This window comes from Buchnera aphidicola (Tetraneura ulmi) (genome assembly GCF_964058925.1).
Taxonomy (GTDB): Bacteria; Pseudomonadota; Gammaproteobacteria; order Enterobacterales; family Enterobacteriaceae; genus Buchnera_D; species Buchnera_D aphidicola_B.
This window is the reverse complement of sequence record NZ_OZ060366.1, coordinates 448,273-504,579: the sequence shown is the minus strand read 5'-3', so window position 1 is coordinate 504,579 and position 56,307 is coordinate 448,273. Positions and strand designations below refer to the sequence as shown.

General features: G+C 24.9%; 67 protein-coding genes, 4 tRNA genes and 2 rRNA genes (1 of these 73 only partly in view). 60 read left to right on the top strand and 13 right to left on the bottom strand.

The features are described 5' to 3' along the window. The 7 genes from miaA to dut form a co-directional block, all read left to right on the top strand. A protein-coding gene (gene miaA, locus AB4W66_RS02400) for a tRNA (adenosine(37)-N6)-dimethylallyltransferase MiaA (RefSeq protein ID WP_367674842.1) crosses the window boundary here: on the top strand, window positions 1-603 show its 3' portion. The gene continues 348 nt to the left of window position 1, outside the view; 603 of the gene's 951 nt are visible here — the last part of the coding sequence; its start codon lies off the left edge, out of view; the stop codon is at window positions 601-603. Window positions 604-1,224: 621 nt separating this feature from the next. Further along, window positions 1,225-2,547: an adenylosuccinate synthase gene (locus AB4W66_RS02395; protein WP_367674841.1), complete on the top strand. Its 1,323-nt coding sequence runs from the start codon at window positions 1,225-1,227 to the stop codon at window positions 2,545-2,547. Between the two features lie 177 nt (window positions 2,548-2,724). Further along, window positions 2,725-4,806, top strand: coding sequence for a ribonuclease R (gene rnr, locus AB4W66_RS02390; protein WP_367675094.1), 2,082 nt, complete (start codon window positions 2,725-2,727; stop codon window positions 4,804-4,806). Window positions 4,807-5,129: 323 nt separating this feature from the next. After that, window positions 5,130-5,522 carry a 30S ribosomal protein S6 gene (gene rpsF / locus AB4W66_RS02385; protein ID WP_367675093.1) on the top strand — a complete coding sequence of 131 codons (393 nt, stop codon included), beginning with the start codon at window positions 5,130-5,132 and terminating at the stop codon, window positions 5,520-5,522. Window positions 5,523-5,629: 107 nt separating this feature from the next. Beyond that, a complete protein-coding gene (rpsR, locus tag AB4W66_RS02380; protein WP_367674840.1) occupies window positions 5,630-5,857 on the top strand; it encodes a 30S ribosomal protein S18 in 228 nt (75 codons plus the stop codon). Between the two features lie 35 nt (window positions 5,858-5,892). Continuing rightward, a complete protein-coding gene (gene rplI, locus AB4W66_RS02375; protein WP_367674839.1) occupies window positions 5,893-6,336 on the top strand; it encodes a 50S ribosomal protein L9 in 444 nt (147 codons plus the stop codon). 313 nt (window positions 6,337-6,649) lie between these two features. Then, window positions 6,650-7,120, top strand: a complete 471-nt coding sequence (gene dut, locus AB4W66_RS02370; RefSeq protein ID WP_367674838.1) for a dUTP diphosphatase — start codon at window positions 6,650-6,652, stop codon at window positions 7,118-7,120. A gap of 127 nt (window positions 7,121-7,247) precedes the next feature. On the opposite strand, the gene AB4W66_RS02365 is transcribed toward dut, so the two are convergent. From AB4W66_RS02365 to AB4W66_RS02355, 3 genes are all read right to left on the bottom strand, one after another. Then, window positions 7,248-7,718 (bottom strand): Hsp20 family protein, encoded by a 471-nt coding sequence (locus AB4W66_RS02365; RefSeq protein ID WP_367674837.1) that lies wholly within the window; start codon window positions 7,716-7,718, stop codon window positions 7,248-7,250. Between the two features lie 164 nt (window positions 7,719-7,882). Further along, window positions 7,883-8,536, bottom strand: coding sequence for an orotate phosphoribosyltransferase (gene pyrE, locus AB4W66_RS02360; RefSeq protein ID WP_367674836.1), 654 nt, complete (start codon window positions 8,534-8,536; stop codon window positions 7,883-7,885). A 60-nt stretch (window positions 8,537-8,596) separates the two neighbouring features. Further along, window positions 8,597-8,669: transfer RNA gene (locus AB4W66_RS02355), tRNA-Ile, on the bottom strand. Window positions 8,670-8,806: 137 nt separating this feature from the next. On the opposite strand from AB4W66_RS02355, the gene AB4W66_RS02350 reads away from it, so the two are divergent. Together AB4W66_RS02350 and sbcB are read left to right on the top strand one after the other, a co-directional pair. Continuing rightward, window positions 8,807-8,879, top strand: a tRNA-Asn gene (locus tag AB4W66_RS02350). 44 nt (window positions 8,880-8,923) lie between these two features. Beyond that, a complete protein-coding gene (gene sbcB / locus AB4W66_RS02345) occupies window positions 8,924-10,369 on the top strand; it encodes an exodeoxyribonuclease I (RefSeq protein WP_367674835.1) in 1,446 nt (481 codons plus the stop codon). Between the two features lie 7 nt (window positions 10,370-10,376). On the opposite strand, the gene AB4W66_RS02340 is transcribed toward sbcB, so the two are convergent. Together AB4W66_RS02340 and mutY are read right to left on the bottom strand one after the other, a co-directional pair. After that, complete coding sequence (locus AB4W66_RS02340; RefSeq protein WP_367674834.1) at window positions 10,377-10,610, bottom strand: oxidative damage protection protein; 234 nt, start codon at window positions 10,608-10,610, stop codon at window positions 10,377-10,379. A 9-nt stretch (window positions 10,611-10,619) separates the two neighbouring features. After that, window positions 10,620-11,678 carry an A/G-specific adenine glycosylase gene (gene mutY / locus AB4W66_RS02335; RefSeq protein ID WP_367674833.1) on the bottom strand — a complete coding sequence of 353 codons (1,059 nt, stop codon included), beginning with the start codon at window positions 11,676-11,678 and terminating at the stop codon, window positions 10,620-10,622. Between the two features lie 63 nt (window positions 11,679-11,741). Here mutY and trmB point away from each other — a divergent pair, with 63 nt between their 5' ends. Beyond that, on the top strand, window positions 11,742-12,455 hold the full coding sequence (trmB, locus tag AB4W66_RS02330) for a tRNA (guanosine(46)-N7)-methyltransferase TrmB (RefSeq protein ID WP_367674832.1): 714 nt from the start codon (window positions 11,742-11,744) through the stop codon (window positions 12,453-12,455). Between the two features lie 10 nt (window positions 12,456-12,465). On the opposite strand, the gene hemW is transcribed toward trmB, so the two are convergent. Genes hemW through dnaB form a run of 3 tightly spaced genes read right to left on the bottom strand, consistent with a single transcriptional unit; the run spans window position 12,466 to window position 15,468 of the window. After that, complete coding sequence (hemW, locus tag AB4W66_RS02325) at window positions 12,466-13,599, bottom strand: radical SAM family heme chaperone HemW (RefSeq protein ID WP_367674831.1); 1,134 nt, start codon at window positions 13,597-13,599, stop codon at window positions 12,466-12,468. A 6-nt stretch (window positions 13,600-13,605) separates the two neighbouring features. Then, on the bottom strand, window positions 13,606-14,019 hold the full coding sequence (gene ruvX / locus AB4W66_RS02320) for a Holliday junction resolvase RuvX (RefSeq protein WP_367675092.1): 414 nt from the start codon (window positions 14,017-14,019) through the stop codon (window positions 13,606-13,608). Window positions 14,020-14,076: 57 nt separating this feature from the next. Beyond that, entirely contained in the window at window positions 14,077-15,468 is a 1,392-nt protein-coding gene (gene dnaB, locus AB4W66_RS02315; protein WP_367674830.1) for a replicative DNA helicase, read from the bottom strand. Between the two features lie 486 nt (window positions 15,469-15,954). On the opposite strand from dnaB, the gene ssb reads away from it, so the two are divergent. Then, window positions 15,955-16,482, top strand: coding sequence for a single-stranded DNA-binding protein (ssb, locus tag AB4W66_RS02310; protein ID WP_367674829.1), 528 nt, complete (start codon window positions 15,955-15,957; stop codon window positions 16,480-16,482). A gap of 340 nt (window positions 16,483-16,822) precedes the next feature. Next, window positions 16,823-17,401 (top strand): NifU family protein, encoded by a 579-nt coding sequence (locus tag AB4W66_RS02305; protein ID WP_367674828.1) that lies wholly within the window; start codon window positions 16,823-16,825, stop codon window positions 17,399-17,401. A gap of 53 nt (window positions 17,402-17,454) precedes the next feature. Here the strand turns inward: AB4W66_RS02305 and ansA are convergent, their stop codons facing one another. After that, a complete protein-coding gene (ansA, locus tag AB4W66_RS02300; RefSeq protein ID WP_367674827.1) occupies window positions 17,455-18,474 on the bottom strand; it encodes an asparaginase in 1,020 nt (339 codons plus the stop codon). Between the two features lie 217 nt (window positions 18,475-18,691). Here ansA and AB4W66_RS02295 point away from each other — a divergent pair, with 217 nt between their 5' ends. From AB4W66_RS02295 to deoD, 3 genes are all read left to right on the top strand, one after another. Further along, entirely contained in the window at window positions 18,692-20,296 is a 1,605-nt protein-coding gene (locus AB4W66_RS02295; protein WP_367674826.1) for a peptide chain release factor 3, read from the top strand. Window positions 20,297-20,351: 55 nt separating this feature from the next. After that, window positions 20,352-21,575, top strand: coding sequence for a phosphopentomutase (locus AB4W66_RS02290; protein ID WP_367674825.1), 1,224 nt, complete (start codon window positions 20,352-20,354; stop codon window positions 21,573-21,575). Window positions 21,576-21,637: 62 nt separating this feature from the next. Further along, window positions 21,638-22,375: a purine-nucleoside phosphorylase gene (gene deoD, locus AB4W66_RS02285; protein ID WP_367674824.1), complete on the top strand. Its 738-nt coding sequence runs from the start codon at window positions 21,638-21,640 to the stop codon at window positions 22,373-22,375. A gap of 21 nt (window positions 22,376-22,396) precedes the next feature. On the opposite strand, the gene AB4W66_RS02280 is transcribed toward deoD, so the two are convergent. Further along, window positions 22,397-22,487: transfer RNA gene (locus tag AB4W66_RS02280), tRNA-Ser, on the bottom strand. 561 nt (window positions 22,488-23,048) lie between these two features. Between AB4W66_RS02280 and aroK the strand changes: the two genes are divergently transcribed. The 4 genes from aroK to trpS all read left to right on the top strand — a co-directional run bounded on the left by aroK (window position 23,049) and on the right by trpS (window position 26,752). Continuing rightward, window positions 23,049-23,579, top strand: coding sequence for a shikimate kinase AroK (gene aroK / locus AB4W66_RS02275; protein ID WP_367675091.1), 531 nt, complete (start codon window positions 23,049-23,051; stop codon window positions 23,577-23,579). A 45-nt stretch (window positions 23,580-23,624) separates the two neighbouring features. Then, entirely contained in the window at window positions 23,625-24,707 is a 1,083-nt protein-coding gene (gene aroB / locus AB4W66_RS02270; RefSeq protein ID WP_367674823.1) for a 3-dehydroquinate synthase, read from the top strand. A gap of 278 nt (window positions 24,708-24,985) precedes the next feature. Beyond that, on the top strand, window positions 24,986-25,675 hold the full coding sequence (gene rpe, locus AB4W66_RS02265) for a ribulose-phosphate 3-epimerase (protein WP_367674822.1): 690 nt from the start codon (window positions 24,986-24,988) through the stop codon (window positions 25,673-25,675). Between the two features lie 60 nt (window positions 25,676-25,735). Then, complete coding sequence (gene trpS, locus AB4W66_RS02260; protein ID WP_367674821.1) at window positions 25,736-26,752, top strand: tryptophan--tRNA ligase; 1,017 nt, start codon at window positions 25,736-25,738, stop codon at window positions 26,750-26,752. A gap of 64 nt (window positions 26,753-26,816) precedes the next feature. Here trpS and tsgA read toward each other — a convergent pair whose 3' ends face one another. Next, the gene (tsgA, locus tag AB4W66_RS02255) at window positions 26,817-27,995 is read right to left on the bottom strand and encodes an MFS transporter TsgA (RefSeq protein ID WP_367675090.1); all 1,179 of its coding nucleotides are present in this window, start codon (window positions 27,993-27,995) and stop codon (window positions 26,817-26,819) included. 227 nt (window positions 27,996-28,222) lie between these two features. Here tsgA and AB4W66_RS02250 point away from each other — a divergent pair, with 227 nt between their 5' ends. From AB4W66_RS02250 to rplQ, 36 genes are all read left to right on the top strand, one after another. Then, a complete protein-coding gene (locus tag AB4W66_RS02250; protein ID WP_367674820.1) occupies window positions 28,223-29,440 on the top strand; it encodes an acetylornithine/succinyldiaminopimelate transaminase in 1,218 nt (405 codons plus the stop codon). Between the two features lie 146 nt (window positions 29,441-29,586). Beyond that, window positions 29,587-29,973 carry a sulfurtransferase complex subunit TusD gene (tusD, locus tag AB4W66_RS02245; protein ID WP_367674819.1) on the top strand — a complete coding sequence of 129 codons (387 nt, stop codon included), beginning with the start codon at window positions 29,587-29,589 and terminating at the stop codon, window positions 29,971-29,973. Between the two features lie 24 nt (window positions 29,974-29,997). Continuing rightward, window positions 29,998-30,405 carry a sulfurtransferase complex subunit TusC gene (gene tusC, locus AB4W66_RS02240; protein ID WP_367674818.1) on the top strand — a complete coding sequence of 136 codons (408 nt, stop codon included), beginning with the start codon at window positions 29,998-30,000 and terminating at the stop codon, window positions 30,403-30,405. Window positions 30,406-30,414: 9 nt separating this feature from the next. After that, window positions 30,415-30,699, top strand: coding sequence for a sulfurtransferase complex subunit TusB (gene tusB / locus AB4W66_RS02235; RefSeq protein WP_367674817.1), 285 nt, complete (start codon window positions 30,415-30,417; stop codon window positions 30,697-30,699). 76 nt (window positions 30,700-30,775) lie between these two features. Beyond that, a complete protein-coding gene (gene rpsL / locus AB4W66_RS02230) occupies window positions 30,776-31,150 on the top strand; it encodes a 30S ribosomal protein S12 (RefSeq protein WP_367674816.1) in 375 nt (124 codons plus the stop codon). 43 nt (window positions 31,151-31,193) lie between these two features. Further along, window positions 31,194-31,664 (top strand): 30S ribosomal protein S7, encoded by a 471-nt coding sequence (gene rpsG, locus AB4W66_RS02225; RefSeq protein WP_367674815.1) that lies wholly within the window; start codon window positions 31,194-31,196, stop codon window positions 31,662-31,664. 71 nt (window positions 31,665-31,735) lie between these two features. Continuing rightward, entirely contained in the window at window positions 31,736-33,841 is a 2,106-nt protein-coding gene (gene fusA / locus AB4W66_RS02220) for an elongation factor G (RefSeq protein WP_367674814.1), read from the top strand. An 80-nt stretch (window positions 33,842-33,921) separates the two neighbouring features. Continuing rightward, the gene (gene tuf, locus AB4W66_RS02215) at window positions 33,922-35,106 is read left to right on the top strand and encodes an elongation factor Tu (RefSeq protein WP_367674813.1); all 1,185 of its coding nucleotides are present in this window, start codon (window positions 33,922-33,924) and stop codon (window positions 35,104-35,106) included. Window positions 35,107-35,472: 366 nt separating this feature from the next. Then, entirely contained in the window at window positions 35,473-35,793 is a 321-nt protein-coding gene (rpsJ, locus tag AB4W66_RS02210) for a 30S ribosomal protein S10 (RefSeq protein WP_367674812.1), read from the top strand. A gap of 28 nt (window positions 35,794-35,821) precedes the next feature. Then, window positions 35,822-36,463, top strand: a complete 642-nt coding sequence (rplC, locus tag AB4W66_RS02205) for a 50S ribosomal protein L3 (protein ID WP_367674811.1) — start codon at window positions 35,822-35,824, stop codon at window positions 36,461-36,463. A gap of 4 nt (window positions 36,464-36,467) precedes the next feature. After that, complete coding sequence (gene rplD, locus AB4W66_RS02200) at window positions 36,468-37,073, top strand: 50S ribosomal protein L4 (protein WP_367674810.1); 606 nt, start codon at window positions 36,468-36,470, stop codon at window positions 37,071-37,073. After that, window positions 37,070-37,378: a 50S ribosomal protein L23 gene (locus AB4W66_RS02195; RefSeq protein WP_367674809.1), complete on the top strand. Its 309-nt coding sequence runs from the start codon at window positions 37,070-37,072 to the stop codon at window positions 37,376-37,378. Before rplD ends, AB4W66_RS02195 begins: the two co-directional genes overlap by 4 nt. 24 nt (window positions 37,379-37,402) lie before the next feature. Then, window positions 37,403-38,230 carry a 50S ribosomal protein L2 gene (gene rplB / locus AB4W66_RS02190; protein WP_367674808.1) on the top strand — a complete coding sequence of 276 codons (828 nt, stop codon included), beginning with the start codon at window positions 37,403-37,405 and terminating at the stop codon, window positions 38,228-38,230. 31 nt (window positions 38,231-38,261) lie between these two features. Next, a complete protein-coding gene (rpsS, locus tag AB4W66_RS02185) occupies window positions 38,262-38,549 on the top strand; it encodes a 30S ribosomal protein S19 (protein ID WP_367674807.1) in 288 nt (95 codons plus the stop codon). 23 nt (window positions 38,550-38,572) lie between these two features. Then, complete coding sequence (gene rplV, locus AB4W66_RS02180) at window positions 38,573-38,905, top strand: 50S ribosomal protein L22 (protein WP_367674806.1); 333 nt, start codon at window positions 38,573-38,575, stop codon at window positions 38,903-38,905. 32 nt (window positions 38,906-38,937) lie between these two features. After that, a complete protein-coding gene (rpsC, locus tag AB4W66_RS02175; RefSeq protein ID WP_367674805.1) occupies window positions 38,938-39,645 on the top strand; it encodes a 30S ribosomal protein S3 in 708 nt (235 codons plus the stop codon). 17 nt (window positions 39,646-39,662) lie between these two features. Then, window positions 39,663-40,070, top strand: a complete 408-nt coding sequence (gene rplP, locus AB4W66_RS02170; RefSeq protein ID WP_367674804.1) for a 50S ribosomal protein L16 — start codon at window positions 39,663-39,665, stop codon at window positions 40,068-40,070. A gap of 2 nt (window positions 40,071-40,072) precedes the next feature. Continuing rightward, window positions 40,073-40,285: a 50S ribosomal protein L29 gene (gene rpmC / locus AB4W66_RS02165; protein WP_367674803.1), complete on the top strand. Its 213-nt coding sequence runs from the start codon at window positions 40,073-40,075 to the stop codon at window positions 40,283-40,285. Further along, window positions 40,275-40,529 (top strand): 30S ribosomal protein S17, encoded by a 255-nt coding sequence (rpsQ, locus tag AB4W66_RS02160; RefSeq protein ID WP_367675089.1) that lies wholly within the window; start codon window positions 40,275-40,277, stop codon window positions 40,527-40,529. The genes rpmC and rpsQ overlap by 11 nt, the downstream gene beginning before the upstream one ends. A gap of 119 nt (window positions 40,530-40,648) precedes the next feature. Then, the gene (gene rplN / locus AB4W66_RS02155) at window positions 40,649-41,017 is read left to right on the top strand and encodes a 50S ribosomal protein L14 (RefSeq protein ID WP_367674802.1); all 369 of its coding nucleotides are present in this window, start codon (window positions 40,649-40,651) and stop codon (window positions 41,015-41,017) included. A 16-nt stretch (window positions 41,018-41,033) separates the two neighbouring features. Next, a complete protein-coding gene (rplX, locus tag AB4W66_RS02150) occupies window positions 41,034-41,348 on the top strand; it encodes a 50S ribosomal protein L24 (protein ID WP_367674801.1) in 315 nt (104 codons plus the stop codon). 16 nt (window positions 41,349-41,364) lie between these two features. Further along, on the top strand, window positions 41,365-41,904 hold the full coding sequence (gene rplE / locus AB4W66_RS02145; RefSeq protein WP_367674800.1) for a 50S ribosomal protein L5: 540 nt from the start codon (window positions 41,365-41,367) through the stop codon (window positions 41,902-41,904). Window positions 41,905-41,924: 20 nt separating this feature from the next. Then, a complete protein-coding gene (rpsN, locus tag AB4W66_RS02140; RefSeq protein WP_367674799.1) occupies window positions 41,925-42,230 on the top strand; it encodes a 30S ribosomal protein S14 in 306 nt (101 codons plus the stop codon). Between the two features lie 66 nt (window positions 42,231-42,296). After that, complete coding sequence (gene rpsH, locus AB4W66_RS02135; RefSeq protein ID WP_367675088.1) at window positions 42,297-42,695, top strand: 30S ribosomal protein S8; 399 nt, start codon at window positions 42,297-42,299, stop codon at window positions 42,693-42,695. 21 nt (window positions 42,696-42,716) lie between these two features. Further along, complete coding sequence (gene rplF / locus AB4W66_RS02130) at window positions 42,717-43,253, top strand: 50S ribosomal protein L6 (protein WP_367674798.1); 537 nt, start codon at window positions 42,717-42,719, stop codon at window positions 43,251-43,253. Window positions 43,254-43,284: 31 nt separating this feature from the next. Beyond that, window positions 43,285-43,638 (top strand): 50S ribosomal protein L18, encoded by a 354-nt coding sequence (gene rplR / locus AB4W66_RS02125; RefSeq protein WP_367675087.1) that lies wholly within the window; start codon window positions 43,285-43,287, stop codon window positions 43,636-43,638. Between the two features lie 10 nt (window positions 43,639-43,648). Then, window positions 43,649-44,158 carry a 30S ribosomal protein S5 gene (gene rpsE / locus AB4W66_RS02120; RefSeq protein ID WP_367674797.1) on the top strand — a complete coding sequence of 170 codons (510 nt, stop codon included), beginning with the start codon at window positions 43,649-43,651 and terminating at the stop codon, window positions 44,156-44,158. Window positions 44,159-44,163: 5 nt separating this feature from the next. Beyond that, window positions 44,164-44,349 carry a 50S ribosomal protein L30 gene (gene rpmD / locus AB4W66_RS02115; protein WP_367674796.1) on the top strand — a complete coding sequence of 62 codons (186 nt, stop codon included), beginning with the start codon at window positions 44,164-44,166 and terminating at the stop codon, window positions 44,347-44,349. 4 nt (window positions 44,350-44,353) lie between these two features. After that, on the top strand, window positions 44,354-44,806 hold the full coding sequence (gene rplO / locus AB4W66_RS02110) for a 50S ribosomal protein L15 (RefSeq protein ID WP_367674795.1): 453 nt from the start codon (window positions 44,354-44,356) through the stop codon (window positions 44,804-44,806). Then, window positions 44,806-46,134 (top strand): preprotein translocase subunit SecY, encoded by a 1,329-nt coding sequence (gene secY / locus AB4W66_RS02105; protein WP_367674794.1) that lies wholly within the window; start codon window positions 44,806-44,808, stop codon window positions 46,132-46,134. Before rplO ends, secY begins: the two co-directional genes overlap by 1 nt. A 41-nt stretch (window positions 46,135-46,175) precedes the next feature. After that, window positions 46,176-46,292, top strand: coding sequence for a 50S ribosomal protein L36 (rpmJ, locus tag AB4W66_RS02100; protein WP_367674793.1), 117 nt, complete (start codon window positions 46,176-46,178; stop codon window positions 46,290-46,292). A 67-nt stretch (window positions 46,293-46,359) separates the two neighbouring features. Next, window positions 46,360-46,713, top strand: a complete 354-nt coding sequence (gene rpsM, locus AB4W66_RS02095) for a 30S ribosomal protein S13 (protein ID WP_367674792.1) — start codon at window positions 46,360-46,362, stop codon at window positions 46,711-46,713. 16 nt (window positions 46,714-46,729) lie between these two features. Next, window positions 46,730-47,122: a 30S ribosomal protein S11 gene (gene rpsK / locus AB4W66_RS02090; RefSeq protein WP_367674791.1), complete on the top strand. Its 393-nt coding sequence runs from the start codon at window positions 46,730-46,732 to the stop codon at window positions 47,120-47,122. Window positions 47,123-47,160: 38 nt separating this feature from the next. Then, window positions 47,161-47,781, top strand: coding sequence for a 30S ribosomal protein S4 (gene rpsD, locus AB4W66_RS02085; RefSeq protein WP_367674790.1), 621 nt, complete (start codon window positions 47,161-47,163; stop codon window positions 47,779-47,781). Between the two features lie 34 nt (window positions 47,782-47,815). Then, window positions 47,816-48,808 carry a DNA-directed RNA polymerase subunit alpha gene (gene rpoA, locus AB4W66_RS02080; protein WP_367674789.1) on the top strand — a complete coding sequence of 331 codons (993 nt, stop codon included), beginning with the start codon at window positions 47,816-47,818 and terminating at the stop codon, window positions 48,806-48,808. A gap of 44 nt (window positions 48,809-48,852) precedes the next feature. Then, on the top strand, window positions 48,853-49,227 hold the full coding sequence (rplQ, locus tag AB4W66_RS02075; protein WP_367674788.1) for a 50S ribosomal protein L17: 375 nt from the start codon (window positions 48,853-48,855) through the stop codon (window positions 49,225-49,227). Between the two features lie 164 nt (window positions 49,228-49,391). On the opposite strand, the gene fmt is transcribed toward rplQ, so the two are convergent. Both fmt and def read right to left on the bottom strand, forming a co-directional pair. Further along, entirely contained in the window at window positions 49,392-50,345 is a 954-nt protein-coding gene (fmt, locus tag AB4W66_RS02070; RefSeq protein ID WP_367674787.1) for a methionyl-tRNA formyltransferase, read from the bottom strand. A 5-nt stretch (window positions 50,346-50,350) separates the two neighbouring features. Next, a complete protein-coding gene (gene def / locus AB4W66_RS02065) occupies window positions 50,351-50,860 on the bottom strand; it encodes a peptide deformylase (RefSeq protein WP_367674786.1) in 510 nt (169 codons plus the stop codon). A gap of 314 nt (window positions 50,861-51,174) precedes the next feature. On the opposite strand from def, the gene AB4W66_RS02060 reads away from it, so the two are divergent. The 5 genes from AB4W66_RS02060 (at window position 51,175) to rrf (ending at window position 56,102) form a co-directional block, all read left to right on the top strand. Further along, on the top strand, window positions 51,175-51,756 hold the full coding sequence (locus tag AB4W66_RS02060; protein ID WP_367674785.1) for a Sua5/YciO/YrdC/YwlC family protein: 582 nt from the start codon (window positions 51,175-51,177) through the stop codon (window positions 51,754-51,756). Beyond that, window positions 51,749-52,570: a shikimate dehydrogenase gene (aroE, locus tag AB4W66_RS02055; RefSeq protein ID WP_367674784.1), complete on the top strand. Its 822-nt coding sequence runs from the start codon at window positions 51,749-51,751 to the stop codon at window positions 52,568-52,570. The genes AB4W66_RS02060 and aroE overlap by 8 nt, the downstream gene beginning before the upstream one ends. Before the next feature lie 107 nt (window positions 52,571-52,677). Then, window positions 52,678-52,749 (top strand) — tRNA-Glu (locus AB4W66_RS02050). Window positions 52,750-52,907: 158 nt separating this feature from the next. Next, window positions 52,908-55,904: ribosomal RNA gene (locus AB4W66_RS02045) — 23S ribosomal RNA — on the top strand. A gap of 82 nt (window positions 55,905-55,986) precedes the next feature. Continuing rightward, a 5S ribosomal RNA gene (gene rrf, locus AB4W66_RS02040) occupies window positions 55,987-56,102 on the top strand. Window positions 56,103-56,307: the final 205 nt, after the last annotated feature.

Here is a 56,307-nt window from a genome sequence, read left to right as displayed (position 1 = left end):
TTACATGGTTTATCTTCTCTTCCTATTTCAAATTATTCTTTAAAAAGAGATAGTAATGCTAAATTAAATTCTTTATATTCATATGAATATTTGAAATCTATTGACCCTATATCAGCTAGCAGAATTCATAAAAATGATAAAAAAAGAATATTTCGTGCTATTGAAGTTTTTTTAAAATCTAAAAAAACTTTAAGTAACTTATATTCCAATGTTATACCTTATAATTTTCCATATACTGTTTTACAATTTTTTTTATATCCATTTAATAAAAGTTTATTATATTATAGAATTGAATCTCGTTTTAAAAAAATGTTAGATCAAGGTTTTGAATTAGAATTTGAAAAACTTTTTTTTAGAGGTGATTTAAATTCTAATTTACCTTCGATGAAGTGTATTGGATATAGACAAATGTGGAAATATTTTTTAAAAGAAATTACATATGACGAAATGATTAATAGTTCAATAATTTCTACTAAGAGATTAGTTAAAAAGCAAATTACTTGGTCTAAAAAATGGAAAGATTTGTTTTTTTTAAACAGTGGTGATTTTTTAAATTCTTTAAATTTTATTCAAAAAACTATTAGTAGAATAATTAAAAAATAAAAAAATTTTTTTAATTTTTATTTTTTATGAAAAATATTTTTTATAAAAAATATTTATCTTTAAAGTTTAAAATAAAATTGATGTTTGTAAAATTTGAATTATAAAAAATTGATTTTTTAGAAAAAAATTTTAATTATTTTTTTAATTTTTATTAAAATTTTATATGAAAATTAATTTATTATTAATAGAATTTTGTAAAAAAAAAATAGAATTTTTTTTTAATTTTTAATTTTTTTAGAAAAAATTTTATAAATTCTAGTTTTTTTAAAGTTTTTTTTAAAATTGATACTTCAAAAAGTATATTTTATATAGATTTTTAGTTTTTGTAGTTATAAGATATATTAGTTTTTTTAGTGGAAAATAAATATTTTTTTGAATTTTACAAATTAATAAAGTTATATATTTAAAAATTTTTATTTAAATTAAATAAAAATTTTTTATTAGAAAACTTTTTTTAGAAAAAATGGTTTTTAAAAATATAAATTTTATTTTTGGAATTTAGTTAAAAATTAATAGTTTTCATTATTAAATTAATTTAATTTTAGTTTTATATTTTAAAAATATTTTTTTTATACATAGAAAAATATTTTTATATAATATATAAATTAGGAAATTTAAATTATGGGAAAAAATATCATAGTTTTAGGTACTCAATGGGGAGATGAAGGAAAAGGAAAAATAATTGATTTATTATCAAATAGAGTTAATTATATTGTTCGTTATCAAGGTGGTCATAATGCAGGTCATACTTTGGTTGTGAATGGAAAAAAAATTGTTTTGCATTTGATACCATCTGGTATTTTAAGAAAAAATATAACAGGAATTTTAGGAAATGGTGTAGTAATTTCACCATATGTTTTTTTAAATGAAGTAAATATGTTAGAAAAAAAAGGATATTTTATAAAAAATCGTATAAAAATTTCAAATTCTTCTTTTTTGTTATTGAAATATCATGAGTTAATGGATATCTTTAGAGAAGAGCAATTAAAAAAAAAGAGTGACAATGACTTTTATATTGGAACTACTTGTCGTGGAATAGGACCTGCTTATGAAGATAAAATAGCAAGGAGAGGAATTAGGATTAGTGATTTAAACCATATGGATTTATTAATTTCAAAATTACATAGAAATTTAGATTTCTACAATTTTTTGTTTAGAAAATATTATAAAAAACCCATTATTGAATTTGATTCTGTTATGAAAGAAATTTTAGATACAAGAAATGAATTGTTAAAAATGGCAACAGATATTTCAACAATCTTAATTGATGCTAATAAAAAAAATAAAAACGTAATTTTTGAAGGTGCTCAAGGAACTTTTCTTGATATTGATCATGGGACTTATCCATATGTTACTTCTTCTAATAGTACGTCTGGTGGAGCATCTACTGGATCTGGAATAGGACCTAGATCTTTTGATTATATATTAGGAGTTACTAAATGTTATTTAACTCGAGTTGGATCAGGTCCATTTTTAACTGAACAATTAAATGAAATAGATTCTCATTTTTTTAAATTTGGTAAAGAGTTAGGTTCTAGTACAGGTAGAAGACGTAGAACTGGATGGTTAGATTTACCATTGTTAAGAAAATCTATACAAGTTAATTCTATATCTTCTTTATGTTTAACTAAATTAGATGTGTTAGATGGTTTAAAAAATATAAAAATTTGTGTTTCTTATAGATCTTTAAAAAATAATAAAAAATTTCATGAAGTTCCTGATCATTATAAAGATTGGGAAGATTTAGAACCTATATATGAAATTTTACCAGGTTGGAATGATCGTACAAAAGGAATTAAATTATTTTCTTTATTACCAAAGAATGCTCAAAATTATATTCGTATAATTGAAGAATTAGTAAAAATTCCAATAGATATAATTTCTACTGGACCAGATAGATTAGATACTATTTTTTTAAGATCTTTTTTAAATAAATTAATATAATTTATAAAAAATAATTTTCGTATATTTTAAATGATAATTATTAGGAGATAATAGTATGATGGTAGATATCTACCAAAAAAAGAATAAAAAAGAATGTAATTCAAATTCAAATAGTCGCTTTAATTCTTTTTTAGATTTAAATAGTTCAAATAAAAATAGAATAAAAAAAAAACAGTAATATATTTAAAAAAATTTTCAAAAAAAAAGAAATTATTTATTAATAAAATAACTAAATTTTTAAAAAAAAATAAAAAATCAAGTTTATTTGTAGAATCTAATTCTGATTTTTTTAGATCTTTGAATATTTTTGTTGGGAAAATTATAGGTAATCGAGATGGTTATGGGTTTCTTAGAATTGATTCTTTAGAAAAAGACGTTTGGGTTTCTGTAAATCAGATGAAAAAATGTATACATGGAGATATAGTTTTATCTTTTATTAAATTAGACAAAAATAAAAAAAATAGATTACAAGCTGTTATATTTTTTATTTTAAAAAAAAATAATTCTTTAATAGTTGGAAGATGTTCTATTAAACATAATAATTTATTATATTTTATTCCAAATGATGATCGTTATTCTTTTAAAATAAGAATTAAAAAATATTCGATTGAAAAAAAAATTATATCGAATCGTACGATTATTTCTGTTAGATTGATTAAAAGGCCTAAAAATAATTTAGAAGCAGTTGGAGAAATTGTTGAAGTTTTTGGTGAAAAAAAATCCACTGATTTATCGATTGAAATTTCTTTGAAAACTCATTCAATTCCTTTTTTATGGAGTAAAAAGATATTTTTAGAACTGAAAAAAATTTGTAAAAATATATCTAAAAAAAAATATTCAAATAGAGTTGATTTAAGAAGTATTCCATTTGTAACAATAGACGATGAATCATCTTATGATTTCGATGATGCTATATTTTGTAGTAAACTAGAAAAAAATTGTTGGAAGGTGCTAGTTGCAATCTCAGATGTTAGTCATTATGTTTTACCTGGAACTGAAATAGATAAAGAAGCAAAAAATAGAAGTAATTCAATATATTTTCCTTCCAAAGTTATTCCTATGCTACCAGAAAAATTATCAATTGATATTTGTTCTTTAAATCCTAAAGAGGATCGACTTGTATTGGTTTGTGAAATATTTTTGTCTGATTTAGGAGAAATTATAAAATTCAATCATTTTGAAGCAGTAATTAAATCTTTTTGCAGACTAAATTATTCCGAAGTATATCAGTTTTGGAAAAAAGAAGATAGTTTTTTTTCTAAAAAAAAAAAATATAAGAAAATAATAGACGAATTAAATAATTTACAGGAATTATATTTTTTTTTAAAAAATTCTAAATTTTTTAAAAATAAAATAATGTTTACTACATACGATCCTAAATTTATTTTAGGAGAAAATTCTAAATTAATAGATATTTGTATTAAAAATAAAAATTGTGTTCATAAATTAGTTGAATTTTGTATGATATTGGCTAATACAGTTTCTGCAATTTTTGTAAAGAGAAATAAAGAACCGGCTTTATTTAGAGAACATGACATTCCTAGTTTAGAAAAAATGAATTATTTAAGATTGGTGTTATTGAATAGATTTAATATAGTTATTCCTAAAGGAAATAACTCTAGTTTGTTAAATTATAAAAATATTATAGAAAAGATTTCCAATAATTCAGATCGTATTCTTATAGAAATGATTTTACTACGAACTATGAAACCAGCTGTATATGGAATAAGGAATATAGGTCATTTTGGTTTATCTTTAGATTCTTACGTTCATTTTACTTCTCCAATAAGAAGGTATTCTGATTTATTATTACATCGTTCTATTAAACATTTGTTACGAAGAAATAAAAAAAATGGATTTTCTTCTTTTCTAGAAGGTTCGTTTCATTATTCTAAAGAAGAAATAAAAAAATTAGGAAATATTTGTTCTACTAATGAAAAACGTTCAGAAGAATCGGTAAGAGAAGTTATCGATTGGATGAAATGCGACTTTATGAAAAGTAAAATAAATAATTCTTATATGGGTAAAATTATTAATGTTACTAGGTATGGAGTACTTGTTAGATTAGAAAAATTTTTTATAGATATTTTTTTACATATTTCTTCTTTTAAAAAAGACAAATATATTTTTGATGTAAAAAAAATAAAATTAATTGGTAAAAATAATAAATTAGAATATTCTTTAGGCGATTTTGTTTCTATAAAAATAACAGCAGTATTTTTAGAAAGTGGTAAAATAGAAGCAATTTTAGAAAAATGATTAAGAAATTTAAAATTTGTTTAAAAATTTTTTTATGACTATTAAAAAAATTTTTAATGAAAATTAATGAATTTTTAAAAAAAATGAAAAATTTTTTATTATTCTGATAAATTTATTTGTTTTTTATAAATATTAGAAAAGATATTTCTATATAAATATTTTATTTTTAATTTTTTAGTTTCTTTTCATTTATATTTTTATACATAAAAAATATCTTTTTTAATATTCAGCTACGATATTGAGTTTTAATATTTAGTAATATATTATAATTTTTATTTTTTAGAAAAAATATAAATTTATTTTTGTAAGGAGTAATGTTAAAAGTGCGAAATTATGAAATTGTTATTATGATTCATCCAGATTATAGTGAGAAGGTAACTTCTTTTATTAATGAATATAAAAATATGATTTTAAAAGATAATGGTAAAATACATCGAATAGAAGATTGGGGTAGAAGACAATTATCTTATAAAATAAATAATTTACATAAAGCACATTATTTATTAATGAACATTGAAGTTTATCCATTATTAATAAAAAAATTGGAAGAAAAATTTCGTTTTAATGATATAATAATTAGAAATTTAATCACTTTAGTAAAAAAACCTATATCTAATGTTTCTGTTATATTAAAAAAAGAGAAAGAAAATAAAAAAGTAATACAAGATGAATCAAATACTTTTAAGAAAAGTATTTTACCTCCTAATAGAATTTAAAATATGTATTTTTTTTTTTAATTTTTAAAATTTTTAATTTTATTAGAAAATATATTTATATTTTTTTCTATTTTTTAAAAAGTAATTTTTAAAGGAAGAGTTGTATTATGATTCGTTATTTTAGAAGAAAAAAATTTTGTCGTTTTACGGCAGAAGGAATAAAAGAAATTGATTACAAAGATATCGACATTTTAAAAAGTTTTATTACAGAAAGTGGTAAAATTGTTCCTAGCAGAATTACTGGTACTAAATCCAAGTATCAAAGACAATTATCTAAGGCAATAAAAAAAGCAAGGTTTTTGTCCTTTCTTCCATATACTGATCGTCATCAGTAATAAAATTTAAAATAAAAAATTCATAGGTTTTTAAAATGAAAATAATTTTATTAGAACAAATAAAAAATCTTGGAAAAAAAGGAAGTGTTGTTGATGTGAAACCTGGCTATGCTCGAAATTTTTTATTTCCTAAAGAGAAAGCAATTTTAGGTTCTAGAGAAAATATTAAACATTTTGAAATAGAAAAAAATAAGTTTTCAGAAAATTTAAAAAAAGAAATTCTTATTGCTGAATCAAGAATAGAAAAATTAAAAAAAATTGGAAAAATTAAAATATTTTCAAAATCTGGTTTGAATGGAAAATTATTTGGTTCCATAGGAGTAAAAGAAATTTTTAAATCAATTAATAAATTAGGTTTTTTTATAAAAAAGAATGAAATAAAGTTAATAAATGGGAAAATTAGAAAGTTAGGGGAGTATGAAGTAATTTTTAAACCTCATTATAAATTATTGTCTAGAATAAAAATTCTAGTAGAATAGTGTTATAATGTTATTATTAATTTAATAAAATGAATAAAAAAGTTATTTTTTTATTTTGAAATTTAAAAACATAAGACATTAAGTTATTTATTTATTTATTTTAACAAGGAATTATAAAATTATGTTTGATAAAATTTGTGAAACAATTTTAAAAATAAGCATTTCTATACATAATTTTTGTTTCTAATTTATAAAGTAATTAAAAAAAAATCTCGTTTTTATTATTTTTAATATTATTTTTTTTGAAAAATAATTTTTTAGAAATTTATTAAAAATTTTTAAACAGTTTTTTATAAAAATTAATGATAAATAAATGAAAATAGTTAATTTTAAAGTATTAGACCCAAGAATAGGAAAAGAAATTCCTTATCCTAAATATGTTACTGATGGATCATCAGGAATTGACTTAAGAGCGTGTATAGAAAAAAAAAAGGTTATTTATCCTAATTCAACGTTTATGGTTAAAACTGGAATATCAGTATATATTTCTGATCCTAAAATCACAGCAGTTATTTTACCTAGATCTGGTTTAGGTCATAATTTTGGAATTGTTTTAGGAAATTTAGTTGGTTTAATTGATTCTGATTATAAAGGTGAATTATTAGTTTCTATTTGGAATCGTAGTATTGATAAAAAATTTATTATATTTCCAGGAGATAGAATTGCACAAATGGTTTTTTTACCTGTTATAAAAGTTAAATTAAATAGAGTAATGAAATTCCCTTCTTGCAATAAGAAGAATAGTAGAAAGGAGAAAGGATTTGGTCATTCTGGAATAAAATAATTTTTTTTTAAAATTTTGATTGTATAATTTTGTGTTAATACTACTATTCCTAAATAGTTTGTAAAAGAGGAATAGTAGAATTTTTTTTTATTTCAAACTTAAAAAATATTTTTTATTAATTTTAAAATTAGATTTTTGATATTTTATTTTTTGAATCATTATTTTCTATTTTTATTTTTTCAGGTTTTTCTTCTTCTGGGATTTTGTATTCGAATTTAATGATTAGGATTCCAAGTTTTATTTTTGCTTTTTTAACTTTAATTTTATAATGTAAATTAAATTTTATTGAAAAATTTTGATTTTTAATTCCTTGGTGTATATATTTTTTTTGTTTTTCTGTTTTTTCTGTATTTTGTTTTCCAATAACTGAAATTTGATTGTTGTGTACTGAAATGTTCAATTCTTCTTCTTGGTAACCTGGAACACTAATTTCTAGTTGATAGATTTTTTTTTCATTTTGATATAAATTATATGTTGGAATGTTAGAAATTGGTTTTTCTCCAGTAATTGTACTAAACATTTTATCTATTTGATCAAATCTTTCGGAAAATATATTATGATTGTATCCTGGGATTAAAGAGAAAGAACGATAGGACATATAATTACCTCTTAATTTTTTATTTAACTTATTTTTTTAATAAAAATGTGTTAAGGTATTTAAAATTTTTTTACTGCTATTTTTTTTATATGGGGTTATTTTTCTTTTTTACAATTTTTTTCATTTTAAATTAATAAATAGTTTTTTTGAATTATATTTGATTTTCAAAGATTAATTTTTTCAGTACCGCATAAAATATTATATTTAATTAATTCATCTAAATAAATTAACATTTTTTTTTCTTCTATAATAAATTGAATCAAATCTTTTATGGTTATTATAGAAAATATAGGAAAAGAAAATTGGTTTCTTATTTCTTTTTTTGAATGAGTTTTATTAATACTAAGTTCTTTTCGGTCAAATGCTACTATTGCTGCTAAAATATTATTTTTTTTTAATTGATTAATTGAGTTTTTTATTGAAATACCAGAAGTGATCACGTCGTCTATTAGAATGCTTTTTTTGTTTGTATTTTCATTGCCTATAATATTTCCACGTTCTCCATAAAGTTTTTTTTCCTTTCTGTTAAAAGAAAAAGATACATCTAATTGATTTCTTTTTTTTAAAAAAAGTGATATTGCTACTACTATTGGTATACCTTTGTACGCCAACCCAAATAAGTGATTGAATTTTACTTTATATTTTATAATTGCACAATAATAAAAGTATGCTAATTTTTTTATGTCATTTCCTGTATAAAAAGAAGATGTATTGAAGAAATATGGACTTTTTCTACCTGATTTTAATATAAAATTTCCGAAGTTTAATGCTTTTTTTTTTAGAGAAAAATCTATAAATTCTTTTTTAAAGTCTAACATAAACTAAAAATCCTAGTAACAATTTTAAAAAAGATCATTTCATTTTTTATTTATATTTTTTGGCCCCTGCTGGATTTGAACCAGCGACCAAACGATTATGAGTCGATTGCTCTAACCACTGAGCTAAGGGGCCTTTAATAAAATATTTTAAAACAATTCAAGCTAATATGCTAGTAATCTTTTAGTTTTATTTTTAAAAAACATTATTTTTTTTTTAAAGTGCAAACATACTTTACTTTTTTTAAAACATTTGTTAGTATTTGTTTTAAATCCTCTGTAGTTCAGTTGGTAGAACGGCGGACTGTTAATCCGTATGTCACTGGTTCGACCCCAGTCGGAGGAGAAAAAATTTTAAATCAATTAAAAGAAAAGGTTTTTAAAAAAAATATGGAAAAGGTTTTTACAAAATATTTTCTTTTTTATGATTATGAAACATTTGGACTAAATCCTGCATTAGATAGGATAGCACAATTTTCTTGTATTCGTACTGATTTGAAATTTAAAATTATAAAAAAATACAAAGTATTATACTGTATCCCTCCTATAGATTATTTACCTAACCCAGAATCAGTTATAATAACTGGAATAACCCCTCAAATAACATTTTCTAAATTTGGTTATATTGAACACATTTTTGCTAAAAAAATATTTAACATTTTTAAAAAAAATAATACTTGTATATTAGGATATAATAATATAAATTTTGATGATGAAATGACCAGACATTTATTTTATAGAAACTTTTTTGATCCATACGAATGGTCATGGAAAAATAATAATTCTAGATGGGATATAATTAATATTATAAGAGCTATTTTTGTATTAAGGCCTGATGGAATAAAATGGCCAAAGGATAAAGTCGGGAATCTCATTTTTAAATTAAATAAAGTAACTAAAGAAAATAAAATTATTCATTTGAATGCTCATGATGCTTCTTCTGATGTTAATGCATGTATAGAATTAATGAAATTATTGAAAGATAAAAAACAGAAAATTTTGGATTTTCTTTTTTTTTATAAGACTAAAAAAAACATTTTATTTTTAATAAAAAACACAAAAATTAATTCATTTGTGTATGTTTCTAGTTTTTTTGGTTCAGAAAAAAAATTTATGTCTATTATATCAATAATTTTTTTTCATCCTGAAAATAGAAATATTATAATATTTTTTGATCTTTCAAAAAATTTTTCTATTTTATTAAATTTTTTAAAAAATGTTAAAATGGATAAATGGACTTTAGAAGTTTTTTTTTCTTTAGGTATTAATTTTATATATATTAATAGATCTCCTGTTTTAGTTCCTCAGTCGTTTTTGAGAAATATTGATTACCTTCGTCTTAAAATAGACAAAGAAAAATATTATTTAAATTTTAGAAATTTAAATAATCATATTTTTTTTTTAAAGAAAAAGTTGCTTAATTTTTTTTTGGAAGAAAAAAATTTTTTTAAGAATAAAAATCCTAAATATAAAAGTTTTAATGTTGATGAAAGTTTATATGATTCTTTTTTTAGTTTTTCTGAAAAAAGAGCTATTAATTTAATTCAATCTTCTTCTAGTTATGAAGAATTAAAAAAAATAAAATTTGAAAGTAAAAGAATTAATGATTTGTTTTTTAATTTTAGAGGAAGAAATTACCCTGAAACTTTAAGTGAAGATGAAAAACTAATTTGGAAAAATAAATGTAAAAATTCTATTAGTCCAATTGTATTATTTGAATATCGTAAAAAAATTATTTTTTTATTAAAAAAATATCAGAATGATAATCGAATTTGTTTGTTATTAAATGATCTTTTAAAATATATTATTTTTATTAAAAATAAAATTTTTAAATAAATAATTTTTAATTTTTAAATAAAAAATTTTTCATTTCATTTTCTAAAATTTTTCTATCTTTTTTTTTTAACATATTTAGTTTTTTTTCATTAATGAAAATTGTTTGATGTTTAATCCAAATACTCCAAGCTATTTCAGAAATATTTTTATAAATTTTTTCCCCTAGAATTCCAGGATAAACTTTTTTTTTTAATCCTTTAGTTTTTTTTTTTAAATAAATACAATAAATTATTTTATTCATATGATTTTTTTATATTTTTATTTCTTTTAGTTTATTTAATATTTTTTTTATTGGAGAAGGAATTGCGATTTTTTCTTTTTTTTTTGAATTTAGATTGTACCATATTTTTTTTTTTTTTTCTAAGAATTCAAATTTTTTATTTAATGTGAATATTAATATTGGTTCTGCAACTATTTTATAGTTAGTATATTGAAATTTTTGTTTTTCTAGAAAAATGATTTTTTTATATTCTATGTTTCTTTTTTCTATCCATAAAAGCATTTTTTGTTTATTTTGAAATTCTGGGAAGGAAAACAAATCTTTCCAAATTATTTTTTCTTCTATTTTTTTTAAAAATATTTTTTTTTCTTTGTAAAGTAGTAAAAAAATTATTTTTTTTAATATTTTTTTTAATTTAATATTTTTTGGATATTGATTTACTTGATTATTTTTGTAAGATAAACATATATTATTTATTGGGCAAATTGTACATGAAGGTGTTTTATAAGTACAAATTGTTGCACCTAAATCCATTATTCCTTGATTGAATTTTTCGGTTTGATAAATTGGTGTAATATTATTAATTATTTTCCATAATTTTTTTTGAGTAGAACTTTTATTTATTGGTTCTTTTATTAAGAAACACCTTGATAGTATTCTTTTTACATTACCATCTAAAATAGAGAAAAAAAAATTATTAGCAAGAGATAAAATAGCTCCGGCTGTAGATTTTCCAATTCCTGGTAGTTTTATGAGTAAAAAATAATTTTTTGGAAATTTATAATTATATTTTTCTTTTATTATTTTTGTTGTTAAAAATATATTTTTTGCTCTATTATAGTATCCTAAACCACTCCAAAAAAATAAAATTTTGTTTAATGATGCTTTGGAAAGATTTTTAATTGTAGGAAATTTTTTTATAAATTTTAAGTAGTATGGTATTACAGTTACGACTTTTGTTTGTTGTAACATAATTTCTGATATCCATATTTTATACATGTTTTTTTTAATTTGCCAAGGTAATTTTTTTCTTCCATATTTATGGAACCAGTTGATAATCGATTGTGCAATTTTATTTGATTGGTTCATAGTTTTTGTTGTTAGATTTTAAATATTTATGTTTTTTAGTTATTAGTATTAAAAGAGGATTTTATGGAAAATATAAAAGAAAATAATTTTCTTAAAATACAACATAAATCTAATTTAAACATATCTACCTCATTTAGGTATAGAATCAGTTCTTTACAGAGAAAATCAATAGAAAAATATTATCCATTGTTTGGATTAAAATATCAAAATTTTTCTTTTGATTGGATAAAAATTTTTGGAAGATCTAAACCAATAATATTGGAAATTGGTTTTGGAAATGGAGATTCTTTAATTAATTCTGCAATTGAAAATCCAAATAAAAATTTTTTAGGAATAGAGTTATATCTTCCTGGTATAGCAATTGTTTTACAGAAAATAAATGATTTTAATTTAAAAAATATAAGAATTATTTATTTTAATGCTATAGATGTACTTATGAATTCGATTAGTGAATGTGAATTATCCGAAATTAGGTTATTTTTTCCAGATCCTTGGCCAAAAAGAAAACATCATAAAAGAAGAATTGTTCAAAAACAATTTCTTAAAATCGTATATAGAAAATTAAGTTTAAAAGGAAAACTGCATATAATAACAGATTCTGAATCATATTTTCTTCAGATTTTAAAAAATATAAAGTCATTAAACTGTTATATAGACTTATCGAAGAATAGAAATTATTTAAGTAAAATCCCTTGTGGGATTTTAACTAAATTTGAAAAAAAAGGAATAAAATTAGGAAATAGAATTTTTCATTTGTTTTTTTTATGTAAAAAATAAATTATCATTTTTATAAAAATATTTCTAATAGATCGTTTAGAAATAATTTTCCATTGTTTGTAGTTTTCCAATTTTTTTTTGTTTCGATTAAATATCCTTTTTTTTTGGCTTTATTAATTTCAACATTAATTTTTTTAGGTTTTATTCCAGTAAATTCATAAAAATGTTTTTTGGATATTGATTGAAATAATCTAAAATTATTAACAAAATATTCAAAAATTCTTTTTTTTTTTTTTATTAATTCTATTTTTTCAATATAGCATTTTTCTTCCATGTATTTTTTAATTTTATTTTTTTTTACTATTCTAATGATACTTCCGTTTTCTTTTGTTATTTTGCTATGAGAAGCACAGCCAATTCCTAAATAATCTCCATATTTCCAGTAATTCAAATTGTGTTGACATTGATATCCTTTTTTAGAATACGATGAAATTTCGTATTGTTTGTAATTTAATTTTTTTAGTATTTTTTTTCCTTCTTGTAAAATTTTCCAAGAAGATTCTTCTGATGGTAATTTAGGGGTTTTATAAAAAAATAATGTTTTTGGTTCAATTGTTAGTTGATACCAAGAAATATGTTTTGGTTGAAATTTAATTGCTGTTTTTAGATCTAATATTCCTTGTTTTATGGATTGATTAGGAAGTCCATACATTAAATCTACGTTAAAATTTATATTCGGTATTTTTACGAGTTGTTTAATTACATTTTTAGTTTCATGTGAATTATGAATTCTTCCAATATTTTTTAATAATTTAGAATCAAAACTTTGTATTCCTATTGATATTCGATTAATTCCAGAATTTAAATAATTTAATATTTTATTGCTTTCTGTCGTATTAGGATTTACTTCAATTGTAATTTCAGCGTTTTTAGATAAAAAGATATTCTTTTTTATTTCTTTTATTAAAAATTGAATTCCTTTTTCAGAAAATAAACTAGGAGACCCACCTCCGATAAAAATTGTTTTTATTTCTCGATTCAAATAATGTTTTTTATTACTGTATAAATCTTTTAATAAATGATCAATATATTTTTTTTCTGGTATGTTTTCTTTTACAGGAAATGAAGAAAAGTCACAATATGGACACTTTTTTGTGCACCAAGGTATATGGATATATAAACTAAGAGGGGGTAATTTTTTCATTTTTTTTTAAATTAATAACCAGCTTTCTAAAATTATAGCCGCTGATTGTGAATCAATTAAGTTTTTTTTTAAAAATTTGTAACCTTTGTATTTGAAAATTAAATTTTTTGCTTCTATTGTAGTAAGTCTTTCATCATGCAAATATACTTTGGTACCAAATTTTTTTTTTATTTGTTTTGCAAATCTTTCTGATTGATATGTTACTTTTTGTTTAGAACCATCAATATTTAATGGTAATCCTACAACTACACAAATAGGTTTCCATTCTAGAAATATTTTTTTTAAGTTAATCCAATCAGGAATTCCTTTTTTAGTAGTAATAGATGTCAGTGGTCTTGCAGTATATGTGAGTTTTTGTCCAATAGCTACTCCTATACTTTTAGTTCCAAAATCAAAGGCTATAATAGTCATTTTTATTATTTTTATATTAAAATATCTTCAATCATTATTAATTTCAACGTTTAAAAGAAACATTTGTTATTCTTCGTTGTATTTTGTTTCGGAATAGTTATCAAATCTAGACCAATTTTTGTTAAATGTTAAACGTATTGTTCCAGTAGGTCCATTTCTTTGTTTTCCAATAATTATATCTGCAGTTCCTTTGAGATCACTGTCTTTATTATATACTTCATCTCGATAAATAAAAATTACTAAATCTGCATCTTGTTCTAATGATCCAGATTCTCGAAGATCTGAATTGATAGGTCTTTTATCTGATCTTTGTTCTAATGATCGATTTAGTTGAGATAAAGCAATTATTGGAACTTCTAATTCTTTGGCTAAAGATTTTAACATTCTAGAAATTTCTGCAATTTCTAGTGTTCTGTTATCTGATAAATAAGGTACTTTAATTAATTGTAGATAATCAATCATAATTACGCTAAGACCATGATTTTCTCTATATATTTTTCTTGCTCTTGATCTAATTTCACTTGGAGTTAAAATCGAAGAGTCATCAATATAAATGTTTTTCTTTTTTAATAAAATATTTATTGTTCCTGAAATTCTTGACCAATCTTCGTCATTCAGTTGTCCTGTTCTTATTTTAGTTTGTTGAACTCTTGATAATGATGCTAACATTCGTATCATAATTTGTTCACTTGGCATTTCTAGACTAAAAATTAATACTGGTTTATCATATATCATTGAAATATTTTCGCATAAATTCATTGCAAAAGTGGTTTTTCCCATCGAAGGTCGTGCTGCAATAATGATAAGATCAGATTGTTGTAGACCAGAAGTTTTTTGATTTAGATCGTGATATCCTGTATTAATTCCAGTAATACCATCATATGAATTAGAAAATAATTTTTCTATTTTAGATAAGGTAATATCAAGTACTTTTTCTATATTTTTAGGACCTGATTCTTTTTTTGATCTTTTTTCTGTGATTTTAAATATTTTAGATTCTGCATAATCTAATAATTCAGAACTATTTTTTCCTTGTATTTCATAAGCAGAAGAAATGACTTCATTACTTGTTTCAATTACTTCTCTGATTATAGCTCTTTCTCTTACTATATTCGAATAGGCAACGATGTTAGCTGTACTTGGAGTATTTTTTGATAATTCAGCTAAGTACGCAAACCCTCCTACTTTTTCTAGTTCTCCTTTTTGTTCTAATGATTCAGATAAAGTAATTAAATCAATAGGATTTTTTGAATCGAATAGATATTTCATTTCTTGAAATATTATTTTATGTGGTTTACTAAAAAAATCTTCTATTACTATATGTTCTGTAACTATGTCCCATTGATCATTATCTAACATTAATCCTCCTAATACTGATTGTTCAGCTTCTATAGAATGAGGAGGGGTTTTTGTTAAATATTTCTTTTCATTTATTTTTTTAGGATTTTTGTCTGCCATATTAGATAAATATCAAAATTTTTGTTTTTTTAGTTGGATTAAAGAAAGTGTATTAATAATAAACTTAGATATTATCTAAATAATTTAATGTTAATTTTTCACTCTTTTTTTAGTTTAAAAAAAATACTAATTGTTCTTATTTTACAATAAGAAAATTAAAAAATCAGTGTTTGATAAAATCAATTTTCCATTTTTTTATAATAGCTGTTAGAATTTATAAAATTTTTTATTTTTATTTTTTTAAAACGAATAGAATAGTAGATTTTTTTTAAAAAGAAATACTATTTTTAAAATTTTTTTTTAATTAGAAATTTTTTTTAGTTTTTTTTTATAATTTTTTAAGAGATATTTTTTTATTTATAATGTATTATAAATAAGTATACTATTCATGAGATAAATAAATAAATTATTATTTTTTTGTTATATTTTATATGGTGAATTTATTTTTATTCAATATTTAATTTTTATTTTTTGGAGTGAATTATTATGGCTAGCAGAGGGGTTAATAAAGTAATTTTAATTGGTAATTTAGGTCAAGACCCTGAAGTTCGATATATGTCTAACGGTAATGCTGTTACAAATATTAATATTGCTACTTCTGATGTTTGGAAAGATAAAAATACAGGTGAATCAAAAGAAAAAACAGAATGGCATAAAGTAGTGTTATTTGGGAAAATAGCAGAAATTGCAGGAGAATATCTTCGAAAAGGTTCTCAGGTTTATATAGAAGGTTCACTTCAAACTAGAAAGTGGCAAGATCAAAACGGATTTGAACGATATACTACGGAAATAGTTGTAAATATTTCAGGAACCATGCAAATGTTAGGTGGTCGAAATTTATCTAATGACAACAATACTATTTCTTCTAACAGTTTTGAAAAGAATAAAAATGTAAAACATAAAAATAAAATAGAAGACAATGATTCTTCTTCTACAAATGTAGTTGACAATGATAAAAAAATGGAAAAAGATATTTTAGATCCTTTAGATTTTGATGAAGAAATTCCTTTTTAATAAAAAATAAGTAAAAAAAGAAATGAAATAAAATTTCATATTTTTTTTTTTTAGTTTATTTTCTTAAGTTTTAAAAAAAAATTATTTGTCTTTAGTTTTGGATGTTAAACATTTTACTATCCTATAATTAATAGAAATTAATATTTTTTGTATTAGAAAATAGTTTTTCTATATAAAATTCTTCTTGTATAGCAAATATTTTTTAGATTTTTTTGATTTTTTTATTTTTAAAGTGTTCATTTTATAATAATGATTTTTATAAAAAAAATATATTTTCTTGATTTAAAAGAACTTAATAAGTTAAAATAAGTTAATTATTTTTCTTTAATTGAAGAAAATTATGATTTATATTTCAACAAAAGCTCAAAAATATTTTAGAACATTATTATTGTCAGAAAGTAAAGGAACTCAAATTACAGTTTTTATAGATAATGTAGGAACTGTTAATGCAGAAGGAAAAGTTGCTTTTTTTACAGAAAAAAAAAACAGCAATGAAGATTATAGAATTTTTTATTATAATGGATTTATGGTTTATATAAAAACTATTTTTTTACAATATTTGAAGGATTCTGAGATTGATCTATTAGAAGATAGATTAGAAACCAGATTAATTTTAAAAGCTCCAAATATAAGGAATAGGAATTTTGGAACTAATTCTTTACGTTTACAGATAGAAGAATTCATAGAAAAAAAAATAAATACTGAGTTGCTATCACATGGAGGAAAGGTTTCATTAGTTGAAATTAGTTCTGATGGAGTAGTAAAAATACAATTTTTAGGTGGATGTAATGGTTGTTCTATGGTTTCTTTAACTTTAAAAGAAGGTGTTGAAAAGAAAATAATTTTATCGTTTCCTGAAATAAAAAGTGTTGAGGATGTTACTAATCATATTTCTGGAAATCATTCTTATTTTAGTTAATAAAATAAATTTTTTTAGTTAAATCGTTATTTTTAAAAAATTTTTTAAGTTTATTATTTTATTGTGATTTCTCCACGAAGGTTTTTTTGCATTTTTTTTTTTATTACTTTATTAGAAAGATTTTGACTTAGTAAAAAATATAATTTTGTTAAAGCAGCTTCAATTGTTAAATCATGTCCACTGATGACTCCTATTTCAGCGAGATAACTACCGGTGGCATATTTATTCATATTAACTTTTCCGTACATACATTGTGTTAAATTAATAATTATTATATTTTTTTTTAATGCTTTTTCTAATTCTTTTAAAAAATTTTTTTTTTGTGGAACATTTCCACTTCCGTATGAACATAGAATAATTGCTTTTACTGGTTGTAATAAAAAATATTTTATTATTTTAAAAGAAATTCCTGGGTAAATTCTAATTAATCCAATTGGTTGTGAATTAATTTTATTTATTTTTAGTTTTTTTTTTTTTGTTTTTTTATTTAAGTGAGATTTTTTAGAGTAATTAACATTGATTCCTATTTCTAATAATGGATCTAGATTTGGAGAATCAAATGCATCAAATCCATTTGTGTTTTTCTTTGTAGTTCTATTACCTCTATATAATTTGTTGTTGAAAAGTAAAGTTACTTCATTTATTGGATAGTTGGTTACTAAAAATAAAGCGTTAATAAGATTTTGTCTTCCATCAGATCTTATTTCAGACAAAGGTATCTGAGATCCAGTGATAATAACTGGTTTTTGTAAATTTTCTAATATAAATGATAATGCTGAAGCTGTATAAGCCATTGTATCAGTTCCATGTAATATAATAAATCCGTCGTATTTATAATATTTTTTTTTAATATCAATTCCAATTGTTGTCCATTCTTTAGGAGTTATGTTTGAAGAATCTATAATTGGTTGATATTCTTTAATGGTAAAAAGAGGCATTTTAGTGGAATAAAATTCTGGCATTTTGTATAGTTGTTTTTGCAAATATCCAGAAATAGGAATATATCCATTTTTTGATTTTTTCATACCAATAGTTCCTCCTGTATATGCTATATATATTTTTTTTTTTTTCATATTTTTTCCATATATTTTTATTTTTTTCTTTCAAAAAAAATATTAAATAAAATTGTTTTTTATAGTTGAGAATAATAATCTTTAAAAAAATAAATTTATATAAAAATTTTTATTTTTTAAATTAGTTAGTTTAAATTAATTTTTGTTTTTTTTAATTAAATTTTTTTATTATAGTACATATTTTTATTTTTTTAAAATAAAACGAGATATAAAAAATATGTTGAAAAGAGATTTTTCAGAAATAAAAAAAAGGAAAACTTTTGCTATTATTTCTCACCCTGATTCAGGAAAAACTACAATTACTGAAAAAATTTTATTGTTAGGAAATATTATTCGTTGTTCTAGTATAAATCGAATAAAAAAATCTAATAAAAATTTAAAATCTGATTGGATGAAAATTGAACAAGAAAGAGGTATTACCGTTACTACTTCAGTAGTACAATTTTTTTATGGAAAACATGTAATAAATTTATTAGATACTCCGGGTCATGAAGATTTTTCTGAAGATACGTATCGAATTTTAACTGCAGTAGATTTTTGTTTAATAATTATTGATTCTTCCAAAGGTGTAGAAGATCGTACAAAAAAGTTAATGGAAGTTGTTTCATTACATAATATTCCTATATTAACTTTTATAAATAAAATAGATAGAGAAGGAATTAGTACAATTTTTTTGTTAGATCAGATAGAAAAAGAATTAGAAATTTTTTGTTCACCTATTGTTTGGCCATTAGGTCGCGGAGGATCTTTAAAAGGAATATATAATTTTCAAAATAGTTCTTTTATAAGTAGAAACATTAAAGGTAGTATTTTAACAAATGAGAAACAAAAAAAGTTAGAATTTATTAATATAGAAGAAAGTTTAAAGTCAATTTTAAAAAAAAAATTTGAGTTTGATATTTTTTTAGATTTTAAAAAAGAACTAAAATTAGTGAAAAAAAAATATTTTTCATTTTCTGTTGATAATTTTTTAGATGGAATAATAACTCCTGTTTTTTTTGGTAGTGCATTACATTCTATTGGTATTGCTCCTATGTTTGATTTTTTAATAAAATATGCTCCAACTCCTAAAAAAAAAAAAAGTGATGTTCGTATTGTATTTTCTAATGAAAAAAAATTTTCTGGTTTTGTTTTTAAAATTCAAGCTAATATGGATTTAAGACATCGAGATAGGATTGCTTTTTTAAGAATTGTTTCTGGAAAATATTTTTCAGGAATAAAATTAAAACAAACTAGAACTGGAAAATTTTTTATTATAAGAAAAGCTATTTATTGTTTAGGTAATGAAAGAAAAATTGTGAATAAAGCATACCCTGGAGATATTATTGGAATCTGTAATAATAATTCTATAAAGATAGGAGATACTTTTACTGAAGGAGAACAAATTAAATTTTTAGGAATACCGAATTTTTCTCCAGAATTTTTTTGTTCTGTTTCTTTAAAAAATCCAATGAAAAAAAAACAGTTGTCAAAAGGATTAACACAAATGTTTGAAGAAGGAGCTATACAAATTTTTAAACCTATTGTGAGTAATTGTATTATTTTAGGGGCAGTTGGAAAGTTACAGTTTGACGTGATATCAAGACGATTACAAATCGAATATCAAGTAGAAATAGTTTTAAAAAAAGTAAATATAGTCGCTATAAGATGGGTTTTTTGTAATGATATTAAGAAATTAAGATTTTTTAAAAATAATAACTCTATGCAGTTAGCGTTTGATAATGAAGATTATTTAGTATACATTGCAACTAGTTTATTTGAATTAAAAATGATAGTTAATAAAAATCCAAATATAATTTTTAAAAAATTTAGAGAATGTTAAGTTTTTTAAAGTTGATTTTTTAATAAGAATATTTTGAACATATTAGGAAGTTTTTATGAAAAGAGTTTTTCTAATTATATTAGATTCTTTTGGTATTGGTTCTTGTATGGATTCTTATGAATTTGGAGATTATGGAGCAAATACATTTGGTAATATAGCTAAAATGTGTTTTTTAGGAAAGGCAAATAATGGAAGATCAGGTGTTCTTTCAATACCTAATTTAATGTCTTTAGGAATAGGAGAGATATTTAAAGAAGTTACTGGAAATTATCCTTTAGGTGTGAAAAAGACAAAATTTTTACAAGGCTGTTATGCTTATTCTTCTTCTATTTCTAAAGGTAAAGATACTTTTTCTGGTCATTGGGAAATTGTTGGTGTTCCTATATTTAAAGAATGGTTTTTTTTTAATAAATTAACAAATAGTTTTTCTAAATCGCTGTTAAATAAAATTAAAAATGATTGTGGTTTAACTGGAATCTTAGGAAATTGTCATGCTTCAGGTACAGAGATAATAAAAAAATTTGGAATTGAACATTTATTAACAAAAAAACCTATTTTTTATACTTCTTCAGATTCTGTATTTCAAGTTTCTTGTCATGAAAAAGAATATGGATTAAATAATCTTTATGAACTTTGTAAGAAAATAAGAATTATTTTAAATAAAAATAAAATTAATATAGCTAGGGTTATAGCTCGTCCATTTATAGGTAATAATCCAGAAAATTTTAAACGAACTGAAAAAAGAAAAGACTTTTCAATTATTATAAATAAAAAAACAGTATTGGAAAAATTAATTCTTGAAAAAGGAGGATCGGTTCATGCTATTGGTAAAATTTCGGATATTTTTTCTGGAATTGGAATTACTAGTTCAATATCTACTCAAGATTTATTTGATTCTTTTGAAAAAACTATTAAAGCTATTAACTGTTGCTCAAGAAATTCTATTGTTTTTTCTAATTTCATAGATTTTGATTCTTTATGGGGTCATAGAAGAGATGTTTCTGGTTATGCCAAAGGGTTAGAATATTTTGATTTTAATTTACCTCGTTTATTAAATATTTTAAAAAAAGATGATTTATTAATTATAACAGCAGATCATGGTTGCGACCCAACCTGGATAGGAACTGATCACACTCGGGAATATGTTCCTATATTAATTTATAAAAAAAAAATGAAGAATAAATTTTTAGGTTGTAGAAAAACATTTGCAGATATTTCTCAAACTATATCGGAATATTTTGGAATTTCTAGAATGAATTATGGTGATAGTATTTTATAGGATTTTTAAAATTTAATTGTATTTAATAAATATTAATTTTTTATTATTTTTAGGAAATTAGAATGAATACTCCTCATATAAGTGCAGAAAAAAATAGTATATCAAACGTAGTATTGATGTCAGGTGATCCAATTCGAGTAAAATATATTGCAGAAAGATATTTGGAAAAATCAGTTTTAGTAAGTAATGTAAGATCTATGCTAGTTTATACAGGTTTTTATAAAAATAAAAAAGTATCAGTAGTTGGACATGGAATAGGAATACCCTCTTGTTTAATTTATGTTCAGGAATTAGTGGATTTTTATAAAGTTAATAAGATTATTAGATTAGGAACTTGTGGTTCAGTTCGTAATGACATAAATTTATGTGATAAAATAATTGGATTAGGAGCTTGTACAGATTCTAATGTAAATAGATTATTATTTGAAAATTATGATTTTTCAGCAATTGCAGATTTTAATCTGGTGTTAAATTTGGTTAGATCCGCAAAAAGATTGGGATTAAAGTTATTTTTGGGAAACATTTTTAGTACTGATTTATTTTATTTTTATAAGGATAGAAAACGTATAGATTTAATGAAAAAACGAAATATTTTAGGAATAGAAATGGAAACTGCTGGATTGTATGGTTTATCTTCAGTATTAGGTGTTAGATCTGTTTCTATTTGTCTAGTTTCAGATCATATTTTGAATAAAAAAAAAATTTCTATTTCAGAAAGAATTGTAGGATTTGATGAAATAATATTATTAGTTTTAGATTCTATTTTGTTAAATAATAAATATAATAATTTAAATTTTTGATTTAAAAATTAATTTTTCTTTTGGTGAGAAAGGGATTCGAACCCTTGATACGAATTTATTTTCGTATACATGCTTTCCAGGCATGCTCCTTCATCCTCTCGGACACCTCACCTTTTTTAAAATAATATTAATATTATTGATTTAATTAAAATATAAATCAATTTATTAAATTGATATAAATAATTTTATTAAAAAATATTTTTTTACGTTTTTTAAATACTTTTTATTTTTTTAAAAATTAAATATATACTTAAAATTTCAAAAAATTTTAGTAAAAATAAAAAATTTAATTTTTAATTAAAGAAATTAATAACATATTATAATAATTTAAACAAATATTTTTTAAAAAAAAAAATTTTTTTTTAGATCTATTTTAGAATGTGTTAATATTAAAAAAAATCTAAATTTTTTTCAGATTTATTAATTTTTGATTTTTCATGCTTAATGTTTAAACTACAAAATTTTAATAGAGATTTTTTTTTAAAATTATTTAATAATTTTTTGGAATGATTTAATAATCAATAATTAAAAAATTAAATAAAATTTTTTTTAAATAGAAATCAAATTTAAATTTATTAATGTTTTTTTATATATAAATTTTATTTTTCTTTCTGGTATAAAATAATATTTTTCATTGTACTAGATATCGTTCACGGATTAAATGATTAAAAATATGGCAGAAAAAAGAAATATTTTTTTAATTGGACCTATGGGAGCTGGAAAAAGTACTATTGGTCGTTATTTAGCAAAACAATTAAATATGGAATTTTATGATTCTGATCAAGAGATTGAAAATCGAACAGGAGTAGATATTAGCTGGGTTTTTGATTTAGAAGGAGAAATTGGTTTTCGAAAAAGAGAAAAAAACATTATTAATGAATTGACAAAAAAAAAAGGAATTGTACTTGCTACCGGAGGGGGGTCAATTATATTAAAAGAATCTAGAAATTTTCTTTCTGGAAGAGGAATTGTAATATATCTAAAAACTAGTATTGAAAAACAGATAATACGAACACAAAAAGATAAAAAAAGACCTTTATTACAGAAAGATAATAGTTCAACTTCTATACGTACTGTTTTAGAGAATTTGGCGATTGTTAGAAATCCGTGGTATGAAGAGATTGCAGACGTAACTATTAGTACAGATTATAAGAGTGCTAGGTCTGTTGCATATTTTATCTTTCAATCTTTAGAAAAAAAATAATTATATTTTATATAGTAAAATACAATAGGTATAATAGAAATTATTGTGGAAAAAATTAATGTAATTTTAAAAAAAAGAACGTATCCAATTGTTATTGGATCTAATTTATTTGAAGTAGATGGAATTTTTTTTCCTTTAAAATCAGGTGAACAAGCTATGCTTGTTACAAATAAAACTTTAGCAAATTTATGGAAAGATAAAGTTTTGTATCAATTAAGAAGATCTGGAATAAAAGTAGATCAAGTGATTTTATCAGATGGTGAACAATATAAAACTATAAATGAAATGGAAGTTATTATATCTTCTCTTTTAGAGAAGCAACATAGTAGAGATACAACTTTAATAGCTCTTGGCGGTGGAGTCATAGGAGACATAACTGGTTTTTCTGCTTCTATTTATCAGAGAGGAGTTCGTTTTATACAAATACCTACAACATTTTTGTCTCAAGTAGATGCTTCAGTAGGTGGAAAAACTGGAGTCAATCATATTTTAGGAAAAAATATGATTGGAACATTTTGGCAACCATCTTCTGTTGTTATTAATTTAGATTTTTTACAAACTTTATCTACTTCGGAATTGATATCAGGTCTATCAGAAACTATTAAATATGCAATTGTATTTGATAAAGTATTTTTCACTTGGATAGAAGAAAATTTACATTCTCTTTTATTATTGAAAGAAAAAGAGATTACTTATTGTATTAAAAGATGTTGTGAAATTAAGTCTCATATTATTTCTTTGGATGAAAGGGAATCAAATATTAGATCTTTGTTGAATTTAGGACATACTTATGGACATGCAATTGAATCGCATTCTGGGTATGGAAATTGGTTGCATGGAGAAGCTGTATCTGTTGGAATAGTAATGGCTGCTCGAACTTCTGAAATTTTAGGATTTTTGAAGAAAGATGATATGAAACGAATAGTAAATTTATTGAATCGTGTAGGTTTGCCGACTAAAGGACCGAAAAGCATGCCTCCTTCTTCTTATCTTCCATACATTATGAGAGATAAAAAGGTTATTTCAGGTACAGTAAGATTAATTTTACCTATTTCAATAGGCAAAGCTAAAGTTCAAGAAGGAGTTGATAAAAATATAATTTTGTCAGCTATCAAAGATTGTCAATAAAAAAAAAGTTAGTTTGAAACAAAAAAAATGGTAAATTTTTATTTTTTTTATTTATAAAAAAACTTTTCGTTATTTTTTAAAATTATTTTTTTTTAATGAAAAGGTGTCAATTTTAATTTTAAAAAATATTTATACTTTTTTTTGATAGATTTTTTTATTGCGCCTTTTCTCTATTATTTAAGATTTTTATGTTTTTTAAATTTAATAAAACCATTTTTAATTTTATTAAATTAAATAAATTAAGTATTTATATTTTAAATTTAGTTAAGAGAAGAAAAATGAAAAACTATTTTTTAGCTCCTTCGATTTTATCTGCTGATTTTATTAGATTAGGAGAAGAAATTAATGAATCATTGTCTTCTGGAGGAGATGTAATTCATTTTGATGTTATGGATGGACATTATGTAGAAAATTTAACTTTTGGACCTGCAATTTTGAAATCAATTCGTAATTTTAAGATGGATGTTCCGATTGATGTACATTTAATGACTTATCCAGTGGATAAATTTATACCTATGTTTGCTGATGCAGGAGCTACTTTTATTACTTTTCATCCTGAGGCTACTAATCATTTAGATCATACAATAAATTTAATAAAAAGTTATGGTTGTAAAGTAGGATTAAGTTTTAATCCCACCACTTCATTAGATTATCTTGATTATACTTTAGATAGATTGGATATTATTGTTTTAATGTCTGTTAATCCTGGATTTGGTGGACAAAATTTTATACCGTTTGTTTTAAAAAAATTAAGTTTTGTTAGGAATTTAATTGAAAAAAATAAATTAAATATTTTATTAGCAGTAGATGGTGGTGTAAAAGTAGAAAATATAGGTAAAATTGCTAGATATGGAGCTGATTTTTTTGTTATTGGAACATCTTTGTTTGGTTCTAAAAATTATAAATTAGCTATTAGTTTAATGAGAAAAGAATTAGAAAAAGTTTCTATTATTAGAAAAAAAATTTAGTTTTTTTATTTAAAATTTTTATATAAAAAAATGAAAAATTTATATTTTATGGAATAAAAGATGAATTTAAAAAAAATTTTATTTACTGCTATACAACCTACTGGATCAATGACTTTAGGAAATTATACATCGATATTATCAAATGTTAAAAAAGTTCAAAATGATTATTTTTGTCTTTTTTGTGTCGCTGACTTACATGCAATTACTGTTCGAAATAATCCTAATGAATTAAAAAAGACAACTTTAGATGCATTAGCTTTTTATTTAGCTTCAGGTGCGAATCCTAATAAAAGTATAATTTTTGTTCAGTCATCTGTTTATGAACATGTTTATTTAAATTGGGTTTTAAATTGTTATTCGTATGTTGGAGAATTGAGTAGAATGATTCAGTTTAAAGAAAAATCTTTACAGAATAAAAATTCTATTAATTCTGGATTGTTAAATTACCCGATTCTAATGGCATCAGATGTTTTATTGTATAAAACAAATAAAATTTTAGTTGGTGAAGATCAAAAACAGCATTTAGAATTTATTAAAAAAATTGTTTATCGTTTTAATTCTTTATATGGAGATGTATTTACAGCTCCAATTGCTATTGATTTTTTATCTAAATTAAAAATTATGTCTTTATTAAATCCAAATAAAAAAATGTCTAAATCTGATATAAATAGAAAAAGTACTATTTTTTTATTGGATAATCAAGATTCTATATTTAAGAAAATTAAAAATTCAGTTACTGATTCTGAAGACCCAGGTTTAATTATTTATGATAAATTTAATAAATCAGGAATATCTAATTTATTAAATATAGTATCATTATTAACAAAAGTAAAAATTAAAGATTTAGAAATAAAATATAAAAATGTTAATTATAAAAAATTTAAAGAAGAAGTAGCTGAAATTATTAGTGAAAAATTATTCTGCTTACAAAAGAAATTTTTTGATTTTAGAAAAAATGAAGATTATTTATATGAAGTTGCTATTTCTGGAGCTGAAAAAGCAAAAATGAAAGCACAAAAAACTATTTTTTTAGTAAATAAATCAATTGGATTATTTAACTACTACTACAATTATTAAATTATTTTAAAAAAATCGTAATAATAGTTTTAGAAATTAAATAATATTCTTATTTGAATAGTAATTAGCTATTTTTTTTATGAGATGTAAAAAAAAATAAAATAATACTAATAATAAAGACTATAGAATATAGTATATTAGAAGCTAGGAGGGAAGCAAAAACTCCTTTTTTATTTATTATATATCCAGTAAAGATAAATGTAAGCAATGAACCAATTGTACCACATGTTAAAATTAAACTGATAATTTTAGGGGATATTTCTTTAATTTGTAGTGATGCTAAAGATATTATTATAGTATAAATAGCACTGGAAAAAAATCCTAAAATTATTATTGTAAAGTGAAGTATTATAATTTTTTTAGAATTAAGAAAGAAAAACATCATTATTGTAGAAATACCTGATAATATAGATAAAATTTTTTGCAAATCAAAAGATTCAAGTATAAAACTAAAAAACCACATTCCTATCATATAAGCCATCCAAAAATTACTAACTAGTTTTCCTGATTCAATTAAATTTAATTTAATAATTTTATGTATGTATTCTGGTATCCAGGAAATAAAACTAAGTTGTCCTAATATATAGGTTGTAGATGAAATTGATAATAATGTTAAACAAATTTTCTTTTTCAAGTTTAATTTTTTTTTTTCTTTTGTTTTTTTTTTAATTTTTTTTGAAAAAGTTGGAAATTGAGTTATTAAACTTAATACAAATATTAACAAATAAAGTATATCAATGATTATGTAAACATAATACCAAGGTTTTTTGATTGACATTAAAAATGAAGCTATTATTGGGAAAAATGTTCCTGATAAACTAAAAAATGAATCAGTAATAAGTAAAAGAGAGGCTCTTTTTTTTCCTTTATAAAGATATGTAATTAATAAAGTACCTATTGACATAGTAATTCCACTGACTATTCCCATAATAAATATATTTATTGAAAATATAATTAAATTTTTACTATAAATTAAACCTCCTATAGATATTATCATTAATATAAATCCTAATTGTAATTGATTTTTTATTGGTATTGTTTTTATTAACCAAGCATTTAAAAAAATTGCAATTAAAATTCCAAAGTTTAAAAATGTAAAAATATGACTTATATGCGAAATTGAAATATGAAAATATTTTGCCATATTTTCCATCATCACCCCTGTTACTGTTACTAAAGCACCAGTAATTAAATAAGATAAAAAACTGATACTAGTTAAACGAATTTTGTTGTCTTTCATTATTTTTTTCCATTTAATAATAATAAGTGTTTAAAAAGTATTTTTTTTGATTAGGATAATAATATTTTTTTTTAAATTATTTTTTTAAAATAGTTTTCAATAAGATTGCAAATTATTTTAAGTTTCAAAAAATGTTTATTAATTTAAATTAATTTAAGAAAAATAAAAAAATAAATATTTTATATTTTATAAATATAACATTTTTGTAGTTTTCAATGATAGGGTGTTTTATGATTAGAAAAGAAATTAAAACATTTAATAAAAAAATGTTTGAAAAATTAATAATTCCTTTTTATTCTCCATCTTCAATTATTCCTATATACGGTAAGGGAAGTCGAGTATTTGATCGATTAGGAAAAGATTATATTGATTTTTCTAGTGGAATAGGAGTAACTGCATTAGGTCATTGCAATTTTTTAATCCAAAAGTCTTTAGTATTACAAAGTAAAAAATTATGGCATATAAGTAATTTATTTGTTAATGAACCAGCAATAAATCTTGCACAAAGATTGAATAGTACAACTAGTTTTTCTTCTAGAGTTTTTTTTTCTAATTCAGGAGCTGAAGCGAATGAAGCTGCTTTTAAATTAGCTAGATATTATTCAAATAAAGTATATGGTTTTCATAAAAATAAAATAGTTTCTTTTTTGAATTCTTTTCATGGAAGAACGTTTTTTACAGTATGCGTAGGTGGGCAATTTAAATATTCAGATGGATTTGGTCCTAAACCGTCTGAAATTTTTCATATTCCATATAATGATATTAAGGCTATTAAATCTGTAGTTGATGACAGTACTTGTGCAGTTGTAGTAGAACCTATACAAGGAGAAGGTGGAGTTATACCTGCAAAAATGGATTTTATGCAAAAATTAAGAAATATATGTAACAAACATGATGTATTATTAATAGTCGATGAAATACAAACAGGAATGGGAAGAACTGGAAAATTATATTGTTATGAACATTATAATATAGAACCTGATATTATTACTTTAGCAAAAGCTTTAGGTTCTGGATTTCCTATTGGTGCTACATTAGTGAATGAAAAGATTTCTAAAGTAGTGGAAATTGGTATTCATGGAAGTACTTATGGAGGAAATCCATTATCCTGTGCTATAGCAGAAACATCTTTGAAGATAATTAATTCTGAAAAATTTTTATTAAATGTAAGAAAAAAGAATAAAATTTTTGTAAAAGAATTATTAAAAATAAATCGTAGAATAAATATTTTTAATGAAATTCGAGGAAAAGGTTTATTACTAGGAATAGATTTAAAAAATAAATATAAAAATGAAATTAATAAAATAATTTTATCATCTGCAAAAGAAGGAGTTTTGATATTGAAAGCTGGAAAAAATGTAATTAGATTATTACCTCCTTTGAACATAAAAAATAAAGATATTAAAGAAGGAATGTTTCGTTTTTATAAAGCTTTAAAAAACATTTAATTTTTATTTATTTAAATTGAGTTTTTATAAACTTTTTGTTTATTTTTTTTAAACATAAAATGTGTTCTTGTTGTTTATAAATAGTATTATTAGTAATATAATTTGTAAAAAAGAAAAATATACATATTATTTGTTTAAATTATTTTATGAAATATACAATTATAGTTTCAGATGTATTATTTGAAAATGTAAGATTTACAACTGCATTTTTGTTTTCTAATACTATTGTTTCTGCAGGATTTAAAATAATAAGTATTTTTTTTAATTTTAATGGAGTTTTTAATGCTAATAAGTTGATTTTTTCAAATTTTTATGAAAACAATCTAGTGAATTCTTGGAGCAATTTTGGTTTAAAATATAATATTCCTTTGTGTGTTTGTATAAATGATGCTTCAAAAAGAGGAATTTTTGATTTAGAACAAGTTGAATATAATAGCTTCAAAGAAGACAATTTAGCTAAAGGATTTAAATTAACGGGATTAACAGAATTATTTTTTTCTATACAACAGTCTGATAGAGTTATAAAATTTTAGAAATTTTTTTTTATTTTTTTATAAATGGATAAAGTTATTATTTTTCAAAACTTTTTTGTATTTTTTACTATGATGAAATCTATAGCTTTTGTAATTAGTAAATCTATTCATGGAAGTAGCATTGGACGTGAAGGATTAAATGTAGTTTTATCGGCTTCAACGATACAAGATAATATAGGAATTTTTTTTATTGGTGATGGAGTATTACAAATAGTAAAATTTCAAAATTCAGAAAGGGTTTTTTCTAATAATTATCCTTCTTATTTTTTAATATTAGTTAATTATGGAATTAAAACATTTTTCGTTTGTAAAAGATCTTTATTTGATAGGAATATTGATCTTAAAAATTCTTTTTTATTGGATGTTAGTATTTTGAATCCAAAGGAAATGAGAAAAAAAATAGATTCTTATGATTTAATTTTGAGTTTTTAGGGATTTTAAATGTTGCATATATTGCTTTCTTCCCCTTTTTCTTGTAATACAGATTTATTGTTTAGTTACTTTAAAGAGAATGATTCTTTAATAGCTTTACAGGACGGAGTAATTATTGCTTTAAGAAATAGTGTTTTTTTTAGAAAAACAACTAAACTTAGTAATTTGTATGTTTTAGGAGAAGACGTTACAGACAGAGGATTAAATTCATTTTTATCTCCTCATTTTTGTTTAATTAATTATAATTATTTTGTAAGAATGACTATAAAATATAGTAAATACATGAATTGGTAAAATTTTTAATAATTTTTTTATATTTTAAAATTTTATTTTTTTTAAGTAATTTAAATTAATTTAATTAGAGAGTTTTATGACTACAATAAATCAATTAGTTCGTTTTCCTCGTTCCAAAAAAATTATAAAAAACAATGTTCCTGCTTTGTCTTGTTGTCCTCAAAGAAGAGGTGTGTGTTTGCGGGTTTATACTACTACTCCAAAGAAACCAAATTCAGCTTTACGAAAAGTTTGTCGTGTTCGTTTAACGAATGGTTTTGAAGTTACTGCATATATTGGAGGTGAAGGACATAATTTACAAGAACATTCGGTTATTTTAATAAGAGGAGGTAGGGTTAAAGATTTACCTGGAGTTAGATATCATGTGGTTAGAGGTGCATTAGATTGTGCTGGTGTAAAAGATAGAAAAAAAAGTCGTTCTAAATATGGAGTAAAGAAATCTAAGAAATAGTTGTTTAAATTATAAATAGTTAGCTTTATTAGTGAGGTTTAACATGCCACGTCGTCGTGTAATTGGTAATAGAAAAATTTTACCTGATCCTAAATTTGGTTCAGAATTATTGGCTAAATTTATTAATATATTAATGGTTGATGGAAAAAAATCTATTTCTGAATTTATTGTATATCGTGCTTTAAAAGATTTATCGAGTAAATTAGGAAAAAATGAATTAGAGTGTTTCGAGATTGCTCTTGAAAATGTTCGTCCTACAGTAGAAGTAAAATCTCGAAGAGTTGGTGGTTCTACTTATCAAGTTCCAGTGGAAGTAAGATCTGTTAGAAGAAATGCTTTAGCTATGAGATGGATTATTGAGTCAGCAAGGAAAAGAACAGATAAATCTATGTCTTTAAGATTATTTAAAGAATTGTTTGACGCTTTAGAAAATAAAGGAATGGCAGTTAGAAAAAAAGAAGATGTGCATCGTATGGCTGAAGCAAACAAAGCTTTTGCTCATTATAGATGGTAATTAGTTTTAATAATTTATATTAATAGAATAATAATTTACATAAAGTATTTACTAGGAATAATAGAAAATTAATGACACGTAAAACACCCATAATAAATTATAGAAATATTGGTATTAGTGCTCATATTGATGCAGGTAAAACAACAACAACAGAAAGGATTTTATTTTATACTGGCGTAAATCATAAAATTGGTGAAGTCCATGATGGAGCAGCAACTATGGATTGGATGGAACAAGAACAAGAAAGAGGAATTACTATAACTTCTGCTGCAACAACTACTTTTTGGTCAGGGATGGCAAAACAGTTTTCACCGCATAGAATTAATATTATTGATACTCCAGGTCATGTGGATTTTACGATTGAAGTAGAGCGTTCAATGCGTGTTTTAGATGGAGTAGTGATGGTATATTGTGCAGTAGGAGGTGTTCAACCACAATCAGAAACGGTATGGAGACAAGCAAATAAATACGATGTTCCACGTATTGCTTTTATAAATAAAATGGATCGTATGGGAGCTGATTTTTTTAAGGTTATAAAACAAATTAAAAATCGTTTAGGTACTATTCCTGTTCCTTTGCAGTTAGCTATCGGATCTGAAGAAAATTTCTCTGGAGTAATCGATTTAATAAAAATGAAAGCAATAAATTGGAATAGTGATGATCAAGGAGTAGCATTTACTTACGAAAACATTCCAGATGATTTGTTAGATTTATCAAATCATTGGCGAGAATATTTAATTGAGTCTGCTGTAGAAAATGATGAATATATTATGGAAAAATACTTATCTGGAAAAAATATAAAAGAGGAGGAAATTAAGTCAGCTTTACGAAGTAGAGCTTTGAAGAATGAAATCATGTTAGTTACTTGTGGATCAGCTTTTAAAAATAAAGGTGTTCAAGCATTATTAGATGCAATTATTGAATATTTACCATCTCCTGTTGATGTAAAATCTATTAAAGGATTGTTTAATGACAATTCTAATTGTATTAATAAAAAATTTGATGATGATGAACCATTTTCTGCTATTGCTTTTAAAATAGCTTCAGACCCATTTGTAGGTAATCTGACTTTTTTTAGAGTTTATTCTGGAATAGTTCGTTCGGGAGATACTGTTTTTAATTCTGTTAAATTACATAAAGAACGGTTTGGTAGAATTGTACAAATGCATGCGAATAAACGAGATGAAATAAAGGAAGTCAGGGCTGGGGATATTGCAGCAGCAATTGGTTTAAAAAATGTGAGTACTGGAGACACTTTGTGTGATTTAAATCATACGATTGTTTTAGAAAAAATGGATTTTCCAGAACCAGTTATTTCTATCTCTGTAGAACCTAAAACTAAAATAGATCAAGAAAAAATGGGTAATGCGTTAACTAGATTAGCTAGGGAAGATCCTTCTTTTAGAGTTTGGGTGGATCATGAATCTAATCAGACAATAATAGCTGGAATGGGAGAATTACATTTAGAAATTATTGTAGATAGAATGAATCGAGAATTTGGGGTAGAAGCAAATATTGGAACTCCTCAAGTTTCTTACAGAGAAACGATTCGTAATATTGTTAAAAATGTTGAAGGAAAACATATCAAACAGTCTGGTGGTAGAGGTCAGTATGGACATGTAGTAATTGATATTTTTCCATTAGATCCTGGTGGAAAAGGTTATATTTTTTTAAATGAAATTAAAGGTGGAATTATTCCTGGAGAGTATATTCCAGCAGTAGATAAGGGAATTCAAGAACAATTAAAAAATGGTCCATTAGCAGGATATCCTGTAGTTGATATTGGGATACGATTAGTTTTTGGTTCTTATCATGATGTAGATTCTTCAGAATTAGCATTTAAAATTGCTGCTTCCATTGCTTTTAAAAATGCTTTTAAACAAGCTAATCCAGTCTTATTGGAACCAATTATGAAAGTTGAAGTAGAAACTCCAGAAAATTATATGGGTGAAGTAATAGGGGATTTAAGTCGTCGACGAGGAATTATAGAAGGAATGATTGATTCTTCATTTGGTAAAATAATTCAATCTAAAGTACCTTTATCTGAAATGTTTGGATATGCTACTGATTTACGTTCTCAAACTCAAGGACGAGCTTCTTATTCTATGGAATTTTTGAAATATTCAGAAACACCTAATAATATTTCTAAAAATATTATTGATAACAAAAAAAAATGATTTTATTAAAAATAAAAAAAATTTTATTTGTTAGTTTTAGTTTTTTTTTTTAAATATGAATTGAATAAGGATTATGAGTTATGTCTAAAGAAAAATTTAATCGTTTAAAACCACATATTAATGTTGGAACAATAGGTCATGTAGATCACGGAAAAACTACTTTAACTGCAGCAATTACTACTGTTTTAGCTAAAAAATATGGAGGATCAGCTCGTGCGTTTGATCAAATAGATAATGCACCTGAAGAAAAAGCTAGAGGAATTACGATAAATACTTCACATGTAGAATATGATACGGAAATCAGACACTACGCTCATGTCGATTGTCCAGGACATGCCGATTATATTAAGAATATGGTTACTGGTGCAGCTCAAATGGATGGAGCAGTTTTGGTAGTAGCAGCAACTGATGGACCAATGCCTCAAACTAGAGAACATATTTTGTTAGGTCGTCAGGTAGGAGTTCCGTATATTGTTGTTTTTATTAATAAATGTGATATGGTTGATGACGAAGAACTATTAGAATTAGTCGAAATGGAAGTTCGGGATTTGTTAACTCAATATAATTTTCCCGGAGATGATACTCCAATAATAAGAGGTTCAGCTTTAAAAGCATTAGAAGGGGATTTAATTTGGGAAAAGAAAATTTTGGATCTTGCTAACGCTTTAGATTCATATATACCTGAACCTAAAAGAGCAGTAGAAAAACCTTTTTTATTACCGATTGAGGATGTTTTTTCTATTTCTGGAAGAGGGACAGTAGTAACTGGTAGAGTTGAATGTGGAGTGGTAAAAGTTGGTGAAGAAGTTGAGATTGTTGGAATTAGACCAACAATGAAAACTATTTGTACTGGAGTAGAGATGTTTAGAAAATTATTAGATGAAGGTAGAGCAGGGGAAAATGTTGGTGTTTTATTAAGAGGAACTAAAAGAGATGAAATCGAAAGAGGTCAAGTATTATCGAAGCCTGGTTCTATACTTCCTCATATGAAGTTTGAATCAGAAGTATATGTATTAAATAAAGAAGAAGGAGGAAGACATACTCCTTTTTTTAATGGATATAGACCTCAATTCTATTTTAGAACTACTGATGTTACCGGTTCTGTTACTTTATCTAAAGATGTAGAAATGGTTATGCCTGGAGATAATATTAAAATGTTAGTTACATTAATTCATCCTATAGCAATGTCAGAAGGATTAAGGTTTGCAATTCGAGAGGGTGGACGTACAGTTGGAGCAGGAGTAGTAACTAAAGTGATTTCTTGATTTAATACATATTCATTGGTTAACTTACTAAAGTTGAATAAAATTTAATTGATAATCATATATTCATCAAGAAAAGAAATTTTATTTTTTTACTTTTCTTGATGAAATTTAAAAAATAGAAAAAAATTATTTTTTTTACTTTTTAATAAAAAATTAAATATTTAATTAAATTTAAATTTTAAAAATATTGATTCAATATAATATTGATTTTTGTTAATTTATTGATCATAATAAAATATCTTCATTAATATTGAAGATTCAAGACTCTTGACTTTTAGAGTTATATATTAATTGCATTAATCTATGGATAATAGATTAATGGGGTTTTTTTGTTTTTTAATTCATAAATAAATGGAGTTTTGGTAGATGCAGAACCAAAGAATTCGTATACGTCTTAAAGCTTTTGATCATCGATTGATTGATCTTTCAACAGCTGAGATTGTTGCGACAGCAAAACGAACAGGAGCACAAGTAAGAGGACCTATTCCCTTACCTACTCGTATCGAACGATTTACCATTTTAATCTCTCCTCATGTAAATAAAGACGCTCGAGATCAATATGAAATTCGAACTCATAAAAGATTGATAGACATTGTAGAACCTACTGAAAAAACTGTTGATGCTTTAATGCGATTAGATTTAGCTGCAGGTGTTGATGTTCAAATTAGTTTAGGAAAATTAAAATAATTATCAGTTGAATGAGGAGCTTGAATAGATGTTGGGTTTAGTAGGGAAAAAAATTGGAATGACTCGTATTTTTACTGAAGAAGGAATATCAATACCTGTTACGGTAATTGAAATTACAGAAAATAAAATAACACAGATAAAGAATTTTAAAATAGATAAATATAATGCAATACAAGTAACTACAGGAATAGTTAAAACTAATAAATTAAAAAAATCTATTTTAGGTCATTATAAAAAATCTAAGGTTGTTCCTGGAAGAGGTTTATGGGAATTTAGAATAAACAACAATAGTAACAATTATTTTTTAGGAGATATAATTAATTTAGATATTCTAAAAGAAGTAAAAGTTGTAGACATTACTGGTACATCTAAGGGTAAGGGGTTTTCTGGAACAATTAAGAGATGGAATTTTCGTTCACAAGATTCTTCTCATGGTAATTCTTTGTCTCATAGAGTTCCTGGATCTATTGGTCAAAATCAAACTCCTGGAAAAGTATTTAAAGGAAAGAAAATGTCAGGACAATTAGGGAATTGTCAAATTACAGTTCAAAATATTAAAGTTATAAGAATTGATTTGGTTCACCATTTACTTTTAGTAAAAGGATCTGTACCTGGTTACTCTGGAAATAATCTAATAGTAAAACCTTCTATTAAAATAAAAGGAGTATAAGGACATGGAATTAGTACTTAGAGATTTAGAAAAAAAAGTATCTTTTTCAGAAAATATTTTTAGGAGAGATTTTAATGAGGCTTTAGTGCATCAAGTAGTAGTGGCTTATTCAAATAAATCTCGACTAGGATCTAAAAGTCAAAAAAGTAGATCTGAGGTATCTGGTTCAGGGAAAAAACCTTGGCGTCAAAAGGGAACAGGTCGAGCTCGAGCAGGATCTTTACGAAGTCCTATTTGGAGATCTGGAGGAGTAACTTTTTCTAATAGAAATAAAGTTTATAATCAAAAAATTAACAAAAAAATGTATAAAGGAGCTTTAAGAAGTATTTTTTCTGAATTAATAAGAAGAAGTAGGTTACTTGTATTTAATAAATTTTCTATAGAATTTCCAAAAACAAAATTATTAATAAATAAATTAAAAAATCAAAATATAAAAGATGTATTAATAATTTTAGATAAGAAAGATGAAAATTTATATTTAGCATCTAGAAATTTATATAAAGTGGAAGTTAAAATAGTAAATTCAATTGATCCAATTAGTTTAATTGCTTTTAAAAATGTTATTCTTACTTTAAAAGCAATGAAAAGAATAGAGGAATTATTACAATGACGGTTTTTGATAATTGTTTGTTTGAAGTTATATCATCTCCTTTAATTTCAGAAAAATCGTCTTTTATTTCAAAAAAAAATAATACAGTAGTTTTAAAAGTTAATATTAAATCAAACAAATCTGAAATAAAAAATGCTGTACAAAAATTTTTATCTGTAAGAGTAAAAGAAGTTAATACATTAATAATAAAAGGGAAACTAAAAAAACATAAAAACAAAATTACTATTGGAAAAAGTTGGAAAAAAGCTTATGTTATTTTAGAAAAAGGCGAAAATTTTAATTTTATAAATGATAGTAATAAATAATATTTTTTTTTGGAGATAAAAAAAATGGCTGTTGTAAAATGTAAAGCTACATCTCCAGGTCGTCGTCATGTTGTTAAGATAGTTAATTCTAGACTATATAAGGGAAAATCTAAATTTTCTTTTTTAATGAATAGAAAGAAAAAAACTGGAGGAAGAAATAATAATGGACATATTACTACTAGACACATTGGAGGAGGTCATAAGAGGGCATATAGATTAATTGATTTTAAAAGAAATAAAGATAATGTATTAGGAATAGTAGAAAGAATTGAATATGATCCTAATAGATCTTCTAATATTGCTTTAATAAAATATAAAGATGGAGAAAGAAGATATATTTTGGAAGCTAAAAACCTTAATGTAGGTTTAGAAGTTCAATCAGGAAATAAAAAGATAGACATAAAAGTAGGAAATTCAATGCCTATTAAACATATACCAATTGGTACTATAGTACATAACATAGAATTAAAACCAGGAAAAGGAGGTCAACTAGCTCGTTCAGCTGGAAGTTATGGTCAATTAGTTTCAAAAGATGAAAATTATGTCAGTATTCGTTTACGTTCAGGAGAAATGAGAAAAATAGTTTCTTTATGTAGAGCTACAATAGGAGAAGTAGGAAATACAGAACATATGTTAAGAATGTTAGGTAAGGCTGGAGCATCTAGATGGAGAGGAACAAGACCGACTGTTAGAGGAACTGCAATGAATCCAGTTGATCATCCTCATGGTGGTGGTGAAGGTAGAAATTTTGGAAAACATCCGGTAACGCCATGGGGTGTTCAAACAAAAGGGAAAAAAACTAGAAATAATAAACGTACAGAAAAATATATTTTAAGACATCGTGTAAAATAATTTTTTTTTTAAAAAAAAGGTCAATATTATTATGCCACGTTCTTTAAGGAAAGGTCCTTTTATAGATTCTCATTTATTTAAAAAAATAGAAAAAGCTATTGCGAAAAAAGATAAAAAACCAATTAAAACTTGGTCTCGTCGTTCTACTATTTTTCCTAATATGATAGGTTTTACATTTTTAGTTCATAATGGTAGGCAACATATTCCAGTATTTATTTCAGAAGAAATGGTTGGACATAAGCTTGGTGAATTTTCTATGACTAGAACTTATAAAGGTCACTTTGCTGATAAAAAAATTAAAAAAACGTTAAAAAAATGAGACTTAATTAAGAGGATTTTAAAATGACTAATTTAGCTATTTTAAAAAAGGCTAATTCTTCAGCACAAAAACTTCGATTAGTAGCTAATTTAGTGAGAGGTAAGAAAGTATCTACAGCGTTAAGTTTATTAACTTTTATTAAAAAAAAATCTGCTTTGCTTTTAAAACAAGTGATAGAATCAGCTGTAGCTAATTCGGAACATAATGATTCTTTAGATATTGATGATTTAAAAATCATAAAAATTTTAATAGATGAAGGTCCAACTGTTAAAAGAATGATTCCTAGAGCTAAAGGAAGAGCTGATCGTATATTAAAAAGAACCTCTCATATTACAGTTGTTGTTTCTAATAATTAGATATTTTTTTTTATTTTTGGAGAATTTTAATAATGGGTCAAAAAGTTCATCCTAATGGATTGAGATTAGGAATTATTAGGTCTTGGAATTCCATTTGGTTTGCTAATAGTAAAAATTTTGCAAATATTTTAGATAGTGATTTTAAAGTTCGTCAGTTTTTAATAGGGAAACTAAAAAAAGCATCTGTTTCTAAAATTGTCATTGAAAGACCTTCTAAAAGTATTCGTATAACAATACATACATCTCGTCCTGGAATTGTTATTGGAAAGAAAGGTGAAGATGTAGAAAAATTACGAAAAATTATATCTAATATGACTGGTGTTCCTACACAAATAAATATATCAGAAATTAAAAAACCAGAATTAGATTCTAAATTAGTAGCTGACAATATAAAATCACAATTGGAAAGAAGAATTATGTTTCGTAGAGTGATGAAGAGATCAGTTCAAAATACTATTAGACAAGGTGCTCAAGGAGTTAAAGTAGAAATAAGTGGTCGTTTAGGAGGAACAGAAATAGCTAGAACTGAATGGTATAGAGAAGGTAGAGTACCACTACATACTTTGAGAGCTAATATTGATTACAGTACTTCGGAAGCTAATACTACATTTGGAATAATTGGAATAAAAGTATGGATTTTTAAAGGTGAAATATTAGGCGGTATGAAAGAATTAAATGAAATACATGAAAGAAAGTCTGTTTTGCAAAATCAAAAACAGCATAAAAGATATCGTAGATAATAGAAAAAGGAAGTTTTATGTTACAGCCTAAAAAAACGAAATTTAGAAAAATGCATAAGGGTAGAAATCGTGGATTAGCAATAGGAAGAGAAGTTAGTTTCGGTTCTTTTGGTTTAAAATCGATTGATCGAGGTCGAATAACTTCTAGACAGATTGAATCGGCTAGAAGAACAATTAGTAGGGCTATAAAACGACAAGGAAAAATGTGGATAAGAATTTTTCCAGATAAACCTATAACAAAAAAACCATTAGAAGTTAGAATGGGTAAAGGAAAAGGAAATGTTGAATATTGGGTTGCATTAGTTCAACCTGGAACTGTTTTATATGAATTAGAAGGTATTTCTGAAGAAGATTCTAAAATTGCATTTAAATTAGCAGCTTCTAAATTACCGGTTAGAACTATTTTTATAAAAAAGGTTAAATAGTAATGAATTTATATAATTTACGAAAAAAATCGAAAACTGAGCTTAATTTAGAATTAGTTGGTTTATTAAGGGAATATTTTAATTTAAAAATTCAGTTGTCTTCAGGAAAATTGCAACAAGTACATTTATTAAAACAAGTAAGGAAAAATATTTCTAGAGTTAAAATGTTAAGCAGAGAAATGGATCTTAATAAAATTTATGAAAATAAAAAATAAACGTTATTTAAAAGCTAAAGTAATTAGTTCAAAGATGCAAAATTCAGTAGTTGTGTTAATAGAAAGATTCATAAAACATAATTTATATAAAAAATTTTTAAAAAGAACTACAAAAATACATGTTCATGATGAAAGAAACGAATGTGTTAAAGGTGATATTATAGAAATATGTGAAACACGTCCAATTTCTAAAACTAAATCTTGGAAGATGGTTCGTATAATAGAAAAATCTAATGTTTTATAATTAATTTTGTATATAAATCTTATTTAAAAATTTTTTTATTTTTTTAGATGAAAAATAATAGAAATTTTAAATATATTAAAAAAATATTATTTTTTTTAGTAATAAGGAAAATTTTTATAATGATTCAATCACAAACAGTTCTAAATGTAGCAGATAATTCAGGTGCTCGTTTGGCGATGTGCATAAAAGTTTTAGGTGGTTCTAGAAAGAGATATGCTTTTATTGGAGATATTATAAAAATTACAGTAAAAGAAGCAATTCCAAGAGGTAAAGTAAAGAAAGGAGAAGTTTTGAAGGCAGTAGTAGTTCGTACTAAAAAAGGAATTCGTCGTTCAGATGGTTCTATTTTACGTTTTGATAGTAATTCTTGTGTTATTTTGAATAATAATGAACAACCAATTGGAACTAGAATTTTTGGACCAGTTACTAGAGAATTAAGAATTGAAAAATTTATGAAAATAATTTCTTTAGCACCTGAAGTACTTTAAACAAGGAAAAATATAAATGGCAACTAAGATAAGAAAAAACGATAAAGTTGTTGTTTTATCAGGAAAGGAAAAAGGGAAACAGGGAATAGTAGTAAATGTATTAAATAAAAATAAAGTTATTGTTAAAGGAATAAATTTAGTTAGTAAACATCAGAAATCTATTCCGTCTAGGAATTTGAAAGGAGGGGTAATTAAAAAAGAATCTCCTATCTCTATTTCAAACATTTCTATTCTAAATTTAAAAACAGGGAAATCTGAAAAAATTGGGTTTAGGTTTGAAAAAGGTAAAAAAATTCGTTTTCTAAAACCCAGTAAGGAAAGTTTAAAATAATTTGGGGTAATTAAAATTGATTAAATTGTTAGAGTTATATAAAAAAACAGTTATAAAAAAGTTAATGATGGACTTTGGATATAAATCCATTATGGAAGTTCCGAAAATTGAAAAAATTACTTTAAATATGGGAGTTGGAAATGCTATTTTAGATAAAAAGTTGTTAAATAAGTCAGTTCAAGACTTATCGGCTATATCTGGTCAAAAAGCTATAATTACATTTTCAAAAAAATCAGTAGCTGGATTTAAGATTAGAAAAAATGTAGCTATTGGTTGTAAAGTTACGTTAAGAAGAAAAATGAAATGGGATTTTTTAGATAGATTGATTAATATAGCATTTCCTAGAATCAGAGATTTTAGAGGTTTTTCTAAAAATTCTTTTGATGGTAGGGGGAATTATAGTATAGGAATACGAGAACAAATTATTTTTCCAGAAATTGATTATGAAAAATTGGATAAAATTAGAGGTTTAGATATTACTATAACTACGACGGCTATTTCGGATGATGAAGGATATGCACTATTGTCGTGTTTTAATTTTCCATTTAGTAAATAAAATTAGGAGAAAATTTTTCAATGGCAAAAGAATCCATGAAAGAAAGAGAAAAAAAAAGAATAAAATTATCTTTGAAGTTTTTTTTAAAAAGACAGAAATTAAAAAAAATTATTTTTAGTTTAAATTCAAAAAAAGAAGAAAAATGGAAAGCGGTATTAACACTGCAAAGTTTTCCTAGAGATTCTAGTCCTTCTCGTCAAAGAAATCGTTGTAGACAAACCGGAAGGCCTCATTCTTTTTTAAGAAAATTTGGACTTAGTCGAATGAAGTTAAGAGAAACTGCTATGAGAGGTGAAATACCTGGTTTAAAAAAATCAAGTTGGTAAAATTAATAATTTTTATTGAATAAGAAGTAAAAATATTATTTTAGTACTGTTTTGGAGAAAATAGAAATGACTATGCATGATCCTATTTCAGATATGTTGACTAGAATTCGAAATGGACAAGTTGCCAATAAAATTTCCGTAAAAATGCCTTTTTCTAAATTAAAAATAGCAATTAGTAATGTTCTAAAAGAAGAGGGTTATATTGAATCTTATTCTTCTATAGTAGACAAGAAAAGAAAACCTATTATGGAGTTATTTTTAAAATATTTTCGTGGAAAGCCTGTTATTGATAAAATTATTAGAGTTAGTTCTCCCAAATTAAGAGTATATAGAAAAAAAAATAAATTACCAAAAATTATGTCAGGATTGGGGATATCGATTGTTTCTACATCTAAGGGAATTATTACTGGAAAACAAGCGTGTAAGTTTGGTGTTGGTGGAGAAATTCTTTGTTATGTAACTTAGATTTTTAGATAGAGGAAAACAATGTCTCGTATTATAAAACGTCCAATTATTGTACCTTCTGGTGTTTCAGTGTTTTTAAATAAGGAATTAATAACTATTAAATTTAAAGATTTAGAATTATCTCGAAAAATTAATAAAAATGTAAAAATTACTTTTTCAAAAAATTTTTTATCATTTGATAATAATTCAATGATAAAAAAAGAATGGGCTAATGTAGGTACTACTCGTTCTTTAGTTTATTCCATGATAATAGGTATAACAGTTGGTTTTCATAAGAAGTTAAATTTAGTAGGTGTTGGCTATCGAATGTCTCTTAAAAAAGAAAACGTTTTAATTTTATCTTTAGGATATTCACATAATATAGAATATATTATTCCAAGTGGAATAATTGTAAAATTACCTTCTCCTACAGAAGTTGTTTTATTTGGAAGAGACAAGCAATTAGTAGGACAAGTTGCTGCAAATTTACGTTCTTATAGAATTCCTGAAGTCTATAAAGGAAAAGGTATTCGTTATGAAAATGAAGTGGTTAAAATAAAAGAGGCTAAAAAGAAATAAAATGAAAATTTATATTTCTTCAAAATCATTGATTCATAAAAAAAAATTACGTATAAAAAGAGCTAGACGGTTTCGTCATAAAATAAGTTTAAAAGGGGTTATTAGGCTGATTGTACATAGAACATCTCGTCATATATATGCACAAGTACTAGATCCAAATAATTCTAATGTTTTAGTATCAGCTTCTAGTTTAGAAAAAAAACTTTTTTCTTCTTTAAAATACACCGGAAATAAAGAATCAGCTAGTTTATTGGGGGAAATTATTGCTAAACGATCTTTAAAAAAGGGAATTAAAAAGGTTGCTTTTGATCGTTCTGGTTTTCAATATCATGGTCGAATAAAAGCTGTAGCAGATTCTGCTAGAAAATTCGGTCTTAGTTTTTAGGATAAAAAGAATGTTAAATTTAGAAAAGTCTGTTTTGGGTGAATTAAAAGAAAAATTAATTTCTGTAAATCGTGTTTCTAAAACAGTAAAAGGAGGTAGAATTTTTTCTTTTACTGCTCTTACTGTAGTAGGTAATGGAGAAGGTCGGGTGGGTTTTGGTTACGGAAAGGCAAGAGAAGTTCCTTCTGCTATTCAAAAAGCTATGGAAAAAGCTAGAAGAAATATGATACAAATTTATTTAAAGAATAAAACTTTATATCATTCTGTTAAAGGATATCACACAGGATCAATAATATTTATGAAACCAGCTCATGAAGGTACAGGAATTATTGCTGGAGGAGCAATGAGAGCAGTGTTAGAAGTAGCAGGAATTCATAACGTTCTTGCAAAAACTTATGGGTCTACAAATCCAATAAATGTAGTCAGAGCTACTATAAAAGGACTAGAAAGTATGAATTCTCCTGAAAGTATAGCTGCTAAAAGAAATAAATCTGTTAGTCAAATTATAGGATCTATTTAAATTATATGCATAAAAAATTAAAAATTACACAAACAAAAAGTTCTATAGGTAGATTACCTAAACATAAATCTACTTTGTTAGGATTAGGATTAAAAAGGATTAGGCATACTGTTTTTTGTTCTAATACTCCATCTATTAGAGGAATGATAAAGATAGTTTCTTATATGGTTAAAGTACAGGAAGAGGAATAAAACGATGTATTTAAACAGTTTGTCTTCTAAATTTCGAAATAATAAAAAAAAAAAAAGATTAGGTAGAGGTATAGGATCAGGTTTTGGAAAAACTTCAGGAAGAGGTCATAAGGGTCAAAAATCCAGATCTGGTGGAAATATAAGAAGAGGATTTGAAGGGGGGCAAACACCTTTATATCGTAGAATTCCAAAATTTGGATTTATTTCTCGTAAAAAAAAATTATCGTCTGAAGTTCTTTTATCTGAATTAGATAAAATAAATTGCAAAGAAATAGATTTACGGAAATTGAAAAAATTAAATATTGTTAAAAAAAATATAAAACGTGTAAAGGTTATTTTTTCTGGAAAAATAAAAAGTCCTAAAATATTGAGAAATATTGAAGTAACAAAAAAAGTTCGTAAATTTATTGAATCTATCGGTGGAAAAATTATTAAAGATAAATCGAGCAATAACTAATGAATAAATTATGGGAAAAGAAAACTAGCTATATAAATTTTGGTTTAGTTGAATTGAGAAAAAGATTTTTATTTTTAGTATTTTCTTTATTAATTTTTAGATTAGGATCATTTATTCCTATACCTGGTATAAATACAGTTGAATTGTCTCGTTTAATTTATCATCATCAAGGAACATTTATAGAAATGTTAAATATGTTTTCGGGTGGTTCTTTAAGTCGTGCTTCAATTTTTTCTTTAGGAATCATGCCTTACATCTCGGCTTCTATAATTGTACAATTATTGTCTTTGATTTATCCTAAATTAAAAGATTTAAAAAAAGAAGGAGAAATTGGAAAAAGGAAAATTAATCAATTTATTAGATATGTTACGCTAGTATTGGCTATATTTCAATCGATAGGAATAGTTTCAACTTTTTCTAACATATCAAATTTAAATAGATTAGTAGTTGTTTCTAGTTCTAGTTTTTATTTTTTTTCTATTTTAAGTTTAGTTTCAGGAACGATGTTTCTAATGTGGTTAGGAGAATTAATTACTGAACGAGGAATTGGAAACGGCGTTTCAATTATTATTTTTTCTGGTATTTTAGTAGGTTTTCCTTCTGCAATAGGAACAACTTTAGAAAAGTTTAGAATAGGTGATTTAAGTTTTTTTTTAATTTTTTGTATTTTATGTTTTATTTTTTTTATTACTTTTTTAGTCGTTTTTATAGAAAAAAGTCAAAGAAGAATTTTAGTGCAATATGCTAGAAGACAACAAGGTAGAAGAATGTATTCTGCTCATACAAATCATTTACCATTAAAAGTTAATATGTCTGGAGTTATGCCAGCAATCTTTTCGTCTAGTATTATGTTATTTCCTGCTACAATAGCATCTTGGTTCGGAGGATTTAACAAATTAAATTGGTTGTTTTCTTTATTTTTTTATTTTCGTCTTAGTAATTTTTTATATTTATTAATATATGCATTAACAATTATTTTTTTTTGTTTTTTTTATATTGAATTAATGTTTAATTCTAACGAAACAGCAGAAAATTTAAAAAAATCTGGTGCTTTTGTACCAGGAATTCGACCAGGTAAACAAACTGCAAAATTTATCAGAAAAATTATTGTTAGATTAACTGTTATTGGTTCTATTTATATTAGTCTTATTTGTTTAATTCCTGAAATACTTCGAAATTATGTAAAAGTTCCATTTTATTTTGGAGGAACATCTTTACTAATAGTAGTAATTGTTATTATAGATTTTATTTCTCAAGTACAAACAATTATGATGTCTAGTCAATATAATTCAGTATTAAAAAAATCAAATTTAAATTTTAAAAATTAATTTTTTTCAAAAAAAAAATAAATTAGTTATAAGAGATAATTATGAAAGTAAGAGCTTCTGTAAAAAAAATATGTCGTAATTGTAAAGTTGTAAAACGTAGAAATGTTGTTAGAATAATTTGTAGTAGTGATTTTAAACATAAACAACGTCAAGGATAGTTTTTAGATTTAAATTATACAAGTCTATTTAATTAAGAAAACAATTTTTTATATTTAAGGAAAAAAAATGGTTCGTATTGCAGGAATAAATATTCCAGATAAACATACTGTTATTGCTTTAACTCATATTTATGGAATTGGTAGATCTAATTCTAAAAATATTTGTTTATTAACAGGAATACCTGAAACTAAAAAGATTTCAAATCTAAATGAAAAAGATGTTGAATTGTTAAGAGAAGCTGTTTCTAAATTTGTTGTAGAAGGGGATTTAAGAAGAGGTGTTACCTTAAGTATAAAAAGATTAATAGATTTAGGATGTTATAGAGGAATGAGGCATAGAAAAAGTTTACCTGTTCGAGGACAACGAACTAAAACTAATGCAAGAACTCGTAAAGGACCTAGAAAAGCAATAAAAAAATAATTGAGGTATTTTTTTAATGAATAAAAAATCATCGGTTCGTTTAAGAAAAAAAACAAAAAAACAAGTTTTGGATGGAATAGCACATATTCATGCTTCTTTTAACAATACTATTGTTAGTATTACAGATCGACAGGGAAATACTTTAGGATGGGCTACATCAGGAGGATCAGGTTTTAGGGGTTCTAGAAAATCAACACCATTTGCTGCTCAAGTAGCTGCCGAAAAATGCGCTGAAGTAGTAAAAGGTTATGGGATTAAAAATTTAGAAGTTATGGTGAAAGGACCTGGACCTGGAAGGGAATCAACAATTAGGGCTTTAAATGCAGCAGGTTTTCGTATTACTAATATTACAGATGTTACTCCAATTCCACATAATGGATGTAGAGCCCCAAAAAGACGAAGAGTATAAAATATAGATATATTATTAAATAAAGCAGGAAAAAAATTATGGCTAGATATTTAGGTCCTAAATTAAGGTTGAGTAGAAGAGAAGGTACAGATCTGTTTTTAAAGTCTGGTTTTCGTTCGATTGAATCTAAGTGTAATATTGACCATCTTCCAGGACAACATGGAATAAGAAAACCTAGATTATCTGAATATGCAATACAATTACGAGAAAAACAAAAAGTTCGTCGTTTATATGGAATTTTAGAAAGGCAATTTCGAAACTATTATAAAAACGCTGCAAGTTCAAAAGGAAATACTGGAGAACGATTATTACAATTTTTAGAAACTAGATTGGATAATGTTGTATATAGAATTGGATTTGGATCAACTCGTTCGGAATCTCGTCAGTTAATTTCTCACAAATCTGTATTGGTGAATAAGAAAGTAGTGAATATAGCTTCGTATCAATTGTCTCAAAATGATGTTATAGAAATTAATTCGAAATCTAAAAGTCAGTTTCGTATTAAAGCAGCTTTGGAATTGTCTGAAGCAAGAGAAAAACCTATATGGTTAGATATAAATTTTAAAAAAATGAAAGGAACTATTATTAGAATTCCTGATCGTTCTGATATCTCTGCAGAAATTAATGAACATTTAATTATTGAATTTTATTCAAAATAGTAATAATTTTTTATATTAGGGAGAAAAAATATTCATGTATGCTTCTACTGTGAATGATTTTTTGAAACCAAAATTAGTAGAAATAGAACAACTAGGTCTTTGGCATGCAAAAGTTATTTTAGAACCATTAGAAAGAGGTTTTGGACATACTTTAGGGAATGCTTTACGTCGTATTCTGTTATCATCTATGCCCGGTTTTTCTGTTACTGAAGTAGAAATAGAAGGAATTCTTCATGAATATAGTAGCAAAGAAGGAATACGAGAAGATATAATTGAAATATTATTAAATTTAAAAAAATTGGTTGTTCGTTTAGATGGAAAAGAAGAAGCAGTGGTTTTGATTGATAAGTCGGGAATAGGAGTTGTAAGAGCTTCTGATATAAAACATGATTTTAATGTTTCAATAATTAACCCAGAACATATTATATGCCATTTAACTGATCCAAAAGCTTCTATTAGAATGAGAATAAAGATACAAAGTGGTAGAGGCTATGTACCAGCTTCATCTAGATTAAAAACAGAGGAAAACGGAAAAACAATTGGAAAGTTAATGTTAGATTCGTGTTTTAGCCCAATAGAAAAAATTTCCTATACAGTTGAAGCAGCTAGAGTCGCTCAACGTACAGATTTAGATAAATTAATTATAGAGATGCGTACAAATGGTTCAATAGAACCCGATGAAGCTATTCGTAGAGCCGCAACAATATTATCAGAACAATTAGTTGCATTCGTTGATTTAAAAGATTTAGAAGAACCAATAGAAAAAGAAGATAAACCTGAATTTGACCCTGTATTACTACGATTGGTAGACGATTTAGAATTAACTGTTAGATCTGCAAATTGTTTAAAAACTGAATCTATACATTATATAGGAGATTTAGTTCAAAAAACAGAAGTTGAATTATTAAAAACTCCAAATTTAGGGAAAAAATCTTTAACAGAAATAAAAGATGTTTTAGCAGCAAGAAACTTGTCATTGGGTACTCGTTTAGAAAACTGGCCTCCTGCACAAATTTTAGAGGAATGATTTTTATTATTATAAAACTTTAGATATCAATAGAAAGGTATTTTATGCGACATAAAAAAAGTGGACGTCGTTTAAATAGAAATCGTAGTCATTTGGAATCAATGTTTAGAAATATGGTATGTTCTTTATTGTCTCACGAAGTTATTAAAACCACTTTAATTAAATCTAAAGAATTACGTTCTTGGGTAGAACCTTTAATTACTATTTCTAAAATTGATACGATGCATCGTCGTCGGATAGTTTTTTCTAGAATTAGAAATAATGAAATAGTAAAAAAATTGTTTAAAGAAATTGGACCAAAATATTTTTCTCGTCCAGGAGGATATACTCGAATATTAAAATGTGGTTTTAGATCGGGTGATAAAGCTACAATGGCATACATAGAATTAGTAGATCGTAAACGGTTTGTTAAAAAATAATAATTTGTTTAAATCTAATAATTTATTTTAAAAATAAAAAAATTATAAAGATTTTTTTTGTTTGATTTCTTTTTGTAACTAATTATTGTTATTTTAAAAGTTACAAAAAGAAATAGTTTAAATTTAAGTTTTTTTTAGTTTATATTTTAAATATTATTAAAAAATTATTTTAATATTAAACCTAAAAAAAACAAATTATTTTTTGCATTGATTAAATCAGAAATAGTTATAATTTTTTTACCAGGAAATTGTATTTTTTCTATCTTTAAAATATTTTTAATTGTTTGAATTTTAATTCCATCTTTCTTTATAGAAATGATTGATCCAATTTTTTTATCTTCTTTATTTTTTATTTTTTTTTCAATTATTACAGAAGATTGAAAGATTTTAATATGAATTTTATTTATTACAAAATAACTAGTTGGCCAAGGAATATAGGCTCTAATTTTTCTATCTATTTCTTCAGCTGTAAGTGACCAATTTATTTTTCCATGTTCCTTTTTTATTTTTTTACAATAGGTTGCAAGTTCATGATTTTGTTTAGTTAAAGAATATCTTTTCTTCTTAATTTTTTTTAGAGTGGATATTAACAATTTACTTCCAATATAGGCTAATTTTTTTGTTAGACTTAAAGTAGTGTCATCATTTTTAATTTTTTGTTCTTTTGAGCAAAAAATATCTCCTTCATCCATTTTTTTATTTATTAAAATAATACTAATTCCTGTTTTTTTGTCTCCTGATAATATTGATTGTTGAATAGGAGAAGCACCTCTCCATCTTGGAAGTAGTGATGCATGCACATTAATTCCTCCAAAAGTGAATATTTTAATTATTTTTTTACTTAAAATTATTCCATAAGCAACTATTATTAATAAATCAGGATTTAGTTTTTTTAATATTTTTACGGTTTTTTTAGATTCTTTTTCAAATTTTTTTGGTTGTAAGATTGGTATAGACATTTTTTTAGCTAAAATTTTTACTGGAGAGAATTTTTTACCTCCCCTATTTGCTGGTTGATCTGGTTTTGTTAGAACAGCTATGATTTTATATTTTTTTTCTAATAGCTTTTTTAAATGTTTTGCAGCAAATTCAGGAGTCCCTGCAAATATTATTTTCATTTTTTTTATTTTTTTATTGTATTAAATTTGTTTAGTTTTAACATTTTTTTTTTTATTCTTTTTTTTTTAAATTCAGATAAATAATCTATAAATAGTTTTCCTTTTAAATGGTCTATTTCATGTTGTATACAAATAGATAACAATGATTTAGCAGAAAATTTGACTTTTTTTCCTAAAATGTTTAATGCTTCTATCTTTATGAAGTTGTTTCTTTTTATTCTTGCTCTTTGATCTGGAATAGATAAACATCCTTCTTCTATATAAGAAGAATCTGATGATTGGTCTATTATTTTAGGATTTATTAGTATTATTTCTTTTTTTTTTTTTAAATTTATTGTTATAATTTCAAGATTTATACCTACTTGTGGAGCTGCAAGACCGATCCCTTCGTTAAAATACATTGTTTCAAACATATCTGAAACTAATTTTTTAACTTTTTCATCTATTTTTTTTACAGGTTTAGAAAAATTTCTAAGACGACTATCTGGATAATATATTAAATTTAAAATTGCCATAGTTTATTTGAAATATATATTTCAGTTTAAAATATTTAAAATATTAATAATATTAATTATAAACATTTTTAATGTGATTAAAAAGAATTGTTTGAATTTTTAAATTAATATTAGTTTAGGTTATTTTTTAATAAATTTTTTTGTCTTTTTGTTTGCTCATTTTTTTTATTTTTTTTAGTTAGAATAGATTGTAGTTTATTAAAACTTTTTATTTTTTATATATAAAATTAAAGTTAAGTTTCTAGTTTAAATTTTAAAAAAATAATATAAAAATGTATTATATATAGGATAATAATTGAGGTAAACTTTAATTAGTGAAAAGAAAATGTTATTTTTTTAAATACTATTCGTTGAATACTTGTATTGAAAAACTATTTTTAAAAGAAGTAATCACATATCCTACAGAATCTGTTTTTGCTTTTGGTTGTGATCCTGATAGTTATTTATCTACTTTAAAATTATTAAAAATAAAAAAGAGAATTAAAAACAAAGGTTTTGTTTTAGTTGCCTCTACATACAATCAAATTGAACCTTATATTTTAGAGAAAAAAATAAGTTTTATAAAAAAAAAAATATTATTTTTTCATTGGCCAGGTAATACAACATTTTTATTACCAGCTAGATCAACTGTACCTGAATGGATAACAGGAGATTCTTCTTTTGTTGCTTTTAGGATTAGTCGTCATTATTTAATACAAAGATTATGTAATGGGTTTGGAAAACCAATTATTTCTACTAGTGCTAATATTTCTAATCACCCTCCTTGTAGAAACAAAAAAGAATTGTATACCCAATTTGGTTCAAAAATAATTTTTTTAGATGGTAAACTAGGTTTATATAGCAAACCTTCTAAGATTTTAAATCTTATTACTGGAGAAATAGTTAGAAATGGATAATTATATTGTTGATTTTGCAGTTTTTGGAAATCCTATATCTCATTCTAAATCACCAATTGTCCATAATATATTTTCTAAAAAATATAATATAAAAAAAAATTATATTTCATTTTTAGTTTTTGAAAAAAATTTTTATTTAATTTTAGATTCTTTTTTTAAAAATTTTGGAAAAGGAGCTAATATTACTGCTCCATTTAAAGAAAATGCATTTATTTATTCAGATATTATTACTGAAAATGCAAGGGTGTCTGGTTCAGTAAATACTTTAAAAAAGTTAAAAAATGGTAAAATCCTAGGAGATAACACTGATGGTATGGGATTGTTATATGATTTAAATCGAATTAAATTTCTGAAAGAAAAATGTAATATTTTAATATTGGGGGCTGGAGGAGTAGTTAGAGGAATATTACAACCTTTGTTATCGTTAGGTAATTCTATTTATATTTTAAATAGAACTAAAAAAAAAGCAGAAAATCTAAAAATTGAATTTTCAAAATATGGTTCAATTGAGGTTTTTAAAAAAGAAAATAAAAAAAATATTTTTTTTGATTTATTAATTAATGCCATTCCTTTAGGAGGAATAGAAGATTTTTCTAATATTCTAAATGGTGTTCTTCATACAAAAATAAATTGTTATGATATTTGTTATCGATTAGGAGGTTTAACTCCTTTTTTATTTTTTTGTAAAAAAAAATTAGTAAACAATATTCATGATGGAATTGGAATGTTAGTTGCTCAAGCTGCTTATTCTTTTTCTTTGTGGCATAATATTTTTCCTGAAATAGATCCAATTATATCAATTTTAAAAAAATGAATAAAGAATTTTTATAGAACATTAAAATGTTCTATAGTTTGTAAAAAAAACACTTGACTCTTTAGTTTCGTTCTGTAAAAATGAAACTGAAATTTATTTTAAATATAGTCCCCTTCGTCTAGTGGTTAGGACATCGCCCTTTCACGGCGGTAACAGGGGTTCAAATCCCCTAGGGGACAAAATTTTATATTTTTTTATGTACTATTTATTTTTTTTGTGTTATCATGTTTTTCAAAATGTTGAATTTTAGCATTTTTATACAGCTCTTTAAAAATTTGGCAATAAGATATTTTAATTTTTAATTAAAATATATTTAATAGACATCTGTGGGTTGCAAAGTTAAGCAATTAAGCGTACATGGTGGATGCCTTGGCAGTCAGAGGCGAAGAAGGACGTGCTAATCTGCGAAAATCGTCGGTGAGCTGATATGAAGCGATATTTTAACCGATGGTGTCCGAATGGGGAAACCCGATACCGTTAAAAGTGGTATCATTACTATACTGAATACATAAGATAGTAAAGCTAACCAAGGGAACTGAAACATCTAAGTACCTTGAGGAAAAGAAATCAATTGAGATTCCCTTAGTAGTGGCGAGCGAAATGGGAAAAGCCTAGAATTCGAATCAATTTAAGTTTTAGTAGAAAAATTTGGAAAAATTTACGATACAAGGTGATAGTCCTGTATACGAAAAAATTTATTTTGTTAAATTCAAGAAGTAGGGCGGGACACGAGAAATCCTGTTTGAATATGGGGGGACCATCCTCTAAGGCTAAATACTCCTGACTGACCGATAGTGAACTAGTACCGTGAGGGAAAGGTGAAAAGAACCCCGGTTAGGGGAGTGAAATAGATCCTGAAACCGTGTACGTACAAGCAGTAGGAGCTTTTTAATTTTTTTTTGAAACATAAAGAAAAAAGTGACTGCGTACCTTTTGTATAATGGGTCAGCGACTTGTATTCTGTAGCAAGGTTAACCTTGAAAGGGGAGCCGAAGGGAAACCGAGTCTGAAAAAGGCGATTTTTTTTATTAGTTTCAGGATACAGACCCGAAACCCGGTGATCTATCCATGGGCAGGTTGAAGGTTGGGTAAAACTAACTGGAGGACCGAACCGACTGATGTTGAAAAATCAGCGGATGACCTGTGGATAGGGGTGAAAGGCCAATCAAACCGGGAGATAGCTGGTTCTCCCCGAAAGCTATTTAGGTAGCGCCTCGTGAAATTCATGTTCAGGGGTAGAGCACTGTTTCGGTTAGGGGGCCACACCGGTCTACCAACCCGATGCAAACTCCGAATACTGAATAATGTTATCACGGGAGACACACAGCGGGTGCTAACGTTCGTTGTGGAGAGGGAAACAACCCAGATCGCCAGCTAAGGTCCCAAAGTTATAATTAAGTGGGAAACGAGGTGGGAGGGCATAAACAGCCAGGATGTTGGCTTAGAAGCAGCCATCATTTAAAGAAAGCGTAATAGCTCACTGGTCGAGTTCTCCTGCGCGGAAGATGTAACGGGGCTAAAATTATACACCGAAGCTGCGACAATTATTTTTTATTTTTAAAAAAATAGTTGGGTAGGGGAGCGTTCTGTAAGCCGTAGAAGATGAATTGAAAAATTTGTTGGAGGTATCAGAAGTGCGAATGCTGACATGAGTAACGATAAAGCAGGTGAAAAACCTGCTCGCCGAAAAACTAAGGTTTCCTGTCCAACGTTAATCGGGGCAGGGTTAGCCGATCCCTAAGGCGAGGTCGAAAGGCGTAGTCGATGGACAACAGGTTAATATTCCTGTGCTTGATATTACTGCGAAGGGAGGACGGAGAAGGTTAGGTTATCCAGGTGGCGGATATCCTGGTTTAAGTGTGTAGGTATAATGATTAGGAAAATCCGATCATTTTTAATCTGAGGCATGATGACGAGTCATTTATTTGATGAAGTAACTAATACCACGCTTCCAAGAAAATTCTCTAAGCATCAGGTAATATCAAATCGTACCATAAACCGACTCAGGTGGTTAGGTAGAGAATACTAAGGCGCTTAAGAGAACTCGGGTGAAGGAACTAGGCAAAATAGTGCCGTAACTTCGGGAGAAGGCACGCTAGAACGTAAGTGAGATGAATTAACTTTATTAAGCTGAATCTAGTCGAAGATACCAGCTGGCTGCAACTGTTTATTAAAAACACAGCACTGTGCAAACATGAAAGTGGAAGTATACGGTGTGACGCCTGCCCGGTGCCGGAAGGTTAATCGAAGAAGTAAAAATAGATAACGATTTTTTAAAATTTTTGTTTATTGGAAGCTTTAGAATGAAGCCCCGGTAAACGGCGGCCGTAACTATAACGGTCCTAAGGTAGCGAAATTCCTTGTCGGGTAAGTTCCGACCTGCACGAATGGCGTAATGATGGCCAGGCTGTCTCCACCCGAGACTTAGTGAAATTGAATTTGCTGTGAAGATGCAGTATACCCGCGGCAAGACGGAAAGACCCCGTGAACCTTTACTATAGCTTGACATTGAATTTTGAATTTTTAATGTGTAGGATAGGTGGGAGACTTAGATTTTATGGCGCAAGCTTTAAAGGAGTCGTCCTTGAAATACCACCCTTTAAGATTTAAGATTCTAACCTAGTTCCGTTATCCGGAATAGAGACATTGTCTGGTGGGTAGTTTGACTGGGGCGGTCTCCTCCCAAAGAGTAACGGAGGAGTACAAAGATTGGCTAATTACGGTCGGAAATCGTAAGGTTAGTATAAAGGCAAAAGCCAGTTTAACTGTGAGCATGATAATGCGAACAGATGCGAAAGCAGGTCTTAGTGATCCGGTGGTTCTGTATGGAATGGCCATCGCTCAACAAATAAAAGGTACTCCGGGGATAACAGGCTGATACCGCCCAAGAGTTCATATCGACGGCGGTGTTTGGCACCTCGATGTCGGCTCATCACATCCTGGGGCTGAAGCAGGTCCCAAGGGTATGGCTGTTCGCCATTTAAAGTGGTACGCGAGCTGGGTTTAGAACGTCGTGAGACAGTTCGGTCCCTATCTGCCGTGGGCGTAGGAAGATTGAGGAGAGCTGCTTCTAGTACGAGAGGACCGAAGTGGACGCATCTCTGGTGTTCGGGTTGTCATGCCAATGGCATTGCCCGGTAGCTATATGCGGAAAAGATAAGTGCTGAAAGCATCTAAACACGAAACTTTCTCCAAGATTAGTCTTCCCTGAAACAAAAGTTAATTTTTTTGTTATCTGAAGGGTTGTTGTAGACAACGACGTTGATAGGCTGGATGTGTAAGCACAGTGATGTGTTCAGCTTACCAGTACTAATTACCCAAGAGGCTTAACTTTGCAACACCAGAGATGTCTAAAAAATATATTTTTGAAAAAATCTTGTTGACCAAAGATAATAATAGATATATAATTAATTTTGCCTGGTAAAAATAGTAATTTGGTACCACCTGATTCCATATCGAACTCAGAAGTGAAACATTTTAACGCCGATGGTAGTGCAGGGTTTCCCTGTGTGAGAGTAGGAAATTGCCAGGCTAAAAACTTTCCTAGATAAAAATCCATTCTATTTTTTCAAAGAAAAATCATCTTTTTATACAATAAAAAAATATTGATTTAATATATGTAATATTTCATAAAAAAAATTAGATAAATAAATTTATTTTCTAAAATTAAATATTTTTAAATAATTGTTTTAATATAAAAAATATGATAGTTTTAAAAATATTTCTATTTTTTTTTT

What these genes read in the sequence shown, in the direction of transcription:
- rplP (WP_367674804.1), top strand. Translation starts at nt 39,663, where the DNA reads ATGTTACAGCCTAAAAAAACGAAATTTAGAAAAATGCATAAGGGTAGA.
- rpoA (WP_367674789.1), top strand. Translation starts at nt 47,816, where the DNA reads ATGTATGCTTCTACTGTGAATGATTTTTTGAAACCAAAATTAGTAGAA.
- tuf (WP_367674813.1), top strand. Translation starts at nt 33,922, where the DNA reads ATGTCTAAAGAAAAATTTAATCGTTTAAAACCACATATTAATGTTGGA.
- AB4W66_RS02340 (WP_367674834.1), bottom strand. Translation starts at nt 10,610, where the DNA reads ATGAATAAAATAATTTATTGTATTTATTTAAAAAAAAAAACTAAAGGA.
- AB4W66_RS02305 (WP_367674828.1), top strand. Translation starts at nt 16,823, where the DNA reads ATGATTTATATTTCAACAAAAGCTCAAAAATATTTTAGAACATTATTA.
- rplC (WP_367674811.1), top strand. Translation starts at nt 35,822, where the DNA reads ATGTTGGGTTTAGTAGGGAAAAAAATTGGAATGACTCGTATTTTTACT.
- mutY (WP_367674833.1), bottom strand. Translation starts at nt 11,678, where the DNA reads ATGAACCAATCAAATAAAATTGCACAATCGATTATCAACTGGTTCCAT.
- rpmD (WP_367674796.1), top strand. Translation starts at nt 44,164, where the DNA reads ATGCATAAAAAATTAAAAATTACACAAACAAAAAGTTCTATAGGTAGA.
- rpsR (WP_367674840.1), top strand. Translation starts at nt 5,630, where the DNA reads ATGATTCGTTATTTTAGAAGAAAAAAATTTTGTCGTTTTACGGCAGAA.
- dut (WP_367674838.1), top strand. Translation starts at nt 6,650, where the DNA reads ATGAAAATAGTTAATTTTAAAGTATTAGACCCAAGAATAGGAAAAGAA.
- rpsG (WP_367674815.1), top strand. Translation starts at nt 31,194, where the DNA reads ATGCCACGTCGTCGTGTAATTGGTAATAGAAAAATTTTACCTGATCCT.
- aroK (WP_367675091.1), top strand. Translation starts at nt 23,049, where the DNA reads ATGGCAGAAAAAAGAAATATTTTTTTAATTGGACCTATGGGAGCTGGA.
- tusD (WP_367674819.1), top strand. Translation starts at nt 29,587, where the DNA reads ATGAAATATACAATTATAGTTTCAGATGTATTATTTGAAAATGTAAGA.
- sbcB (WP_367674835.1), top strand. Translation starts at nt 8,924, where the DNA reads ATGGAAAAGGTTTTTACAAAATATTTTCTTTTTTATGATTATGAAACA.
- AB4W66_RS02195 (WP_367674809.1), top strand. Translation starts at nt 37,070, where the DNA reads ATGACGGTTTTTGATAATTGTTTGTTTGAAGTTATATCATCTCCTTTA.
- rpsJ (WP_367674812.1), top strand. Translation starts at nt 35,473, where the DNA reads ATGCAGAACCAAAGAATTCGTATACGTCTTAAAGCTTTTGATCATCGA.
- aroE (WP_367674784.1), top strand. Translation starts at nt 51,749, where the DNA reads ATGGATAATTATATTGTTGATTTTGCAGTTTTTGGAAATCCTATATCT.
- fusA (WP_367674814.1), top strand. Translation starts at nt 31,736, where the DNA reads ATGACACGTAAAACACCCATAATAAATTATAGAAATATTGGTATTAGT.
- rplV (WP_367674806.1), top strand. Translation starts at nt 38,573, where the DNA reads ATGACTAATTTAGCTATTTTAAAAAAGGCTAATTCTTCAGCACAAAAA.
- AB4W66_RS02395 (WP_367674841.1), top strand. Translation starts at nt 1,225, where the DNA reads ATGGGAAAAAATATCATAGTTTTAGGTACTCAATGGGGAGATGAAGGA.
- AB4W66_RS02365 (WP_367674837.1), bottom strand. Translation starts at nt 7,718, where the DNA reads ATGTCCTATCGTTCTTTCTCTTTAATCCCAGGATACAATCATAATATA.
- rpsM (WP_367674792.1), top strand. Translation starts at nt 46,360, where the DNA reads ATGGTTCGTATTGCAGGAATAAATATTCCAGATAAACATACTGTTATT.
- rpsN (WP_367674799.1), top strand. Translation starts at nt 41,925, where the DNA reads ATGGCAAAAGAATCCATGAAAGAAAGAGAAAAAAAAAGAATAAAATTA.
- rpmJ (WP_367674793.1), top strand. Translation starts at nt 46,176, where the DNA reads ATGAAAGTAAGAGCTTCTGTAAAAAAAATATGTCGTAATTGTAAAGTT.
- rpsC (WP_367674805.1), top strand. Translation starts at nt 38,938, where the DNA reads ATGGGTCAAAAAGTTCATCCTAATGGATTGAGATTAGGAATTATTAGG.
- rplQ (WP_367674788.1), top strand. Translation starts at nt 48,853, where the DNA reads ATGCGACATAAAAAAAGTGGACGTCGTTTAAATAGAAATCGTAGTCAT.
- def (WP_367674786.1), bottom strand. Translation starts at nt 50,860, where the DNA reads ATGGCAATTTTAAATTTAATATATTATCCAGATAGTCGTCTTAGAAAT.
- secY (WP_367674794.1), top strand. Translation starts at nt 44,806, where the DNA reads ATGAATAAATTATGGGAAAAGAAAACTAGCTATATAAATTTTGGTTTA.
- rpsS (WP_367674807.1), top strand. Translation starts at nt 38,262, where the DNA reads ATGCCACGTTCTTTAAGGAAAGGTCCTTTTATAGATTCTCATTTATTT.
- fmt (WP_367674787.1), bottom strand. Translation starts at nt 50,345, where the DNA reads ATGAAAATAATATTTGCAGGGACTCCTGAATTTGCTGCAAAACATTTA.
- ssb (WP_367674829.1), top strand. Translation starts at nt 15,955, where the DNA reads ATGGCTAGCAGAGGGGTTAATAAAGTAATTTTAATTGGTAATTTAGGT.
- rplD (WP_367674810.1), top strand. Translation starts at nt 36,468, where the DNA reads ATGGAATTAGTACTTAGAGATTTAGAAAAAAAAGTATCTTTTTCAGAA.
- rplN (WP_367674802.1), top strand. Translation starts at nt 40,649, where the DNA reads ATGATTCAATCACAAACAGTTCTAAATGTAGCAGATAATTCAGGTGCT.
- dnaB (WP_367674830.1), bottom strand. Translation starts at nt 15,468, where the DNA reads ATGGCAGACAAAAATCCTAAAAAAATAAATGAAAAGAAATATTTAACA.
- tusC (WP_367674818.1), top strand. Translation starts at nt 29,998, where the DNA reads ATGGATAAAGTTATTATTTTTCAAAACTTTTTTGTATTTTTTACTATG.
- AB4W66_RS02295 (WP_367674826.1), top strand. Translation starts at nt 18,692, where the DNA reads ATGTTGAAAAGAGATTTTTCAGAAATAAAAAAAAGGAAAACTTTTGCT.
- ansA (WP_367674827.1), bottom strand. Translation starts at nt 18,474, where the DNA reads ATGAAAAAAAAAAAAATATATATAGCATATACAGGAGGAACTATTGGT.
- rpsD (WP_367674790.1), top strand. Translation starts at nt 47,161, where the DNA reads ATGGCTAGATATTTAGGTCCTAAATTAAGGTTGAGTAGAAGAGAAGGT.
- rplI (WP_367674839.1), top strand. Translation starts at nt 5,893, where the DNA reads ATGAAAATAATTTTATTAGAACAAATAAAAAATCTTGGAAAAAAAGGA.
- pyrE (WP_367674836.1), bottom strand. Translation starts at nt 8,536, where the DNA reads ATGTTAGACTTTAAAAAAGAATTTATAGATTTTTCTCTAAAAAAAAAA.
- AB4W66_RS02250 (WP_367674820.1), top strand. Translation starts at nt 28,223, where the DNA reads ATGATTAGAAAAGAAATTAAAACATTTAATAAAAAAATGTTTGAAAAA.
- trmB (WP_367674832.1), top strand. Translation starts at nt 11,742, where the DNA reads ATGGAAAATATAAAAGAAAATAATTTTCTTAAAATACAACATAAATCT.
- trpS (WP_367674821.1), top strand. Translation starts at nt 25,736, where the DNA reads ATGAATTTAAAAAAAATTTTATTTACTGCTATACAACCTACTGGATCA.
- rplB (WP_367674808.1), top strand. Translation starts at nt 37,403, where the DNA reads ATGGCTGTTGTAAAATGTAAAGCTACATCTCCAGGTCGTCGTCATGTT.
- rpsH (WP_367675088.1), top strand. Translation starts at nt 42,297, where the DNA reads ATGACTATGCATGATCCTATTTCAGATATGTTGACTAGAATTCGAAAT.
- rpmC (WP_367674803.1), top strand. Translation starts at nt 40,073, where the DNA reads ATGAATTTATATAATTTACGAAAAAAATCGAAAACTGAGCTTAATTTA.
- rpsL (WP_367674816.1), top strand. Translation starts at nt 30,776, where the DNA reads ATGACTACAATAAATCAATTAGTTCGTTTTCCTCGTTCCAAAAAAATT.
- rpsK (WP_367674791.1), top strand. Translation starts at nt 46,730, where the DNA reads ATGAATAAAAAATCATCGGTTCGTTTAAGAAAAAAAACAAAAAAACAA.
- rplX (WP_367674801.1), top strand. Translation starts at nt 41,034, where the DNA reads ATGGCAACTAAGATAAGAAAAAACGATAAAGTTGTTGTTTTATCAGGA.
- rplO (WP_367674795.1), top strand. Translation starts at nt 44,354, where the DNA reads ATGTATTTAAACAGTTTGTCTTCTAAATTTCGAAATAATAAAAAAAAA.
- deoD (WP_367674824.1), top strand. Translation starts at nt 21,638, where the DNA reads ATGAATACTCCTCATATAAGTGCAGAAAAAAATAGTATATCAAACGTA.
- hemW (WP_367674831.1), bottom strand. Translation starts at nt 13,599, where the DNA reads ATGAAAAAATTACCCCCTCTTAGTTTATATATCCATATACCTTGGTGC.
- rpsE (WP_367674797.1), top strand. Translation starts at nt 43,649, where the DNA reads ATGTTAAATTTAGAAAAGTCTGTTTTGGGTGAATTAAAAGAAAAATTA.
- rpe (WP_367674822.1), top strand. Translation starts at nt 24,986, where the DNA reads ATGAAAAACTATTTTTTAGCTCCTTCGATTTTATCTGCTGATTTTATT.
- AB4W66_RS02290 (WP_367674825.1), top strand. Translation starts at nt 20,352, where the DNA reads ATGAAAAGAGTTTTTCTAATTATATTAGATTCTTTTGGTATTGGTTCT.
- rplF (WP_367674798.1), top strand. Translation starts at nt 42,717, where the DNA reads ATGTCTCGTATTATAAAACGTCCAATTATTGTACCTTCTGGTGTTTCA.
- tusB (WP_367674817.1), top strand. Translation starts at nt 30,415, where the DNA reads ATGTTGCATATATTGCTTTCTTCCCCTTTTTCTTGTAATACAGATTTA.